This is a genomic window from Acinetobacter boissieri, assembly GCF_900096955.1.
GTDB lineage: Bacteria > Pseudomonadota > Gammaproteobacteria > Pseudomonadales > Moraxellaceae > Acinetobacter > Acinetobacter boissieri.
In genome coordinates, this window is the sequence record NZ_FMYL01000009.1 from 57,672 (window position 1) to 115,342 (window position 57,671).

A 57,671-nucleotide genomic window follows, 5' to 3' on the forward strand; every position below is an offset into this window, starting at 1 on the left:
TCATGGTCTTGTGATTTACCTCTGTCTGTTCTTAGACCTTGCAAAGTATCGCTATTTTTAATGTAATTTTGTTCTATAAGTGACTGACGAGTTAATGTTTTATTATCTACTTTTTTTAATTTTTTGAACACTGAAAAATTGCCACGATACTGTTTAAGATCTGTTAGATTTTTCCAAAACAAAAGTTGGGCACTTGGATATTTATCATTTGGTGTATGTTCAATGACTTTGAATTGATAAACAATCTTTGATATTGGTGCTGTAATATAGATATATACAATATCTCCAACTTGAAAGCCTTTATCTGTATTGGTAACGTCATTTTTCCAATATATTTCAGAGAGTTCATCGTATGCTTTTTCAAGATTGAATGTTTGATAGTTGCAGGTAATTAACCAATTTGCCATTATTTTCTCTATATTTGCAGATTAAAAGTCAGCAAGGTTTTTTACAATGTTTGTAATGTATTCAAGGTCATTGTGATGTGTTGCAGTGTAAAAAGGGTGTTTTTGTGCTGTATTGTACTCTAAAAGCCCCGATTCATCTTTTAAAACGCCTTCTCGTTGTTGAAGGTTAATATGAATTTTTGATGGGAATACATACATAGTCACGACATTGAAATCACTTTTTTTAAAAGCAATGTATTTCTTTTTAATGACTATATCTAAACCAACATCTAAATTTAGAAAAGCATCTTTAAACTGATGGTAAAGATTTTGTATTTGTGAAGTTTTGGTTTCAAGATGAAGGATTTCTTCATACTCTTCATTGACCTGATCTTCTTGCCATTCACCAAAAGTTAAGTCTGTACCGACTTGTTTCCACACTTTTCTGCCATTGCTTTCACGGCCAGTTATGACGGCACTTGCCGCTGATGGGCTACTAAATAAATAGTCTTTGGTAAAAGTGAATGTTGATGAATCAATTATTCCACTATTTAGTAATGTAGGGCGTAAGCTAGAAATGTAATTATGAGTTGATTGACTTGCATCTTGCCTAACTTGTGAGCCTTTGAGTACATAAAATTCACCATCGATGACTTTAGCTTTCGCTTCAATCCCTTTTACACTGAGGTAAAATTCAGCAGGTTGTTCTATTAAGCCTTCCATTGCAGAAGAATACATATTTTCAGATACCTGAGGTGTAGGTGGGGTAATGGTTGATGTTTTAAGTTCACTTGGTCGTTTTTGTTCTTTTAAAAACTCATAACCTAAAACAGGCAAAATGACTTGTATTTGCTCTAAAAAATACTCCATATCTGCAATATCTGACTCAGGTAGTCTATTGTAAATGTGTGCTGTACCATTTTTAAGCTGACATTGACCATTTGAAAGGGCAATATCTATTAAACGGCTTTCTAAGTATTTGATATGCGCTTTAGTAATGTTTTGATCTTTGCCTGTGACCACACACACTTTATTCCAAAAGTCTTTACCACCACTTTCTTCTGTTCGGTTGTGCTGTGCTAAACGCTGAGCAATATTGTCAGACTCACCAATATAGACCAGTGGATAGGTAGAATTACTTTCATCAGAACCGACTAGAAAGTAAATACCTGTACTTTGCTGACATTCTTCTCGTTGTATCAGATCTTTTAATTTACTGCGTGGCGCAGAAAGAATATGACCTGTCCAGTTTATAATTTCTGCGGTGAGAATGCCATTTGGTGTACCATCGACCAAGAACAGTTTAACGCTTTTACCATGTGCCATTTCTAAATCCTAGACAAGTTGTGATCATGTTCATTAATGAGCCCAGTACCCCTTCAAATTAAAGCTCTTCCTCAATTACCATAGTTTCTTGATCATTATAGTTATCTAAATTTTCAACATAAGCATCATAGTCTTGATCAAAGAGTGCCTTACTATATTTTAATGAGTTTGGTAGCTCATATAATTCATCAAGATATTCATTGAAATCTTGATAATCTTCATATTTATACGGCTGTGTATATGACATATCAATTTCTAATACTAGTAAAACTAAAATGTAAGAAAATCCATCACTTATTTGCAAAAATATTTTTGCTAAGTCTAAATTAATTGAATAACTTTTTGGTAAAATTTTACCATGTGAAATTTCACCAGTATTATTTCTGACTTCCCCTAAAAATCTAATCCATTGATTCAAAGCTGAAAAAAAAGATTCAAGGTTTTGTTTTGGCATAATGTTTTCTATAGCAGAGTGTTCATATAAAGCATTTTTTGCGGATTTAAATAACTGTCCTAAATCTAATAAATTAATAGACTTAACGTCTGTTGAAGGAGATATTTCAACTATAATATTTTTTGCAATACACTCTATAAAAGATTTAGTACATTCAGTTAAAGCATCACCACAATGAGTAGCTTGATGATCAATTTGCTCCAATGACTGATCTAAATGTTGTAACCAAGAACGGTTTTCAGAATATTGTTTAATTAAATTTTTTGTTCTTTCCATAGTTTAAATAGCCTATACAAACATGTGTTGTAGCAAGCCTTTTTTCCATTGTTTGGCTTGTTCGAGTTGTTGGGTGGTGAGGTCTATTTTTTGGTCGATGGCTGATAAGAAGTTAGCGATTTTGGTTTGTTCAGAGAGAAGAGGCATTAATATTTTTAAATCTTGTATTGTGTATAAAGCTAGTTTGGGTTGAGCACTTGTTGTGGCTGTACTTTCAATTAATGAAGATAAATAACCGCTATCAAGCAAATAAATAAGAAAAATTTGATTACACTTTAGGTTCGTTAATTTATCAGCATTTTCTGTTAAGTTAGCTCCATTAAACTCCGATGAAATCTTACCAATTATTCCTAATGTACCTGCAACTGAAATAAAAATATCTTTATCTGTAATTGTATAGCGGTTTATGGCATCTACTGCTTCAATTGGAACATATTTAATGTTTTCATGATCTATACCATAGGAACGATTCATATCACTTACAGTAATATAGGGATGTCCAGTATTTTGAGCTACTAGAGAATATCCTTTAGGTAAGCGTTTGCCACCTTTTACATCAGCAATATCCTTGATTGTTCTCTCTACCCACGCCCCAAACTCACTCCCATCATCAGCTTTAAAGCGAATTTGTTGGCTAAACAACTTTTGCATCATGCCTTTTTTGTATTGGGTAAGCAGTTCTTGTTTTTGGCTTAGTTGGTTAATTTTTTCATCGACTGCGGTGAGGAATGTAGCGATTTTGGTTTGTTCAGTAAGAGTAGGAATTGAAAGGCTTACATTATTTATAGATGTTGTATTTAAGCTAGGTACACCAGTAGCTTCATTGAGGCTGAGCCAATTTACTTGTAATGCATGTTGATATAAAAACTTTGGAAAGACCTTATCAATATGTATCTCTGAATAGAAAAGAGTATCAACGGTCCAAAATTTTTCATTAACATATTTAGGTTGATCAATAGTCCCTTTGCGACCTATTAAAATACTTTCACCATCATATAAGTATTTATTGACATGACGCATAATACCGCCAGTACCATAAACAGGTATATCTCCACTATTTAAATTTTTATGGTCCTTTCCATATTTAATGTTTAAAACATCCTGATATTTTTTATTCTCCCACTCCCTACTAAACTCTTTAAACCTTAACTTAGGCGTACTCATGACTTCACCTCCGCAAATGGTGAATCAATGCCAAGCTCTGCACAAAAGGCATTAATGGTTTGGTCGGTTTCTTGACTTTGTTGTTCTAAGTCTTGCAGTTGCTTAGCAACCTCAGCCAAATCAATTTCTGCTTCAGCTTCAAAGGTATCTACATAACGAGGAATGTTTAAATTAAAGTCGTTGTCTTGTATGTCTTGCAGTGTTGCGACTTGTGCAAACTTGTCTACGTTCTCACGAGTGTGGTAACACTCAATAATTTTAGTAATATGCTCAGGGTTCAAGTAGTTTTGTGTTTTTTGCTTTTCAAATTCTTTACTTGCATCAATAAAAAAAATCTTATCATCGTTACTACGGTTTTTCTTGAGAACTAAAACACATGTTGGAATACTTGTACCGTAAAAGATGTTTGAAGGAAGTCCAATCACAGCATCAATCACATTCATTTTTTCAATGAGGTGCTGACGAATCGTACCTTCACTTGAGCCTCGGAACAATACCCCATGTGGAAGAACCACTGCCATCGTGCCATCTTCATCGAGTTGATACAGCATGTGCTGAACAAAAGCCATATCTGCTTTGGTTTTTGGGGCAAGTTTACCGTAAGGTGAAAAACGATCATCCTGTAAAAACAAAGGATCGGCCGACCAATGGGCAGAGAAGGGAGGATTTGCGACAACGGCTTCAAACTTTTGGTTTAAATGCTGTGGTCTTGTCAGAGTATTGTCTTGCTTAATATCAAACTTAGAAAAATGCACATCATGAAGAATCATATTCATGCGTGCCAAGTTATATGTTGTACGATTCATCTCTTGACCGTAAATCATATCAACATCATTCACTTCACGCTTCACACGTAACAGTAAAGAACCTGATCCACATGTCGGGTCGTAGACAGAACGCAGTTGCGTTTTACCATCTGTGACTATTTTAGCAAGTAATGTCGAAACAGCTTGAGGTGTATAGAACTCCCCTGCTTTTTTACCTGCACCACTGGCAAATTCACCAATCAAGTACTCGTAAGCATCACCCAAGACATCAGACTCGGTATTACTTAAATCGAAATCAATTTTATCTAAGTGAGAAAGGACTTTAGTAATGAGTGTATTACGGTCAGTCGCATTGTTGCCAAGCTTCGTAGAGTTTAAATCTAAATCTTCAAACAAATTTGCAAAGTCATCTTCTGATTCAGTGCCTGCAGTACTGTTTTGAATCACTTTAAATGTATTGGTTAAATCATCAAGAATAAATCCATCTGCCTGACGACCACGTTCAGCAAGGCTGTGAAATAGTTGTTTTGGAGCAAGGGAAAAACCCACATCAGAAATTGCATTGTCTTGAATGGCTTGTATGAATTCTAGATGTTCAGGGTTGTTTTCGTCTAGTTCATAATATTTTTCATCAAGTCCTTCTTCTTGAAGTAATATATTTGCAAAGTTTACTGTCTTTTCTGATAAATACTTATAAAAAATGAATCCTAAAATATAGTCTCGAAACTCATCTGCACCCATTGTGCCACGAAGGTCATTGGCAATACTCCAAAGATTTTTTTTAAGTTGTTGTAGTTGGGCTTGAGACATAGATAACACTGCTGTAGTCATTTTAAATTTAGTCTATTGTACAAAAAAATAAGTGTTTGTAGTGCATTGTATTATTTAAAGCGACAAGTTTTGTCGCAATCGTAAATAAGGCAACTTCAAGCAGATATTATTTTGATAGATAAACAACCAAGGTGTGTAAACCATAACGAAATATTATCCAGAGCTTGATCATGTATCAGACGTTTTAAAATGTATCCCACATCCAAAAGCTGAAGCAATCGCAAAAGCCATTCGAACCTGTAATGACGATGAAGTAGAAACTATTCAAAAAGTATGTTCAACAATACATAGTGTGAAACCGTTAAAAAGACAAAGAAAGACTGGTGGGTAAAACTTTGATGTTACTGGCTGTATGAATAATTAGATGGTTTCACTGTATCTCATAACTACTTTATGAGGGTTAATATAAAATTATAGTTAGATTTGCTTCAAATCTTGTTTATTTATTATTTTAAATTAACTAAAACTTATATAACAATATTCAAAAATCAAACAATAAGTCATAGAAAAATAAACCCTTATTCAATTTATATTCCTTCATTATATAAATAAATTTAAATAAAGCATTATGAGTAGCCCCATTGAGAAAGAGAAATTTCGGGTGTATTTTTGCTTTCACAATGCTTTGTAAATCATCGTTTGTTATTGATTTTTTAACCATTAAAAGTGCTAATATTAAAAACTTATACATAAAATTATATATTTTTGTCGTAAAAATTGATAAAAATGACTACTAAAGAGGATATCAGCATGACATCAGTTTTAATCGCAGGTGCAACAGGGTTAGTTGGACATCATGCTCTGCTCAAAGCATTGGCTGACCCTCGTATTGAACGTGTAATTGCACCAACAAGACGGCCTTTGGACCCTCATCCTAAGTTAAATAATCCTGTTATAGATATGTCTAATTTACCTAAAAATGCAGATTGGTGGGCTGTAGACAATGTGATTTGTGCACTAGGTACTACTCGTAAAAAAGCTGGATCAGCAGAGGCCTTTCGAGTAATTGATTATGATTTACAATATGAAATCGCTCTACACACTCATCATCATGGAGCACGAAATTTTGCACTCACCTCCTCTATAGGGGCAAATGCAAATTCTCTTTTTCTTTATTTACGTACTAAAGGAGAACTGGAAAACTCTATTTCACGTCTTCCATGGCAATCGCTGACTATTTTACGTCCGGGTACTATTATTGGATCAAGAGAGGATTCACGCTTAAATGAAAAAATTATCTCTACAGCTTTGAAACTACTTTCACCAATTATTTCTAAAAAATATCATGGCAATCATGCTGAAGATATTGCTTCTACTTTGCTTAACTCAGTATTATCGGGTAACTCAGGCTTACATATATTAGAGGCTGATCGTATTCATAAATAATTCGAGTTCAATAGTACAAGCAGTAAATGGACTTCTTTGCAAAATAAGAGTTGCTGATATTAGGTGAAAATTGTAACTCTTACTACGCTAAATGAGGTTGAACCGTCTAAAGGTTGACTTCCCTACAAATAGCTTCATCGTAAATATACGATTTATATGCGAAGTTAGAAAAAAAGACCATATATTATAGTCTGGCCCTTATCTTCGTTTAATGCAAAATAAATCGATAATTTACATTAAGAATGTATAGTCAACTATAAAACTTTATTGCAATACAAATATACTTTTCAATTGACGAAAAAACCATAGACAGATATGCTTTGTCATCTTTTAATGACCAACAAAATTATGGCAAAATACCAAGTTATGGCGAATGAGTTCCCATCTAACCATTCTTCTTTAAACTCCCCTCGCAAGTGCCATAAATTAAGGAAGTCATCAGGTAAACTGATGTATAAAGTAAATCTATCTACTGATAATCAGTACGTATTAGAAATTGATAATATTTCTGCGACTAAGCACCAAATTGCTCAGCATGGTAACTCTGATTCAGCTACAGAATCATTTGATCTTAGCTCTATATTAGCAAGCTTAGTGATTGGCAAAACATTTGGTTCTGCAGCAAAACTACTGCCAATGTTGTCAAATAACAATGATGCTAAATTTGTTACTGCGGTTCTACTTGATTTAGAAATCATAAAAATAAGTTAATGTTTTTTAATATAGTATAGCTATAAATTTGTAGTTCAGTTTGTTCTTAAACTACTCACCCCTTATACGCTGAGTTAATGTATGGGGGTGTTTAGCTATATTTAAAAAGATATTATGTACGTAGCACAATCAAATAATATAGGATTAAGTCTTTTAAACTTCATTTAATATCTTAGAGAAAATCTGCATAGATTCATTTGAACAATAGATGTTATTTATTGTTTATAACAAAAAACCTAAAATATTTTATCTCACAGCATCTAAACATCTAAAATAAATACATATCAATAAAACATTTAAGCTCATTTACTCTGTAATTATTACATAACAATACCACAGGCGATACGACCACCACCACCACCAAGCGGTTTTGGTGTATCTGAATAGTTATCTCCACCACTGTGTATAACAATCGCATGACCTTTAACATCGGCAAGTTTTAAACGTGGTGCGAAGCTAGTTTCTTTCACACGGCCATCTGCTTGTGCAGTTAAAAATGGTAAATCACCAAGATGCCCTGTTAATGGTGTGCCGTGGTGCTCTGCGTGATTCGGATTCAAGTGCCCACCCGCAGCTAAAGCAGGGCCAACTTTCCCATCTTTACCCAAGGTTCCACATGAACCATATTCATGCACATGAAATCCGTGAGGACCTGATGGGATGTTTGTAAAGTCTGTTAAAATTTTTAACCCTTGAGACGTATCTTGCAGAGTTACCGTTCCTAGCTTCTCACCTATACCTTGTTGTGATACTGCGTAAACACTCACTTTTTCTTTGGGTTTTTGATTAAATGAATAAAAAGTATTACAGCCTGTCATAATTAACACACTTGAAATACACAAACCGAATGTCTTATAAAAATGGTTAATATTCATTGATTTTTTCCTATTTAATTCGAGTTATATCTGCGTTACAAAATCTACAAAAAACTTAGAAGCGATAAAGTGCACTTAAATAACTAAACTATGGCTTCAATCGTATTTTATAAATTTTAACTTTTTTAAATCATAAATCTTTTATTGTTAAGTCATCTTAAAGGAACAGTATTTAAATTTGCTACTGACTTATTGTAATTTATATTGTATTTAGGCTCATAAAAACACTAAAACTTAAATTTTTATATTTAAAGTTGTCGTACTTGTACAATAGTCTGATTTAATAAAAAATAAACTTAGCGTCATGGCCACCAATGTCTTAAAACATGTAAGATATGATCTAATATAGTAATAGGTTATGGACAAATCTCACCTCATACAACATAGCCTGTAAACGTTATTGGCAGTTGAATGTTGTATTAAACATAATAGCTCATATGATAAACAAGCATGGCGTATGTTGCCCATAAAGAACACTATAAATTTTGATTTTTATCCATTGGTATACTCACCTTTATAATTTTCCAACTTAAACCATCTCTCTCCAATATCACTTTAACCTGCTTATACTTCTCTTGCGTAGCAATTGTGATTTCAAACTCGTTTATAGACAAATACTGTGTTGAGTAATTTTCTGTTGCTGTCTGATTTGGTTGCACTTGAATTGGGTTATTTGTATTTTTAATTTGAGAGTCTAAATTTAAATTCACTGTTTTACCCTGCATCATCAGGGTAAGACCTTCAGGTGTTACAACTAAATCTGTTATTTTATCCACCATAACTAATGCAAACATTTGACCAAGCCCTTCCATACCTTCATGTTTCGAAGGATCCATTTGTTTTGTTAAATATGTGTTCATTTGAGCTTTCAAATTTTGTCGAACACTTGGAAAATCAACATAGCTAGCGACTTTTGCACTGTCATTGGCATTTATTGCACTTTTGAGATTATTGAGCATAATATACGGAGATACATAAATATAACCGCCTATCAATAAAGTGACAGTGACCATTGCCACAATAATTTTTTTATTCATGTAGTCTTCTCTGCTATTTAATTTACATTACATCTTTTTTATTTCAGACAATCGTGACTTAATTGCGATATCTGATTGGCTTAGCACAACCACACAGATAAAGATCTCTCATTTCAAAAGAGGTTCACAACTTAACTCTGTAATATTATTAACGATATAACCCTACTGAGCATCCCTTTTGATTAGGCAGCTATAAAGTACTTAATACAATATAAGTAAGTGGTTTATATACCATAGCTATAATTTTTAAAAACCGACTCGCAAAATTAAAGATTAAACTTTAATTTACACTTCAGTTACAAAATAAATTATTTTTAGCGAAACTTTTTAGCAAAACAAAACGAACTATATATAAGGATATGTATTAAAACATACGCCTACTCATGAATATAGGAACTAGACTTATGATAAATTTTAACACCAAAAAACGATCTAGCTTAATAACAACATCTATGCTGGCTGTATCTCTTGGCGTAGCCTCTTTAGCAACCCATGCGGCTTTACCTATAAATAGTACTGCCCCATCTTTTACTGCAAATGCAGCACTTGCAGGTAAAGACTTTAGTTTTTCTTTAGACAAAGCACTTAAAAAAGGACCTGTAGTACTGTACTTCTTCCCTGTTGCCTTTTCTTCAGGCTGTACTTTAGAGGCACATGCTTTTGCTGAGGCATCAGATTCATTTAATGCTAAAGGCGCAACAGTCTATGGCATTACTGCTGGTAACGTAGAGAAAATTAAAGAGTTTTCAGCACAAGAATGTCGTAATAAATTTGCAATTATTGCAGATCCAGGGGCTAAAATTGCAAAAGAATATGACAGTTTAATGGTTGGAAAAGATAAACTTTTATCTAATCGTACCTCATACGTTATTACACCAGATCACAAAGTACTTATGTCTTATACAGATAGTAATCCTGAAATGCATATCCATAAAACCATGGATGCTGTTACTGAATGGCAAAAAATAAAAAAATAAAAACTCGCCTTTAATCTTAAAGAGATCATCATCATGCTTGTCGCAATTTTATCTGCCTTTTTAGGTGGGCTTATTTTAAATTTTATGCCCTGTGTTTTTCCTATTATTTCTTTTAAAATTATGGGATTAATCGGACATATAGACGATAAAAATCGCCTACGCAAAGAAGGTATTGCCTTTATGGTTGGCGTGATTGTTTCAATGCTGGCCTTAACTGGTGTATTACTGGCGTTACGGGCAGGTGGTGAAGCAATAGGCTGGGGTTTTCAATTACAATCGCCAAAAATAGTCACTGTACTTGCTCTAATTATATTGGCATCTGCACTTAATTTGTCTGGTGTATTTGAAGCAGGTTTAAGACTACAACGTGTTGGTCAGAACCAAAATGGAAAAAGTGGTATTTACGGTGCAGCCTTAACAGGTGCTTTAGCTATTGTTGTGGCTACGCCGTGTACCGCTCCATTTATGGCCAGTGCAGTCAGTTATGCATCGGTGCAAAGTACACCTGTCGCTTTAGCTATATTTGTAAGCTTGGCTATAGGCTTTGCGACCCCATTTACTTTACTTTCCTTTGCTCCAAGTTTGTCTAAAAAACTACCTAAACCAGGGGCATGGATGGAAACATTAAAGCATTTCTTGGCTTTTCCAATGTATGCTGCCACTGCTTGGTTGGTATGGGTTGTAGCACAACAAACTGATGCGTCTGGGCTTGCGAGTGTTTTAATGTGCTGTGTGATTTTAGCTTTGACTGCTTGGGTGTATGGTCTAGCACAGCGCCGTGCACTATTAGAAAAGAAATCTGTGTGGCAGTACTGTATCACTATAGGCTTATTGGCAATCATCCTTTATCTAATTTTCAGCCCAGCAAGTACGTTACAAATCAAAGAAAATACACAAACAACCACAGGCCAAATTAGTCATCAGCCCAATAAAGCAACAGCAATAAAATGGTCCCCTGTAGCATTAGCAGATGCTCAAAAAACGCACCGCCCTATTTTTATAGACTTCAATGCATCTTGGTGTATTACTTGTCAAGTTAACGATAAAAACGTAATCTCTACAGATGAAGTGCAAACGGCATTATTAAAAACTAATACTGTTTATATGGTTGCTGACTCTACAAATTATAACGTAGATATTGTGAAAGCTATGGCAGACTACGGACGCGATGGCCTACCATTATATGTCATTTACCCTGCAAATGGTGGTAAACCCGTTATTTTACCGCAAGTACTTACCAAATCTGGTTTTATTACCGCATTAGAACAAGCAGCAAAACTATAATATTAAGAGGTGTTCCTTGGGCAAATTCGTTTCAAAAACATCGAAAGAATTTGCACCTCAAACGCAGTGGTCTGAACTTATGCGTTTATCACAGCTAGGAAATGAAGATGCATATCGGCAACTGTTACATGCAATTGCACCTGCAATTGAACGTTTTGCATGCTACAAAGTGAGCGATCACTCAATTATTGATGATATTGTGCAAGATAGCTTAATGAGCATACATACACTTCGCCATACTTATGACCCCAAGCGGCCAATACTGCCATGGATTGTTGCAATTACTTCTGCACGTGCCATCGATATTGTTCGAAAATATAATCGACATTGGAAAAGAGAAATACACGATGAATTACTTTTACAACACATTGTTGATGAATCTTATGACAATGATTTAGAGCATGAAGAAAATGTACACCAGCTCAATGGTTTACTAAAACACTTAACACCAGCGCAACGGGAAATTATACAACTGGTTAAACTTGATGAACTCAGTTTAGATGAAACATCAAAAAAAACAGGGCTATCCATCGCTGCTGTAAAGTCCTTGTTACATCGCGCTTTAACAACATTACGGCATTATGGTAGAGATTAATCATGAATCAAAACACATTACAAGATTTAATTAATCGACTCTCGCATGACTTAAAACCTGTTAAACCGTTACCTCATATTGCAATGGTCACTGCCATTTGGGCAATGACTTTACTCGGTCTAGGATTTAGCTCTGCCTATTTATTAGATGCATCACCTAAAGCATGGCACCTGCCGAATGCTTGGCCAAGCATTTTAAATTGGTTTTTTTCTATATGTATTGGTATATGGGCACTGGCACACACCTTTCAGTCACAAATTCCGGGCTATAAATTTAACCGTGGGTTATTTACCCTTGTACTTACAGTGTGGTTCATTGTTAATTTATCTAGTTTACTTACATCAACACAACCACTTGAACATTTAGGACACAGTACGCCGTGCTATTTTTTTGTGGTTGCGACAGGTATACCCATGCTCATACTCAGTATATTCTTTTTAAAAAAATATACTTTTATTGATCGATTAAAGACCATAAAATTGCTCAGCTTAAGTACTATTTTTTTATCTTTTTCACTACTTTCTTTATGTCATTCACCACATATGAGTATCAATGATTTTTTTATGCATTTACTCGGGGCATTAACCCTAACAGCATTTTGCTTTGGATTAGGTTATCAATATTTAACACACAAACATTAGTTCTACTTTCTTAGGCTATGTATGCATGCCATATTTTTATATGGTTCCGTATTTATATAAACCAAATCAACACTTTTACAGGTTTTTTCTGTTGCGCAAATATCTAACACCCATATTTTTAGTGGTTTGTATATTGCTCATAAGGTCATGTAAATGCTTTTAACCCAAAAAATCATTTAAAATAATATACTTATCATTTTAATTATTTATCTCACAAAACGCTTCAAATATAATATATCTCATACCAACAATAATTTTCCTCTAAATAAAAATGGATTTTTCTAATACTCTGTTTATAATAATTCAAATAATGAGGTAAATTCTATCTTTCAAACTAAGTAAAACATGACTATGTTCACCATAACTATAATTCACATTTAATAAAAACGGTTAAAAAAATAACTCACCCCAAATCACATCAAGTAATACTTTTGTTAAAAAACATATGACCAAGTTTATATTCTTAATAAAAAAAACCAAAGCAATATGCTTTGGTTTTTTATTTCAGCCTTGTCTAGCTTTAAAACGAGGATTTGATTTACAGATAACGAATATCTTTCCTCGACGGCGTACGATTTGACAATCCGAAGATCTTTTTTTTGCGGTTTTTAATGATGATAAGACTTGCATTTCAATCTCCATTTAGTGTTATGTTATAATATAACACTAAATGGCTAAATAAAAGCGTTTATTGTACGCTTTTATTATTTGGCTACATTTACTGATTAGACGATTAACGCTTACCCATTGAACGTCGTGTATTACGTGGCGCCGGCCATGTACGATCTGCATATTGCTGTGCTTTTGGTCGCACTTGATTATGTACTACATCACTTTGTTCAGCTTGCTCTAAACTTGCTACAGGAAATGGTAGTGCTACCTGTTTTTTAACTTTGCTACTCATCGATCTATCACCTCAAAAGATTTATCTATTTTAAACTATTGGCTTTGAGAGATCACATAAGAAATGCATTATATTTATTTATTTTTACATTTTTTCTAAAATCAGCTGTAAAGTTGAATATTTTTTCATAAAAGTAGCTATATTTAGACTATAAATTTAATATTAATATACGCATAATAAACATACATTGTAAAACAAAACGCCACACCCACAATTTTCTGCTTTATTTAGACGCTAAAATCTATAACCAATGATTTTTTTGCTTCTTTTGTTGCTATTTCCTATAGCGAATCAAACAATAATCTATTTTGAATTATGCGAATTATATTATGGATACATCATCAACTATGAGTGAAAACACTCAACCCAATTCAAAGGCTCGGGTACTTATTGCGAGCCTTGTGGGTACAACAATCGAATTCTTTGACTTTTATATTTATGCAACTGCAGCTGTATTGGTCTTTCCACATTTATTCTTTCCAGCAAGTAGCGGTGGTGCAGCAACATTACAATCTTTAGCTGTCTTTGCAGTCGCATTTATTGCACGCCCTGTAGGTGCTGCTGTATTTGGTCATTTAGGTGATCGGATCGGCCGAAAGTCTACTTTGGTTGCTGCATTACTACTTATGGGTATTTCAACAGTCTGTATTGGCTTACTACCTACTTATGAGCAAATTGGTATTTTTGCACCGTTATGTTTAGTGCTCTGTCGTTTTGGTCAGGGTCTTGGCTTAGGTGGTGAATGGAGTGGTGCCGTATTACTTGCCACTGAAAATGCCCCTGAAGGTAAACGTGCATGGTACGGTATGTTTCCTCAATTAGGCGCACCGATTGGTTTTGTACTCGCAGCAGGATCTTTCCTACTACTCGGTGCAGTCATGTCGAATGAAAACTTTTTACAATGGGGATGGCGTATTCCATTTATTGCCAGTTCATTATTGGTCTTTGTTGGCTTGTATATTCGTTTAAAACTTCATGAAACACCTGCATTTAAACGTGTACTCAATAAACAAAAAGAAGCGAATATTCCATTTAAAGAAGTATTTACGAAACACAGTGTGACCTTATTGGTTGGAACATTATCTGCAGTATGTACATTTGTTTTATTTTATATGATGACTGTATTTGCACTAAACTGGGGAACGACTGCACTTGGTTATACACGTGGTGATTTCTTAAAAATGCAGTTATTCGCAACTATATTTTTTGCAGCATTTATTCCATTGTCTGCATTACTTGCAGAAAAAATTGGGCGTAAAACAACGTCTGCAGCCATGTGTGTACTAACTGCAGTGTTTGGATTAGCTTTCCCATACCTTTTTGTAGCTAACAATCCAGTACTTATTACTGTATTTTTATGCATTGGTCTTGCAATTATGGGTTGTACTTATGGCCCCATTGGCACGGTTTTATCAGAAATATTTCCAACATCTGTACGTTATACTGGGTCTGCATTGGCATTCAATCTTGCAGGCATTTTGGGTGCATCTTTTGCACCTTTAATTGCGAGTGACTTGGCTAAAAACTATGGTATATATGCCGTTGGTTACTACATAATTGCCGCAGCAACCATTTCATTTATAGCCTTTTTATGTATGCGTGAAACCAAAAATGTTGATGTAAATAATCAAGTGTAAAAGTTATGTACAATAATCCTAGTACAGCGAATACTGTGCTAGGTTTTTATTATTAAAAGAAAATTAAGAAATAAACCTATAAAAATATATTGAAATCACACACTCATTTTATTTCTGCTCACCAGTATTATTTTACGTATAAAACAATAAATAAAAAATAGAGACTACCATCATGTATATGCTGTTCTTTAGACATAAAATAGACAGAAAACTACGATAAACAAAGATAGTTCTTTAAAAAAGAATCAACTTCTTTGGCACACATACCAACATTTACAGAAATATTTGCTTTCTTGAGAATTTCAAGACCTTTACCATTATTTCGAATATCAGGGTCGCCTATAGCAACATATACCGCTCCTAATTTTCTTCTAATAATTTCCATAGCACACGATGGCGTTCTGCCTACAAATGAGCAGGGTTCTAAAGTGACATACATCTCACAATCTTCAAGTGTGCCAGATATTTTTGATAAAGCATCTATTTCAGCATGATTTGAACCTAGTTTTTGCGTAAAGCCTGTTGCAATAACACAACCTTGACGCACAATGACACAGCCAACAGGTGGGTTAGGTAAACAGTGCGGCAAGGCATTTTTAGAAACCTCTAAAGCAACTAACATAAAGTCACAATTATTCATGAAACAAATTCCTAAACATATTTTAAACAACTATTTTCTATTATTACTTCTAGTATAAGATGTTCTACATAGATTATTTAAGTATTAGACTTAACCTAGTTATATTCATTTTTCTAGCAACCTCTGTAGATCTAAATAGCGTTCTTTTACTTTTATATCTGTACTGTTGTATTAATATTTCCCCACTTACTTATTGCGAACAAGCAATGTTGCTGAATTTCAAAAATATGACTACATAAAGCATATGCCGTACTAATGAATTGATTATTTGGCCATACAAATATGATAGATACGCTCAAAATCTTTAGTTAGTTTCAGCGTTGTATTTATTATCCATCCCTTTAGTACCAGCACCCGCTTATTTAGTAATGGTGTAATCGTAAAACTTAATCTATGCCACAACTCTCTTTGGTTTTGTAATTCTCAGCCTGTTTATTGAAAATAATTGAGTGGTCATTGGTGTTGAAATATATCATTTTAACAATTATGAGCTTACAAATGTAAAACCTAAAGAAATCACTCTTTCTAATTTTTTTCAACGCTAATACGCTATTATAAAATTTGGCACTGAACACATATACTTTAGCCACAATAGAATAGATAGTCACCCTTAGAACTAACTATAGGTTTGGACTCCTCTTACTCAAAAATCGGCTTGGTCGCGATGACTATTTGTATTTTTAGCTACCGCCATGATTTTTTACCACATTCTTACAGAAAAGACCAAAAATAGAAACTCGAATCTTCCACTTTAAATCAAATAGCAGTGTCTATAACACAACAGCACTGCTTATTTTTACGTGAATTAAAGGTATTGCCATAACTTATTTTGGCCGAGTTTTGCTAGCGTAAACGTAAAGTCATTGTCCGCTTTCACCAAAATATGACTTTCAGAATCATGGATCACTTTAAATAATGATCCTTGCTTAAAACGAATCGTATCATACCCTTCTTTCTCAATTTCTATTACTTCTAACAGCTCAATAAGTTGATTGCTCATATGATCACTACCTAATTATTAAATGTATTTATAAGACATGACTTCAAGGGAGTGAGATTGTAAATGTTCTATGAGGCACTTATTTTGTCAAACCGTTAGGTTGCAATATGATAATACATGCGCCGCATAAGACAACAAAACCACCGACCAGATCCCATTTTGTTAATATAATATTATCAAAAAACCTTAACCATAATAAAGCGCTAAATATAACATATACCACCGTAAGCCGCATAAATACGACTAGATGCAATATGAGAACAACACAAATAGCAGTAAACAGATGGCTATAAGAAGCCACAGCCATTTTATTTTGCCTTAGCTGAGCATCAGGTATGGAAAGTAATAACCTAAAATGTCTGCAATAGCCATGATAAAGAACAAAGCAAAGGTCGAAAGTATTTTAATATATCCATACCATGCAACCTTTGTTTTTACATTCATCCAATCACTGTGGTTTGATCTTCAAATACAGTCAGTAATAAACCAACTAATTTACCATGTTCAGATTTTACCGATACCGCTACGTTTCCGCCATGTTCTGCAAGCTCACCAAATAAAATCATGTCTGCAAGCGGCTTTTTCAAATGTTCTTGAATCAAACGTTGCATTGGTCTAGCACCCATAGCGTAATCATAACCATGTTCTGCAAGCCATTGACGCGCTGAGCTATCTACCTCTAACACCACTTTTTTATCATCAAGTTGAGCCTGTAACTCAGTTAAGAACTTATCAACAACAGATTCTATGACTGTTTTTGGTAAAGATTTAAACTGAATTGTACTGTCTAATCGATTACGGAACTCTGGTGAAAACGCTTTTTTCATTGCATCTTGGTTGTCAAGACTGTGATCTTGTTCAGTAAATCCAATACTCGAACGAGAAATACTCTCTGCACCCACATTCGTTGTCAGCACTAAAATCACATTTCGGAAATCTGACTTACGACCGTTATTATCTGTCAGTGTGCCATGATCCATAATTTGTAAAAGCAAATTAAATACATCTGGGTGCGCTTTTTCAATTTCATCTAATAATAAAACACAGTGTGGATTCTTATGAATAGCATCTGTAAGTAGTCCACCCTGATCAAAACCAACATAGCCCGGAGGTGCACCAATTAAGCGTGACACAGCATGGCGTTCCATGTATTCAGACATATCAAAACGAATCAGCTCTACGCCCAACAACTTTGCAAGTTGTTTGGTCACTTCTGTTTTACCTACACCCGTTGGCCCTGCAAATACAAAACTTCCTACAGGCTTATTGGGTGATTTCAACCCTGCTCTTGAAAGCTTAATTACAGATGATAGCGCTGTAATGGCTTCTTCTTGCCCAAAGACCACACGCTTTAAATCTCGCTCTAAATACTGTAATACCGATTTATCATCTTTAGACACAGTCTTAGGTGGAATACGAGCAATTTTTGATACTACATCTTCAATCTGTTCTACAGAAATATGGCTTCGCTCTTCTAATCCTTTTAAACGACACTGTGCACCTGCTTCATCAATCACATCAATGGCTTTATCTGGTAGGAATCGGTCATTAATGAACTTAGAGGAAAGCTCTGCAGCACTTGCGAGTGCTTGGTCGTCATATTCAACATGATGAAAGTCTTCAAAACGACTTTTTAAACCACGTAGAATATCAATGGTTTCACTCACACTTGGCTCATTCACATCTATTTTTTGGAAACGACGTGACAAAGCATGGTCTTTTTCAAACTCTTGACGATACTCTTGAAAAGTAGTTGAACCAATGCAACGTAAGGTACCATTTGCCAGTGCAGGTTTAATTAAATTTGATGCATCCATGGTACTGCCCATGCTTGATCCTGCACCAATAATCATATGAATTTCATCAATAAACAAAATTGCATTCGGCTTTTTCTTTAAAGCATTAAGTAGTTGCTTTAAACGTTTTTCAAAATCGCCACGATATTTTGTACCTGCAACCAATGCACCAAGATCTAAACTATAAATTTCAGCTTGATGAAGCGGTTTGGGTGCTTTTTCATTCACAATCAGCCATGCAAGCCCTTCAGCAATAGACGTTTTACCTACGCCAGGGTCACCAACAAGCAATGGGTTGTTTTTACGGCGACGACATAAAATTTGTGCAGCACGTTCTATTTCTTTTTCACGACCAATTAAAGGGTCCGTTTTTCCCTTAGCCGCTTCTACATTCAAATTCAATGTATACGCATCTAGAACAGTATCTATAGAATCTTTACTTGCAATATCTGTATCTACTTCTTCTGCATCTTCATCTGAACCATTGCCCTGTGGTTTAGACGTGCCGTGTGCTAAGTACTGTGTTAAGGTTAAACGATTAATCTGATGACGTTTGAGTAAATACACTGCAAATGCATCTCGCTCCGAATACATTGCAACCAGTACATCTGCACCCTCTACCGTACGATCACCACCACTCGATTGCACATGAAAAATTGCCCGCTGTAAAATACGGTCAAAGCTTTCTGTTGGATGTGGTGCTTGCTCGCTGTGTTCACCCAGTTTAGGGGTATGTTGCTCAACGTATTCCTCTAGCTCTTTACGTAAAGTCACAATATCTGCACCACATGCACGCAATGCATTGACAGCAGCATCGTTGTCTAATAGCGCTAAAAGTAGATGCTCAACGGTAAGAAACTCATGTCTTTTTTGTCTTGCCATACTTACAGCCAAACGCAAAGAAACCTCTAGTTGACGACTAAGCATACCAATCCCCTTATTGTTTTGGCTCTATTTGACAAAGTAATGGGTAACCTTGTGAGCGAGCATAATTATTGACCTGATTCGCTTTTGTTTCAGCAATATCTCTAGGATAGATACCAGCGACACCTTTTCCTTCGTAATGTACAGTTAGCATTACTTCTGTGGCTTGGTCAAGATTCATTGCAAAGAATTGTTGTAAAATTTCGATTACAATATCCATAGGTGTGTAATCATCGTTTAATAAAACAACAATATATAAGGGTGGACGCTTCAACTCAGGAGGTGCAACTTCAACATCTAAATCTCCATCCTCATGATGATCTTGATTAGAGGCAGACATTTGAAGATGCCAATCGACATAGCCCGTACCACTAAAAGCAGCTTTTAAGTCAGTTAAGTCAATCTTCTTTTTTAAACCATGCATACGTATCATTTCACATTATTGGGTTTTGGCTTCGGCTTGAGGTATATCTGTTGCAAATCTCGCAGGATTGTCAATTTCTTTTCCTTTTAGCCAATTAAAACGGCGTATTTCATTCATACCGCCATTAATTCTCACTTCAATATACTGTGGTACAAAACCATTCGGTATCGTCCAACGCCCTGTCAATCGTTCAAAGTTTTCAAAATTAAATCGACTGTTTTGCATTGGCACAACCAATATTTCATCACCACGGATGAGTCTCAGTTCAACTGAACCATTGGCTTTTCTTTGATTAGGGCTTACTTGTAATAAATCAAGCTGATATTCAAATGCGTTTTCAGGTAAGGGGCGCACAGCTAAGTTTTGTACCATTAAACCCACTCCCCCTCGTTGACGAAGCAAATTTCGATAAATCTGGCTTTGTGTCTGCGAGATACTTAAATCTGCCTTATTTTCAGTGAGTGCATGTGTCAAACTTGTCGTATTACCTAATGCTAAATCACGCTCTTGTATTGTAAGATTAAAGTTTTTATTGAGCTCAGCTAAAGTATCTTTTTGCTTTTGTATCACATCAACCAATTGCTGTGCATCTGCGTCATAACCGACCACAGTCAACCCTTGCTTGTGTCCAACAATATAGCCTAATGCAAACCCACCAAAACATAGCAATATACTACCGAGCAATAAAAACTTGTTTGCCTGAACAAAGTTTTGCTTCTTTACCGAACTATGTTTTACAGCAGATTCTTCTCGCTTATTTTCATTCATTTTTATACTCAATACATTTATCTTTTATCATACAACACGCGTTGCTTTACGGCATTAATGCAATTCCAGTTAAGCCGAGCTGTTCGGATAAACCACACATTAAGTTCATGTTTTGTACTGCTTGACCAGCAGCACCTTTGACCAAGTTATCTTGCACCACAACTACAACTAATTTTTTAGGTTGTGGTTGGTATAATGCGATGCGTAACATATTTGAACCTCTCACACTACGTGTTTCAGGTACACTTTTGTGTGGCATAACATCTACAAAATATTCATGTTGATAGAATGTTTCATAAAGCGACTGCAAGTCTGTTTCAGTGCCTTGCTCTGTTAAGTCAATGTAAATCGTGCTTAACATACCACGAATCATTGGTACTAAATGCGGTACAAATACAAGATTCTTAAATTCAGTTTGGGTAGATGCAATACGATTTAAACCTTCAACAATTTCAGGGTGATGTCTATGACCTGCCACAGCATATGCTTTAAAGCTATCTGTGCTTTCAGTGAAAGATAAGCCTAAATCTGCTTTGCGCCCTGCACCAGATACACCAGATTTCGCATCTATAATAATACTATTGAGGTCAATTAGACCTTGCTCTTTTAACAGCGGTGCTAAACCTAACTGTACGGTGGTTGGGTAGCAACCAGGATTACCAACCACATTTGCTTTGCTAATGTGTGCTCTATTGAGCTCAGGTAAGCCATATACAGACTGTTTGAGTAGCTCAGGGCATGTGTGTTTCATACCATACCAAGTTTCAAAATCTGCCAAGTTTTGTAGTCTAAAATCAGCAGCTAGATCAACAATTTTTACACCATGTGCGACCAAATCTTCCGCATACTTCATGGCCACACCATGTGGTGTTGCGAAGAATACCACGTCACAGGTTTTTAATGCATCTACGGTTAAATCAGAAAAAACTAAATCAGTATGTCCACGTAAACTTGGAAACATATCTGCAACTGCACGACCTGCTTCGGTACGTGATGTAAGCATACGCACAGTGACTTGCGGGTGACGTAATAAAATACGAAGAAGTTCTACACCTGTATAGCCCGTTCCACCGACAATTCCAACTGAAATCACCTTACACCACCTCAAATATTTAATCTATGAAAGTTAATTAGTATGACAGGAAGCATATTTTTTCTAAATAGCTTTTTCTATGCCTTACTTTAATTTTATCGTAAAAACCACTGTTAAGGCACGTTTAACATCTGACTTATCCAACTTGGCCATGTATTTTTTTTCATATGTTGATGATGTTTTACATAGTCTATGTCGTATTGTGCTACGGTTTGCCAAAAAGTCTCACTGTGATTAAACACTTTGGTATGTACTAACTCATGTATGCATACCGCTCGTACTAAAGACTCATCTAAAAGCACCAATGCGGCATTCAACATAATTTTATGGTGTGTGTTACAGCTACCCCAACGGGTTTTTACAAAACGCACCTGTACCGCTTGATAACTCAGCCCTATTTGTGTAGATACTCGGCTTAAATATACAGGTAAATGCTCACGTGCATAGTCTAATAAAAAAGCTTTTAAGCCTTTAAACGGCGTTGAAGCGTTTATATATAATGTTGCAGCTTGATATTTATATAGCTGTACCATTTCAAGAACCCTCACCTGCACAGGCATACTCAAGTTGAATACATGAATCTGTGCCGGGGGATCGACCTGAAGTAATACATGGCGGCTCAATTGCTCTTGCCATGCTTTTACCAACCACTCGTGTGACTGCGCTAAAAACTGCTGAACCAGTGTTTCAGGGCAATGTTTAGGTACAGTCAAGCGAATATGATCTGCACGTACAGTCAATTTCAAGCGTTTTGCTGTAGCATGCTGCACACGTTTAATATGTGCAGCAACATCATGATTAGTCAGCAACGCGTTCTTCAATACCGTGATCTGTTGCAACAATGGCAATATCTGCTTTATTTAAAGCAAAAATACCATTGGTGACAACACCGGGAATATTATTAATGGTTTTTTCGATGTCGAGTGCATCTAAAATATTTAAATTATAAACATCTAAAATTACATTACCGTTATCTGTGACTACCCCTTGGCGATAAACAGGATCTCCGCCTAAGCTCACAATCTTACGTGCTACCGCAGAGCGCGCCATTGGAATCACTTCTACAGGTAAAGCAAAATCATGTCCGAGCTGACCTACCCATTTAGAGTCATCGACAATACAAACAAACTTATGAGCAATAGATGCCACAATTTTTTCACGTGTAAGTGCAGCACCACCCCCTTTAATCATATGTAAATTACGGTCAATTTCATCTGCTCCATCTACATATGCATCTAAGCTTGCTACTTGGTTCATATCAACAACATCAATACCCAAAGCTTTTAGACGGCTTGCTGTCGCTTCTGAGCTTGCAACAGCACCTTTGAGCTCTAACTGAGGGAGAAGTTCAATTAAAAAATTTACTGTACTGCCTGTACCCACACCCAATATGCCACCATGAGGTAAATGTTTTAAAGCGGCTTGTGCTGCGGCTTGTTTTTTTGCATCTTGATTTGTGTATAAAGTCATAGTCATCACTTGTTTTTGTTGAGCAATCACAGATTTCTGTTGATTATTCAATCCAATCCTATAGAGTGTTTGTTACAATAACCCTTTATTTTAAACTGTTAAACGGAAGATAACCATGTTGTTTCGCTTGGTCAGACAAATTTTACAAGCAACAGTCTACGATGTTGCCATTGAATCTCCTCTCGAAGCAGCACCACGAATTAGCCAAAAAATTAATAACAACATTCGTTTTAAGCGAGAAGATTTACAACCTGTTTTTTCTTTCAAGCTACGTGGTGCATACAACCGCATTAGCCAAATTCCAAAAGATCAACTCGATGCGGGTGTCATTTGTGCATCTGCAGGCAACCATGCTCAAGGCGTTGCACTCTCTGGCCGTAAACTAGGTATTCCTGCCATTATTGTGATGCCAAGTACAACACCAGACATTAAAGTACAAGCGGTAAAACGTCTTGGCGGACAGGTGGTTTTACACGGCGACAGCTTCGATGTGGCCAATAGCTATGCCATTGAACGCGCAAAACAAGAAAACTTAGTCTTTGTACCACCATATGACGATGAACTAGTGATTGCAGGACAAGGAACGATTGCCAATGAGATACACCGTCAATGGCGTGAAGTCGACTATATTTTTGTTGCTGTTGGTGGTGGTGGTTTGATTTCTGGGATTGCAGCTTACTTTGCTGAAGTTGCACCACATGTGCAAATCATTGCTGTTGAATATGAGGAATCTGCATGTTTAAAAGCTGCTTTTGAAAACAATGAGCGAGTAACTCTACCACACGTTGGTTTATTTGCCGATGGTACAGCAGTTGCTCGTATTGGCGACTTACCCTTTCAAATTTTAAACTTAAAAAAATCAGATGGTAGCCCAATTGTTGATAAAACAGTCATCACTGTAAATACAGATGAAATTTGTTCAGCGATTAAAGACACCTTTGATGAAACCCGCAGTATTGTTGAACCCTCTGGTGCAATGGCACTTGCAGGCATTAAAAAATATGTCGCACAGCACCAATTGAGTAATAAGAATATTGTTTCGATTGTTTGTGGTGCAAATATGAACTTTGATCGCCTAAGATATATTGCTGAGCGTACAGAGCTAGGTGAAAAACGTGAAGCAATTTATGCAGTCACTATTCCAGAGAAAAAAGGTGCATTTTTAGATTTTTGCCGTGCCTTACAGGGTCGCAATTTGACAGAGTTTAACTATAGAGCCAACGACGAACATAACGCACAAGTCTTTGTCGGCGTAAGTTTAAAATATGGTGAAGAAGAACGTCTTGAAATATTTAACACATTAAAGCAAGAATATAATGTTGATGATTTATCTGATGATGAAGTCGCAAAGCTACATATTCGCTACTTAGTCGGTGGTCATACCAAAAGTCAAGAACGGCTATTTCGAGTCGAATTTCCTGAACGTCCGGGCGCATTACTGACCTTTTTAGAACGTCTTGGCCCCGCACATAACATTACACTTTTTCACTACCGTAACCACGGCGCAGCAGAAGGTCGTGTTTTAGTTGCGCTTCAATCAGAACAACATGCATCTGCAACACCAAGTCATGATGACCTCATTGAGAAACTCAATGGCATTAATTATCCATACCAAGAGATCACTCATAATGCAGGCTATCAGCGCTTTTTAAGATAACTCATTGAAATGACGTTATTCGGCTTTCGATTTAAAATGTATGAGTACCAATCATCGAAAGCCTTATAACATCACAAGAAACTCAAAAATGAAGCAAATTTATACTTGGCAATCTCAGCAATATACCATTACAACAGATGAAAAGCTTTTTGACATTATTGCAATTCACAGCTACTTAACCCACTCTCCTTGGGCTAAAGGCATTGGCTTGAATACTGTGGCTGAAAGCATTTCAAATAGCTTATGTTTTGGGCTTTTTTGTCAGCAACAGCAAATTGGTTTCGCTCGTGTAATTACCGATGGTGTCACTTTTGGCTATTTATGTGATGTATATATCTTAAATGAATGGCAACAACAAAAACTTGGGCAATGGCTCATGGAATGCTGTCATAACCATCCTATCATGCTACGTTTACGCAGAATAATGTTAGTGACTTCAACTGCATCTGGTTTCTATAAAAAAGTAGACTACCATCCTATAGATCAAAAAAACTTTGTATGGCAGATATTTAGACCCAATATTTATCAAAAAACCATTACACAGGTTTTAGTAGATTAAACCCTTTTTATTTTTATAATCTATACAAGCACCACTTTAACTACAGTAAGCAATGAAAGATCATTTTTAAAAGATTGGTGTTTTAGATCAAAATTCAAAAAAACCATATTATTTAAGGTATAAAAAAGCACTGTAAATAACAGTGCTTTGATAAATATCTTTTATATCAATACCAATCGAGTAAAGACACACCCACGCCTACATAATTTGCCCGATGGTTATAGTCAATTAAACTCTCACCATATCCATTAAAGTACTGTAATTGACCACGTAAATTCCCTTTAATTGGGAACGTCCAATCAAACTGTACCGCTCCACGTGAGTTACTACCACCTTTTAAAGTATGTCGAAGCATTAAGGAAAACTGATGATCATTCCACTTATAAAATGTAGTGACATCTGCTCGCCCTACGTAGTTTTCAATATCTGGATTATTGTCACTACTGCTACTTTCTGGAATTCGATACCACGGTCGTACAACCACGGCAAAATTACCACGCTCTAAACCAATATTCAGCATCAATCGATTCCAGCTACGAGAGTATGGGTCAGATTGGCCATTTGACTGATGATTCAGAGTAACCCCCAGCAAGCGCCCATCTAAACCAAATAAGTTATAATTGGTTCTAAAAACCAAACTTGCTTCTGGCTCATAATTGGTTTCACGAAATGGGCTTGACTCTTTTGAGTTATATGCTTGCCAACGTGATGATTGGGTATACCCCACCCATAAGTCACCATTGTTTGGAAAAATATTCTCCCAAACTTTAGTCTTTAAAGACAACTGAAACTTGAGTTCAGTTGCATCTAAACTTTGATATGGCACTTGATTATCAGGGTTTGGGCTATACGGCGTGGTATTTTTTTCACTGGTCCAAAATACAGGTAAAACATACACAGGTTTATAACTACGAATATTCCATGTACCCAATTTACTCGCCTCAGACAACTCCCAACGACTATCAAGTAAAGATGTCGTTGGAGATGCGGGTTTACTTGTATCACTGGTATAAATAGAGCTGACTGAGCTTTTAAGCTTGTCAACCAATGTATCTGACGAAGGCGCACTCACAGCAGGCGTGCTTGCCATTTGGTTTGCAATAACCGTTTTAGGCATGCCAAAATATTGATCATAACATGCCAATCTATCTGCATTAAATGCAATTGCAGCGCACGCTTGTGCTGAGGCCGGTTGCAATGACTGTGCCGTATCTACAGCATAAGCACGCTGAGATAGGCAGAGCATTTCATATAAAGAAAACGTCACTATTGCAAGTTTGTAATTCTTCTTTATGTCGTAGCGCACGATTCTTTTCCTTTAGATTATTAATTGAGTTGTTGGATATCAAATCCAAGTTTCTCTAATGCTTCACGTTTTGCAAATGGTGCAACAACACCACGAGTTACAGCACCATGTTGTAAATATTGTACAGCAACACGTTTCACATCCTCTAAAGTCACAGCCAATAAGTTTTGACGCATTTTCTGCCTAAACTCAGGGGTGCGCTCATGACACTGTGCATAAAATGCGGTAATTGCCTCGGCTGCAGGAGAGCTTGGTCGGTCCATAGATGCAACTATGCCCAAAATTGCTTCTTCAAGCTGATAATCTTTTTGCTCTTCTGTCAACAACCACGTCACACTACGCTCAAAATCTGTAAATGTTTCACTTAAGCGTGGATCACGGTAGCTATAAAACCTAAATGAACAACTATTTGCATCATAGGCAGCGCCACCACCATATGCACCACCTTTTTCACGCAATGCGCTATGTAAGAAACCATTTCTTAAATAAGCGGCTAAAACCATCAATGCAACTGAATCTGGATGTGCAACCGCAACCGCAGGATATGCTGCTGAACAGAACTGTACATTGGTCTGAATAAGCCATGCTTGGTCACCATCAACATATTGTCGAGCGACCTGCGTTAATGCAGCGGGGTCAGATGCAACAGTGACATGTTGCCACGTTTGTTCAATCTGTGAGACTAACCCTACGCTATGTTGCTCTTCACTGACCAATAAAAACTGCTTTGGTGCGTGTAAAAGACGTTGCTGAATGGATTGCATCTGAGCAATAAAATCTGCATAGGCCACTGGATCTGATTCAATATTTTTAATCAGCTCTGCCAACCAATTGAGTGCACCAAGACCTGTGTTAAAGTATTCACGTTCTGCATAGGTGTTCATGGCACGAGAAGCAATTTGCATGGCATAACTATGCCCTGAACCACTAATTCGAGATTGCCAACGTGTTTTACGCTCTTGTAATAGCTCAATAATTCGGTCTTTTTCATCAAAACGCATCTCTGCAAAGGCCAACTTAAGTAGTGCGATTGCATCTGATTTTTTGGTGAGAGATTTTGTCGTTAAGCTTAAAAATGAATTCATTTCATCTTTATCATTTAAGCCAGAACGCAAAGATACCCCCATGCCAAAGCCACCACTTACTGCGGTTTGTAATTGCTGTAACTCCAAATAGCTATACTGGCCTGCACCCACTTCACCCATCAAAATACTGAGTAAACTAAAATAAGGTGACTGTACAACCTCTAGTGGCACTTCAATAGCGACTTGCTGATAATACAACCCATTTGTTCCTGCATGATAAACATCTAAAGGGGTCTCTTGATCATTAAGCAAGAAGCTATGGCGATTACCCGTCATAATATCAATGCTAGCAGGAATATCTTCTAAACCAACTTTTGGTAAAAGATTTAAATCATCTTCGGTGTCTTGACGGCGTTTTAAGTCTTCAGTTTGCTTCGTAATTTCTGTACGTTGCTCAGGTGTTAAAAGTGCCTCTATCTCATCTAAACGTGCCTGTTCAGTCGCTTGATCACGCTGTGTTTTTTCAGCATCAGGCACAAGTGTGAGCAATACACGGTGTGGATTATCTAATAGATAGGTTTGTATGAGATTAGACAGCCACATTGGGTCTTTTAATTCTGCACGTACCATTTCAATGGCACTGTCTACATCCCATACTGCCAATGGATCATTGTGATGAATCACACTGCCCATACCATTCATAATTAGACTTAGACCATAGGGCGTGCCACCTGTAATTTCTCTTTGAGTCAGCTCTATTTGGTGTAAAATTGACTCAATTTCTGTAGGATCTACAGGTTTAGCAGCCACTTGTTTTAAAATATTAAATACGCCATCTTGAAACTTCTGTGCATGCTCTGGGTTTGATCCTTGCACACCACAGAAAAATGTCATTTCAAAATTACTATCGTCTACACCCATAAATGGGCCTGAAGATTCTGCATAATCGCATGTTTCCAGATACTGACGTAACGGCGCTGCAGAATTTTCTAGTAATATGCCTTCGACCAAACGCATACCTAAACGTATCTTAATATCACTGACCTCTGGCAATAACCAAGATACTACATGATAAGTTTTATCTTTGAGTTCAGTTGAGTCTACTGCATAGGGTTCAACTATTTCTAAAGGGGCGGTTAAACGGCGCTCAGGTTTAGAATAGATGGTTTCGCCACGTGTAAAGTTAACCAATGCTTGTTGCTGAATTTTTTCTTGAATTTCAACTACAGGTAAATCACCAAAAGTCATAAATACAGCATTACTTGGGTGATAATGTTTTTTGTAAAATGCAACCAATTGCTCATGGGTTAAATCTGGAATATCACTTGGTTCACCACCTGAGTTATAGTGATATGTCGTTTCTGGGAATAAATGGTGTGCTAAACGGTGGTATAGCTGATCTGACGGTGAGCTCATGGCCCCTTTCATTTCATTAAACACCACACCTTTAAAGACTGGCTTGTCATTTTCAAGCTCAACACGTATGCCTTCTTGTGCAAAATCTAAAGGATTCAAGTTCGCAGCAAAAGCGGCATCTAAATACACTGAAAGCAAATTAAAATAATCTTTCTTATTTTCAGTCGCAAACGGATACGCAGTCCAGTCTGCTGCCGTGAAAGCATTCATAAATGTATTCAGTGAACGGCGAATCATTAAAAAGAACGGGTCACGTACAGGAAAATTTTCAGAACCACAAAGCACAGTGTGTTCTAAAATATGTGCTGTACCTTTAGAGTCCATCGGTTGCGTACGAAATGCCACCAAAAATACATTTTCAGTATTTTGGCTGGCAAGGTGGTAATGTATTGCTCCCGTCACACCATGACGATACTCAGACACATCAACATCTAAGGCCTCTACATACTGCTTACGTATAAACTCAAATGCTTGGTGGGTATTTTCTTGTGTTTCGGTAACTGCAACCGTCATGTGATCTCCAAAAAATCTTTTAACTAAATAACTTCAATCCGTTCACTGTCATGCAATCAACGACAAATACCTACATCTCATTGGATCATAAGTATAAAACTAAACTACTGTAACACAGCACTTGGCTGAGGAATTAAGCCAAAAATCAACTGCATTATTTTTGAGCTAAAGCATTTTCAATATCACCACTTATTGTGTCAGGCTTTACTGTAGGTGCATAACGTGCAATCACCTGACCGTCTCGTCCGACTAAAAACTTAGTGAAGTTCCATTTAATGCTTTGTGTACCCAAAACACCTTTTGCTGCTCGGGTTAAAAAGCGAAATACGGGGTGTGCTTCAGGGCCTTTTACATCTATTTTGGCAAACATAGTAAAACTAACACCGTAGTTTTTTTGGCAAAATGTTTCGATTTCTGTATGCGTACCGGGGTCTTGCCCACCAAACTGATTACATGGAAAACCCAAAACTTCCAAACCTTCTGACTTGTATTGTTCGTATAGTTTTTCTAGCCCTGCAAACTGTGGAGTAAAACCACATTTACTGGCTGTATTTACAATTAAAAGTACCTTTCCTTCATAATCTAAAAAGTATTTTTCTTTACCACTAAGTAAGTCCGCCTGTAGTTGATAAATTGTGGTCATGGGTAACTCTCTCCATCATTCTTTTCTTCTGTTTTTAATGTTAATGATGCTGAATTGACACAGTAACGAAGTCCCGTCGGTTGTGGCCCATCTTCAAAAACATGCCCCAAATGCGCACCACAACGTTCACAGGTAATTTCTGTGCGCATCATACCAAGGGTTGAATCTTCTTGTTCTGCAACAACTGTTTGATTGGCTGGTTTAAAAAAGCTTGGCCAACCACAACCACTATCATATTTGGAATCTGATAAAAACAACACTTCACCACAGCATTTACAACTGTACTGCCCTGCTTGTTTAGTATTCCAATATTGCCCTGTAAACGGCGCTTCAGTACCTTTTTGTCGTGTAACACGATACTCCTCTGCAGAGAGTTCTCTTCGCCATTCACGATCTGTTTTATTGACTTTTCCCATGACAACTTCCTTGAAAGATATAAAATTCAATATCGCATGTTATTGTCTTTATATTTACGCTACCGCAGACTAAAATGCTAGAAAAATTTCAAGTAGATTGTGCTATTTAAGTAATCTATTTTCTTTTAACATACATATAATTGGACAACACTATGCCCGTTCAAGGTAACACCCCACCACGTGAGATTAAAAAGTCATCTAAGCTTGAGCATGTATGCTATGACATTCGTGGACCAGTGTTACGAGCCGCCAATGAAATGGAAGAACAAGGGCACAAAATTATTAAACTCAACATTGGTAATCCTGCACCCTTTGGCTTTGAAGCACCCCAAGAAATCATTAATGATGTTGCACTCAATTTACCCAACGCCATTGGTTACACAGATTCAAAAGGTATCTTCCCTGCCCGTAAAGCTGTCTGTCAGTATTATCAACAAAAAGGCATACGAGATATGCATGTCAATGATGTGTATATTGGCAATGGCGTGTCTGAACTCATTGTCATGGCCATGCAAGGCTTGCTAGATGATGGTGATGAAGTCTTAGTTCCTATGCCAGATTATCCGCTTTGGACTGCAGCCGTTAACCTTTCTGGAGGTACAGCCATTCATTACAAGTGTGATGAAGAAAATTATTGGTACCCAGACATTGCAGATATGGAAAGTAAAATCACGCAAAGTACGCGTGCCATTGTGATTATTAACCCCAACAACCCTACAGGCTCGGTTTACCCACGCCATGTGCTGGAAAAAATTATTGCGCTGGCTAAAAAATATGACCTGATTTTATTTGCAGACGAAATTTACGACAAAATTATTTATGACGGCATTGAGCATGTCTCTGTAGCATCTCTTGCAGGTGAACAACTCTGTATTACTTTTAATGGCCTGTCTAAATCACACCGTGTTGCAGGATATAGAGCGGGTTGGATGGCCATTACAGGCAATAAAACACGTGCAGAAGACTACATTGAAGGCTTAAATATGCTTGCCTCTATGCGTTTATGTGCCAACCATCAAGCACAATTTGCTATACAAACTGCATTAGGTGGTTATCAAAGTATTAATGATTTAATTAAACCCGGTGGCCGCTTATATGAACAACGCAATATTGCGTGGCAGATGCTGAATGAAATACCTGGTGTGAGCTGTGTTAAACCTGAAGGTGCAATGTACTGCTTCCCTCGTTTAGACCCCAACATGTACCCAATACATGATGATGAACAGCTTATGCTTGATTTACTACGTGCGGAAAAAGTGCTATTGGTACAAGGTACTGGCTTTAACTGGCCAAGCCCCGACCATTTCCGTGTGGTGTTTTTACCTGCAGAAAATGAACTTAAAGAAGCCATTTCACGTATTGGCCGTTTCTTAGCCAGTATACGCTAGTGTAAGACGTACAGTGGCTCACTTTGTGTGGGTCACTCCTCTGAGTACAGCTGAAATAGAATAAATTAGCAACTAAACAATCTATAAAAATAAAATGCTTCCCTAATATTTTTCTAAAAAATTAAACCAACTCAAACAACAACATATAAAGTCAAAGGTATCTCTGACTCAAGATCAATATTCAAGCTATGATTTGTGCATACACGCATTACAAAGGTATACGCCCTTACAAAAAATCATACAACTTAAACCACAATAATAATTAAAAAATGACTAAAAAGTCACAATAAAACAATATATACTATTACAAATACAAAAAATCTCGTTTTATATGAATCTTTTCATAAAATTAACCACTGCAATTACTCTATATTTTTTCTCTTTATATGTTTTTATTATTCCTAAGTACTTGGGCTTTGTCATACCTAATATACCATTCACCGTAACCTGTATATTGTGGACATTCATTGTATTATCACAAGGCATATACATTATTCTAAATATACAGTGGGTTTTTAATTTAAATATCAAAAGTCAAAATTTCATTAACGTATCAAAGGTTATATTTTTCACCACGCTGACCTTGGGCACTATTGCAAGTTGTGGTTTCGGTTTGATACTCACTGCTCCGGCCATTTTACTTAGTATGTACCTCCTCTTTATTTGGCATCCTATACGTTTAAGTATTTACCAACAACACAAAATACGTGCTCGTACATTTAGTGGCAATAAAAATAGACTATTAGCAAGAATGCGTTTTAGATACCCTATGTAAGCCTTAACAGATACTTAAAATAAACTTAAGAACAAAATATAACCATACAATAACAAGAATACTTAAACTGGCATACATAGTGCTTATTTGTGTTTGAACAATTTCATGAACACGTTGCCAAGGATATCCTCTTGATGAAAAAAACGCTCACCTCTTTAGCGATGGCTTTAACACTCCTTTCACCAACGGCACTTTTTGCAAAAAATAATGTCGTTGTGGTTGCAACTGGCGGAACAATTGCAGGTGCGGGTGCAAGCTCTACCAATAGTGCAACCTATACAGCAGCAAAAGTTCCTGTAAACGTACTTCTTGATGCTGTACCACAAGTACAACAATTAGCAAATGTGAGCGGTGTTCAAGCACTTCAAATTGCATCTGAGAGCATTACAGATAAAGAGTTAATCCAACTGGCGCGTCAAATCAATGAATTAGTCAAAAAACCTGATGTAAACGGTATTGTTGTTACACATGGTACAGACACCATGGAAGAAACAGCTTTTTTCTTAAATCTTGTTGTGCATACAGATAAGCCAATTGTATTGGTCGGCTCAATGCGCCCAGGCACTGCATTGTCTGCAGATGGTCCACTTAACTTGTATAATGCTGTTGCACTGGCATCATCAGACTCAGCAAAAGGCAAAGGTACTTTGGTCATGATGAATGACGATATCTTTGCAGCACGAGATGTGACTAAAACCATTAACATTCATACCAATGCCTTTTCAAGCCCATGGGGTGCTTTAGGTAGCGTGGTTGAAGGCAAAGCGTATTGGTTTAGAGACGTAAGTAAATTACACAACAACTCATCTGAATTTAATATTGAAAACATTAAAGGCGATGCTCTACCACTTGTACAAATTGTGTATGGCTCAGATAATATGCTGGCTCAATCTTACCTTGCTCTACAACAAGCAGGTGTGAAAGCAATTATCCATGCAGGGACTGGTAATGGTTCTGTAGCAAACTACTTAGTCCCTACACTAACTAAAATTCAGCAAGATGGCATTCAAATTGTACGTTCTTCGCGTGTACCGCAAGGTTTTGTACTACGTAATGCTGAACAACCAGATGACAAATATGGCTGGGTCGTTGCACACGATTTAAACCCACAAAAAGCACGTTTGTTAACTGCGCTTGCGTTGACAAAAACTAAAGATGCGAAAGAGCTACAAAGAATGTTCTACGAATACTAAAACTATATTGCTCAACAATAGACAAGGGTGTGCCAAACTGGTACACCCTTTTTGCTTTATAGTAGTGCATTAAATCGGCGTAAAAACCATAATCAACACATGCCTTTGGGCAATAGCATGTTAAAATAAAGACTTAATACGGCTAAGGATCTTTTTTTAATGCAGTTCGTTCATTTGGGTATACATACCGAATTTTCTATTACTGAATCGATTGTTCGCATACCAGAGCTTATGAAAGCTGCTGCTAAAAATCAGATGCCCGCGTTAGCAATTACTGACTTGTCTAACATACACGCAGCCGTTAAGTTTTTTCAGGCCTGCCAATCTAAAAACATTAAGCCAATTTTAGGGGCAAGTGTACAACTCGAAGATGCATCTCATCGAATTACCCTACTCGCCATGAGCAACACAGGTTGGCGTAATCTAACCGAGATTATTTCCAGAGGCTATATTGAAGGCCAAAAACTTGATATCCCTTGCATTAAAAAAGAATGGATATTAGAACAAAATCAAGATCTTATTGTATTAATCGGCCAACATAGCGATGTTGGTCAAGCCATGTGTTCGTCACACCCAGACAAAGCTGTACCACTTTTTGAGGCATGGCATAACACCTTTGGTAACCGTGCTTACTTTGCACTCACACGCACAGACCGTAGCAACGAAGAACTTTTTATTAGCGAAGCCATACAACTTGCATCCACTTATCAAGTCGGTGTTGTTGCACATAATGACGTACACTTTGTGCGCCCAGAAGATTTTGAAGCCCATGAAGCACGTATTTGTATTGCCGATGGTTATGTTTTAGGTGACCAAAGACGACCTCATATTTATAACACAGAGCAGTATTTCAAAACTGCAGAGCAAATGACTGCTTTATTTTCAGATATTCCAAGTGCCATTGAAAATACAGTAAATATTGCTAAACGTTGTAATGTCAATTTAAGACTTGGCGAATATTTTTTACCCGACTACCCTATTCCTGAAGGCTTTACCATAGATACCTACTTTGAGCACCTTTCAAAAGAAGGACTCGAAGAACGCTTACAGCAACTTTACCCTGTCAATGAACGTGATGAACACTGGGCAGAAATCCGAAAACCATACGATGAACGTATTGCCTACGAAGTACGTATCATTTTAGGTATGGGTTTTCCCGGTTACTTTCTTATTGTCATGGACTTCATTAACTGGGCTAAAAATAATGGTGTACCTGTAGGGCCTGGCCGTGGTTCAGGTGCAGGGTCATTGGTTGCCTATAGTTTAAATATTACCGACCTAGACCCACTACGTTACGACCTTTTATTTGAGCGTTTCTTAAACCCTGAACGGGTATCTATGCCCGACTTTGATGTCGACTTTTGTATTTCAGGACGTGACCGTGTCATTGAATACGTCGCTCAACACTACGGACGTGATGCTGTTTCACAAATTGCCACATTTGGTACGATGGCGGCCAAAGGAGCAATACGTGATGTTGCTCGTGTACTTGGGAAGTCATATGGTTTAGCAGACCGTATTTCAAAAATGGTGCCAACCAAACCATTAGGTGTGGACCTCGCCACTGCCCTTGATATGGAGCCACAACTCAAAGATATTGTCACTAATCCATCTAACCCAGATTATGACGATGCCAGTGAAATTTGGGAAATGGCGCTCAAACTTGAAGGCATTACACGAAATACAGGAAAACATGCTGGCGGTGTAGTGATTGCACCGGGCAAAATTACCGACTTTTCAGCCATTATGTGCGATACAGATGGCAATAACCGTGTTGCACAATACGACAAAGATGACGTTGAATCTGCAGGTTTAGTGAAGTTTGACTTCTTAGGTTTACGTAACCTTACCGTCATTGAAGATGCCATACAAAACATTAATAAACGCCTTAAATTAGACGAACCACTCAATATTATCAATGTTCCACTAGACGACAGCAAAGCCTATAAAATTTTCTCTGAAGCCAATACCACAGCGGTTTTTCAGTTTGAATCCGTGGGCATGAAACGCATGCTCAAAGAAGCACGTCCAAGTAAATTTGAAGAAATTATTGCCTTTGTGTCGCTGTATCGTCCCGGCCCAATGGACCTGATTCCAGACTTTATTCACCGTATGCACGGCGGAGATTTTGAGTACCTACACCCTCTATTAGAAGGGGTACTTGAACCCACTTACGGCATTATGGTGTACCAAGAACAGGTGATGCAAGCTGCACAGCTATGCGCGGGCTATACACTGGGTGGCGCAGACTTATTACGCCGTGCCATGGGTAAGAAAAAACCTGAAGAAATGGTCAAACAGCGTAAAATTTTTACAGAAGGTGCCGCGAAAAAAGACATTGACGAAGCCACAGCAAACCATATTTTTGACTTTATGGAAAAATTTGCAGGCTATGGGTTTAACAAATCACATGCCGCTGCTTATGCACTCGTTGCATACCATACTGCATGGCTTAAAGCACATTACCCTGCCGAGTTTATGGCAGCGGTCATGACCTCGGAAATGCAAAATACTGACAGTGTGGTGTTTTTAATTGATGACTGTCGAAATAACCGCTTAGACGTCTTACCGCCCTCGATTAACCAATCTATTTATCGTTTTCATGCCATTAATGACCATACGATTGTCTACGGACTCGGTGCCATTAAAGGCGTGGGTGAACAAGCCATGCAATCTGTGATTGACTCACGAGAGAAAGATGGCCCATATCGTGACATTTTCGACTTTTGTCACCGTATAGATCTGAAAAAAATGAATAAACGCACCCTTGAAGCACTAATTCGTGCGGGTGCGCTTGATTGTTTAAATATAGAGCGCTCTACCCTGATGGCGGAGTTACCTCAAGCTGTTCAAGCGGCCGACCAAGCACGACAAAACCGTGAAACAGGCATGATGGACTTATTTGGTGAAGTAGAAGAAATTCAACGAAAGCCAAGTAAACCGCTCAAACCATGGTCAGATGAGGTACGCTTAAAAGGTGAAAAAGATACACTAGGATTATATCTTACAGGTCACCCAATCGATGTTTATCGTGCCGAACTCAAAGCATTTATTCCCTCTAAACTCAATCAGCTTACACCAACAAAACGTGGACAAACCACCGTTTTTGCAGGTTTAGTCGTCGATATTGCTAACTTCCCAAATCGTATGATGATCACACTCGATGATGGTACAGCTCGCTTAGAAGTGAGTTGCAATCATGAACGTTTTCAGCGTTTTAAAGACATTATACAAGCCGAGAAAGTTGTAGTCATTGAAGGAGATTTGTATGAGCGTGAAGGGTATGATCGCCCTATGTCTCGCCTATCTAAAGCGTTTAGTTTGAATGAAATCCGACAAAAACGTGCCCAAAACATACAGATTAGTCTACACAAAGACCTACTTACAGCAACCCTCGCACAAGACTTAAAAGCACTAATTCGCCCTTATTGCGAAGTCGATATGTGTCAGCATATTCCATTACTCTTTAAAATAGACACAGACTATGCACAAGCTAAAATCTGTCCAAGCCAGCAATGGCGCATTGCACCTTTAGATGATGCTTTGTGTGCATTGCGTGACTATTTTGGAAAAGATACGATTCACATTGAATATCAGGTAAAATCTAAAACTTTACAAAATACTGCGTAGTCACCAGCAAGATTTCACTCGCCATATTTACATTAAGCCCTTTTGCTTGGAACATTTTATGCAACCGAATAACCAAAAAATTAATAGACAATTACAACATGTTCGTATTGTTATGGTGAATACAACATTGCCTGCCAATATTGGTAGTGCTTTGCGCGCCATGAAAACAATGGGACTCTGTCGTTTAACCCTCGTTGCGCCTAAAACATTCCCTCATCCAGATATCACAGCCCTTGCTGCGGGTGCAACAGACTTACTCGATCAGATAGACATTGTAGATACATTAGAAGATGCTATTGCAGATTGCCACCTTGTATTTGGTACCAGTGCACGCAGTCGAACCATACCATGGCCGTTACTTGACGTTAGACCTGCAACAGAACTCATCTCTAAACATATTACAGAGCAAGAACATGAAATTGCGATTGTTTTTGGTCGAGAAGACCGCGGCTTAACCAATGAAGAGTTAGCGCTTGCAAACTATCACCTCACTATTCCTGTCAATACTGACTATGGCGTACTCAACGTGGCTCAAGCGATTCAAATCATTTGTTACGAGCTACGCATGGCAACAGCGGTCTCTAACAACGAATTAACAACTCAAACGACTGACGTAGTGCAAATGCCTGTGACAGATCAACAGCATATGCAATGGGATGAACCTTTAGTCACGCAACAACAGATGCAAGAGTTTTATCCGCACATGGAAAAAATGCTTGCTGATATTGAGTTTTTTGATCCAAATAACCCAAGGCTACTCCCTACACGGTTAAAACGACTGTTTGGACGCATTCAACTTGATCGCATGGAATATAATTTACTACGTGGTGTATTTACTCGAGTACAAGCTTTAAGTCATGGCACCTGGAAAAAACCTACACAGGCTAAGCAAAAAAAGGATCACACACCATGATTAAACAGCTCAAAGAAGACATTGCGGCTGTCTTTTCAAGAGATCCTGCCGCACGTAATACGCTTGAAGTGGTTGTTAATTACCCTGGTATTCACGCCTTGGTATTGCATCGTGTTGCACATAAAATGTGGCAAAAAAACTTTAAAACCAGTGCACGTACCTTAGCGTCATTTAGTCGCTTTGCAACAGGCATTGAAATTCATCCCGGTGCAAAAATTGGTCGTCGACTTTTTATTGACCATGGCATGGGTATTGTGATTGGTGAAACCGCAGAAATTGGCGACGATGTAACGTTATATCATGGTGTGACCTTAGGCGGTACAACATGGAAACAAGGTAAACGCCATCCAACACTAGAAAATGGTGTTATTGTCGGTGCTGGAGCAAAAATATTAGGACCATTTACGGTAGGGAAAAATGCAAAAATTGGTTCAAATACAGTTATTTTAAAAAGTGTACCCGCAGATACAACTGCCGTTGGAAGCCCTGCACGTTATATTATAAAAAACAAACAGACTTCAGACACAGACCAACAACGTGAAGCTTATGCAAAAAGTATTGGTTTTCAAGCGTATGCAGCTGCACCACATCAGTCTGATCCTATCTTAGAAGGTATAAATGTACTCTTAGATCGACTGAAACATAATGAAAAGCAAATCAATCAATTAAATGAACGCTTAACTAAAATTGATCCAAAACATATTGCAACGATCCCCCAAGAGCAAATGACCCAAGAGCAACTTGAGATTTTAGAAAAAATTAGGCAAGTATGTAATGAACAAAAATATCAGCCAAAGACTTAACTTTGTTACATGCATTACATTGCACAGCGGTTTTCTTTTACATTAAACTGCTCAAATCTATTTACGATGTTCAACAATAAAATTTAGACTGGAAAAACTATGAAAGTAAAAACCCTTGCCATAACAGTAACAACAGCAACAATACTTTCGGCATGTACTCATCTGGAAATCGCAAAACCCGCTGTAACTGCACCAAGTGCAACTGTAGCTGCACCAACAGGGCCTATTATATTTAAAGAACCAGACTTACCTGCACCATTTTATGTTTTAAATGCAGTAAATTACGACAAACCTTCTGACTTTGAAGTCAACTTACAAAAAGCAGCAGCACAACCTGTGACAAAAATGGTTGTTACTGACCCTAAAGACCCAACCAAAACACAAACTTTTGATGAAAATCACCTGATTATCCCTACGATAAACAATAATAAAAATACTGTTAAGTTTTCACCACTTGCAGGTCAAGATGAAATTGATGTGACTGCTATGGATGACTTTTTACAACTTGTAGAAGGCCAAGCACGCCACTACCCGCCTAAATTTGCAAGTAAAATGGTTCGCCGTGGTTTTGAAAGCAAACTCAAACAAACAACACAATTTTTAGATGGTTATGCAAGTAAAGATAATGCATCTTACGATGTACTTATCAGAGCATTCAAAGCAAGTATTATGGCACGTAACCTAGATTTAGGCGCTCAGTACACAACTCAATCACTCAAATACGGTCAAAGATTACTGAAAATGGTACCAAACGACCCTTTAGTAAACTTTTGGTTTGGCTTTAATCTTTCAGAAGGTGGCGGTCAACGTGAAGCGGTCCCATATTTAGAAAAAGCCATAAAAGGTGGCGTACAAGAAGCATATTTATCTGCTGCTAATAATTACTTATATTTAGAGCAAAATAAAAATGCGATTACCACTCTACGAAACTATAAAGTGAAATACCCTCAAGAAACACAAGTCACAGATCAATTAATTAAAGAAATCCAAACACAGGGTCGAACCAATGTTTGGGAAAATCTTAATAATATGAAAAAAGGAAGCTATTAAAATAAATGCTTCTGTAGATTTAATCCATCGTGATCAAATCATTGCCATCGCATCAATATAATCATGTAGAATTTGAGCATAGATTTCATTTTAAGATTTTATGCTCAAATTTACACCCAAAATCATACTCTTACTACTTACAGCCCTGAGTGCAATACTGAGTGGCTGCCAAGTAGTGAGTGTAAAGCAACAAGCGTTTAATGTTACGATTTCCAATGAAAGAGACAGTATTCTCACCCGAGATAAAATAAGCGAAGCCAGTCTAAACGTTTTATCAATGACTGGACGTGAAGCCAAAATTTGTAACATTGACCCAACGTCATGCCTTTCAGATATTGAGAAAATCCCACAAATTCCAAATGAACAATTTTTTTCAACTGCCAGTGAATTATATTTGGCAAAAGCGATGTCCCTTGAAAAATCCTCTGAGTGCAAAGTCAAGATTAATCAAGACACTGTATTATCATCCAAAAAACAAGAAAAACTGAAAGGTCAAAATAGATGTATTCAACAAGAAATGTATATGCTCGACCGTAGTATTCGTTATAGCTATGCATATTTATTTAAAACTGAACGCCACCCAGACCAACGTATTTTTGATAACCGCCAAGTCCAAGTTCGTGACTTTTATAATCAAGCGACTGCCAAACTCATTATGCTTTCCACAACACAAAAGCCATCAAATACTGCAAATAGTGGCTTTAGTGTAGAAAATAGCCCATATTTTATTGACTTTAGTCGATTTCCTCAGCTGAAAGATCAAAAAATTGAAGATTTTATTTCAAGTTATAACTTAAACTTTTCAGGGCTTCGCTCAATTAACCGTAGAGATGGTTTTGGTTCTGAGTTTGTGACTGTACTGTCTAAACCACCAAGAAGTGAAGAAAATAAATATATTCTTGACCCTTTACGCTATAAATTTAAAGATGCGGTGAATCCAAACATTCACTCACCAGCATACCTTGCAACCACGATTGCAATAGAACCTGCAGCCAACACCAGCATGAAAGCACTGCTCACCAATGCACCGTTGTATATTAAAGTCACTGACCCCTACCAATTTGACCAAATTCAAGTAGAAGGTAAAGCCTACCCACTCGCTGCAAATTTTTCTGCGCCATATGGTTTGTGGCTCGCAAGTACTAATTTAGGTAAAGCTGCATATCTGTCTTTAATTGATCGCGATCAACAGCTAACCATGCCACATTTATATATGTTAGAGCCTTATAACCCCAATAAGAAAGTCATTGTATTAGTGCATGGGTTAGCCAGTAGCCCTGAGGCATGGATACGTTTAACCAATGACATTATGGGAGATGCCGTATTACGTGAACACTATCAAGTATGGCAAATTTTTTATTCAACCAATATGTCTATGCTAGAAAGTCGCTATCAAATTTATGCGATTACACAACAGACTTTTGCTCAACTCGACCCTAAAGCACCTGCTGCACAAAATGCTGTATTGATTGGCCATAGCATGGGGGGAGTAATTTCTCGTCTTTTAGTCAGCAATGCAGATATTAGCCAAAAAGCGTTTAAAATTTTTAAACAACGGCAACTTGCGCAACCTAAAAACCTACCATTTATTGTAGATCGTTTGAAAATGCAGTCGATTAATAATTTTGACCGTGCAATATTTTTGGCTTCGCCACATCGGGGTACAGCATATGCAGATTTATGGTTTACTCGCGCTGCTCGAAAAGTTATTCGTTTACCGGGAGCATTTTTAGGGGCTGCAGCTGATTCGCTACAAGGGAATATTGACCCGAAAGACTTCGTAAAGCAAATTGACAATGGCTTAATTCAAAATGGTCCAAGTGATTTAAGTTATAAATCTAAATTTATGGAGCTAACACAAGGCATTATGCCAAAAGCTAAACTCCCCTACCATTCTGTGATGGGAAATATTACCAATAATACTAATTCTGATCAGATCACCGATGGTATTGTACCGTATAAAAGCGCACATCTTAATGGTGCTGTTTCAGAAAAAGTCATTGAAGGTGGTCATTCTATTCAAGAAACGCCAGATGCTGTGCTTGAACTCAGACGTATTTTACGACAACACTTAATTGAGCATGGACTATATCAAGCGAAAAAGCCTTAATACAATGAATATCTCCCCTAAAAAGTAAAGCAAAATACTAAGCCTTTTTAGGGGATGTATGTATTACATCTAGAACAATAATATAAAATCATAGATACTAGTCAGAGATCTTATATATAACACTTAATATGCTTGATGATTTTTACTATTTCGCAATGGTTGTAGAACATGGTGGATTTAGCGCCGCAGAACGTGCGACAGACATTCCAAAATCTAAACTTAGCCGTAGAGTCTATGCGCTTGAAGAACACCTTGGCGTACGCTTAATCCAGCGTAACTCTCGGCAATTCTCAGTCACAGATATTGGACAAAATATTTATAGACATGCGCAAGCAATGAACAGTGCTGCTCAAGCTGCACATGATATGGTGAATCATTTAAGTGTAGAGCCTCGTGGTGTAGTACGTATTGGTGTACCTGTTACAATTGCTCAAAATAAATTTCCGCATATTTTACCTGAGTTTTTACAACAATACCCAGAAGTAAAAATACAAATGGTGGTGAGTAACCGCCGTATAGATATTATTAATGAAAATGTAGATCTTGCCTTACGTGTACGCTCACATATTGATGATGATCCGAATTTAATCGTAAGACAGCTTAGACAAGAAATACAGCACCTTTTTGCAAGCCAAGCATATCTCAACCAATATGGTACACCCAAAACACCAGAAGATTTGGCTGAACACCGTTTTTTAAGTATGTCTGAAGACTTTACTGAACAAACGCTGACTTTAAGTCATCATCAACAATCAAACGTAAGAGTACAACTCAAACCAACCATTATGGGTTCTAGTCTTAATTTACTTAAAGCACTTGCTTGTCAAAATCAAGGCATTGCATTACTACCAGATACGATTGTCTGTGATGAGATCAATAATCAAGAGTTACGCTATGTATTACCCGAGTGGAACGTTCCACATGGTATTTTGCATTTAGTTTATCCATCTCGCCGTGGCATACTTCCTGCTGTTCGTGTGTTGATTGACTACCTTGTCAAACACTTAAAATAATATATGTACCTCTAGCATGTAACATCATATATCTTTTGTTAAATAAAACTGAATAAAAGATATATTTTTATGTCACTGATAAATTTAATTTTTATAAAAAAATAAATCTATATATCACCGATAGTCTTTTAATATAATTCTCTTAAACGGTTACATAGCCAATTTTTTTCTTCATTATTTACAGAAACTCTTTTGTTAATGTTCTCTCCAAGGTTACAAAACACGAGAACTGTAAATGAAATATTTAACGAAACGCCTACTTACACTTGGCTTAATTACCTCAACTGTATTTACAAGCATTTCTGCTTTTGCTGGGCCAAATGACCAACCACGTGGCCCTGAAGATTATTCAGATCGTCAACATGGTCAACCAAGACATAATCAAGGGCCTCAACCACAATTTCAACAACGTGACCATGGCCCGAATAGACCGCATTCTCAAGGCCCTTATTATGCTCAACAAGGCCCAAGAGGTGACAACCAACAATGGCGTAAAGGTCAATATGTACCTAAGCAATATCGATCATCTCATTACTATGTCAATGATTGGAGACATCAACAATTACCATCGCCACCACGTGGTCATCGCTGGTTAAATGTAAATGGTGATTATATTTTAGTTGCTGTAGCAACAGGTGTGATCAGTTCAATTTTGCTACATCAACACTAAAGTCATATTAGCTAAAAATATCAAGCTGAGGTGAAGGCCCGCTATGTTTCCTTTTTGGCACATATGAGCACTCAAACTCAGCGACATCAAAGCCCTGCACAAAAGATGTAATGTTAGGGCTTTTAAAAGACAACCACTCCTCTAAACGGTGCTTGGGAATAACAATCACTGAACGCTTTATATTACCAGGCTCGTGAAAAGTACTCATCATGGAATGGTTAATTGCATCCATGGTCAACATGGTCGCTGAACGAATAATATCTTGATTAACTTTGCAAATCTCATAGAGTGCAGCAATATAAAAAGCTTCACCGTCTTTACGGCGCACCCCCCAACGTTGGGGCTGACCTGCAATATATTTACTTTCATAAAACTCTGTCACAGCAATCACACCAAACTTATGTTTATGCAAAGCATTTTGAAAACTTGGTTTATCCCACAGTGTTTCTTGCCGTGCATTATACGTTTTTTTCGCAATTTCTAGGTCTGTTGACCATTTCGGTACTAAACCAAACATCACCTCTCGCCATGCGAGTCCATGCTCAGAACAAAAAAGTAAAGGAAACCTTCCCATTGGAAATACTTCATTTGCATAATCAAAAGTAATTTGTGGTAACTGAAGTTGTTGGCATTGATGACGGGTCAAAGGTTTAAAATTCGCACACATAATGATTCATTAAATTGACTCGGCTTATATTTTAACGTCTTTTTAATCGGCTTAATATCATTACATCCCTGTTTTTATAGATCTTAAATATAGAAAAATTCTATACTTAAAAATAAAGTCCCCAAATATAAATATATATTTGGGGACTTCATGAATACACTATTAGCGAGCTATATCGCCTTTAAGTTTTAAACGCGCTGCATGTAATAGCGGCTCTGTATAACCTGAAGGCTGTATTTCACCTTTAAAGATTAAATCGGATGCGGCTTGGAAAGCGATATTATTGGCCAAGTTTTCAGACATCGCTTTATATTTAGGATCATGTGCATTTTGCTGATCTACAATTTGGGCCATACGCTTTAATGTTTCACTGATTTGGTCTGCGGTTACAATACCATGATGCAACCAGTTGGCAATATGCTGTGAAGAAATACGTAATGTGGCGCGATCTTCCATTAAACCGACATGATGAATATCTGGTACTTTAGAGCACCCCATACCTAAATCTACCCAACGAACCACGTAGCCCAAAATACCTTGGCAATTATTTTCAAGCTCTTGATTCACTTCTTCTGCGCTCCAACTGACCTCTTTTGCCAAAGGTGGTGTGAGCAAATCATCTAAACTAAGCATCTTTTGCTGTAGAAGCTCAGTTTGTCTTTGTGCAACATTACACTGGTAATAATGAATGGCATGAATCACTGCACCAGATGGCGAAGGTACCCATGCACAAGATGCACCAGCCTGTGGATGTTCAATTTTAGTTTGATACATTTCAAATAGCTGATCAGGTTTAGGCCACATGCCTTTACCAATCTGAGCTTTACCCTGTAAACCACAGGCTAAGCCAATCGCAACATTACGGTTTTCATAAGCAGAAAACCATTTTTGTTGTTTAATATCAGCCTTCCGTACCATTGGGCCTGCAGCCATAAACGTATGTATTTCATCCCCTGTACGATCCATAAACCCAGTATTAATAAAAATAATACGGTCTTTCGCCTCAGCGATACATGCTTTTAAGTTCACGGATGTACGGCGCTCTTCATCCATAATTCCAATTTTTAAACTTTTATTCGGCAAGCCAATCAGTTGCTCGGCTTGCTCAAATAACTCAACTGCAAACTTTACTTCATCTGGGCCATGCATTTTAGGTTTTACAATATACATAGAACCTGTTCGAGAATTTTTTAACGCATTTTGACCTAAAATATCAATCTTACTTAATACAGGTGTAATTAAAATATCTAAAATACCTTCAAAAATTTCTTCACCATTAACTAAAATGGCTGGGTTTGTCATTAAATGACCGACATTACGCAGTAACATTACTGAACGGCCATGCAAATAAACTGTATCACCTATAAGGTTTTTATAAGAACGGTCAGGATTCAGCGTTCGTTTGAGTATCTCACCATTTTTTTCAAATTGATCTGTTAGCGTCCCCTGCATAAGCCCTAACCAATTACGGTAACCTTCCACTTTTTCTTCTGCGTCTACAGCAGCAACAGAGTCTTCTAAGTCTTGAATCGTTGTTACGGCAGATTCTAGAATGATATCTTTAACCTGTGCTTTATCTGTTCGACCAATAAAATGACTGGCATCAAATTGTATAATCACGTGGAGTTGATGGCGTTTGAGTACCAACTCTGTGAGTGCTGATGGTTCACCATTAAAGCCAACACATTGCGCTTCTATGGCCAATGTTGTTGTTTGACCATTTTCTAAAATAACAACTAGCTTATTTTCTTCAATGAAGTAACGAATTGCATCGACATGTGAGCCTATTTTTAAAGCAAAATTTTCATCTAAAAACTGTTTTGCAAATGCAATCACTTTTTGTCCACGTATAGGATTATATTGTGCAGTTTTTGTCGCACCGTCTTGCTCAGAAATGACATTAAATCCGTATAAGGCATCATATAATGAACCCCAACGTGCATTGGCAGCATTCAAGCTATAACGTGCGTTACGTACAGGAACAACCAATTGAGGACCTGCAATTGTGGCAATTTCAGCATCAACAGGTGCTGTTTCAATACAAAAATCGGCCACTTCAGGCAGTAAATAGCCTATTTCATATAAAAATTGTTTATATTTTTCTAGATCAAAAACTTGCTCTTTATGCCATGTGGTCATTGCAGTTTGGAAAGTTTGGCGTTGTTGCAAAAGTTGTTTATTTTTTTCAGTAAATGCCTTAACAATACGTTCAAACATTTCCCAATAGGTTTTACTATTTAAACCTGCAACTGGCAGAGCTTCTTTTTCCATAAAATCAAAAAGGATTTGGTCTATCGCCAAATCACCCATCTGTACATGTTGCGTCATTTTTTTTCCTAATTTTAGATAATGCACTATGCTGTAGCATACGTTACGTAATCTTGCTCAAAATTACATGACATATTTAGTCTATATTTAGGAAAGCAAAAAACGCACCACATGAGCGCAAAATCAATTTAGACGATGCACTTTGCTTAAATACTCATCAGATTGCATTTCTAGCAGTCTCGAACGTGTACGTTCAATTTCAAAAGCCAATTTTTCACCCTGATAAATCTGTAAAATGGAAGCTTGTGAAGTTAAAATAAGCTTTACACCACGATCATAAAACTCATCTACTAAGTAGATGAAACGCCGTGTACCATCGGCCAGCTGATCCGTCAAATACGGTACTTCACTCACAAAAACAGTATGATATCTGTTTGCGATTTCAATAAAATCACTCGGGCTTCTCGGTTTTAAACACAACTCAGTAAAAAGGCACCATAATGTATCTTGAGTATGTGCTAAAGTTAAAACTTCACGATGATTAATTTCAATTGCTGTCGTTAAAACAATATCATTTCCAACAACGCCATTAAATCGTGATTGCATCCACTGTTCGGTCTGTTCATTTAAAGGACTTTGAAATAAACCCGCTTGCTGTAAAACACGTAGCCTATAGTCCACGCCTGCATCTACATTAATAATCTGACAATGTGTCTTGAGTAATTCAATGGTCGGCAAAAAGCGATCTCGATGTAGACCATCTTTATATAAACCATCAGGCGCAATATTTGAAGTCGCCACTAAGCTCACACCACGCTGAAAGAGTTTTTGAAACAAATCACTCAAAATCATCGCATCGGGTACACTTGAGACAAAAAACTCATCGAAACAAATAATTTTTGCTTGCTCAAAAATATGATCTGCGACTGCATCTAGTGGGTTCTGTTGTCCGACTCGTTGGTTAAGTTGCTGATGTACGTATTGCATAAAATGATGAAAATGAAGACGCATTTTACGCTCTATAGGTAGGGCTTCAAAAAATAAGTCCATGAGCCATGTTTTACCTCGACCAACACCACCCCACATATATACGCCTTGTGGTGTATGCCTCTTACGAAGAAATGAAAAAAGGCCTTTAGATGCTTTTTCTTCAGTCAATAATTGTTGCCATAATACATCTAAAGCATCAACTGCTTTTTTTTGTGCAAGATCAGGAGTCAACTGCCCTTTTTCTATAGCATCTTGATAAATAACAAGTGGCGTACGCTGATCCATAATAAGAGCATCTAACAAATAACACTCAGCATAACAAAAATCTAGCTTAAGCTGTATCTGTTTTATTTCATTAAAACATCCGACTCATAAATTTTTTCCATAAAAAAGACCTATAAAATATAGGTCTTTTCAGCATCATGAAATACAAAGATCAAATAGATTGTATAATCTGCTGTAATGTTTCACGAGGATTAGCTGATTGAGTAATTGGTCGACCAATTACTAAGTGTGTTGCACCTGCTTCAATCGCTTGTGAAGGAGTTAGAATTCTTTTTTGATCATCACTGCTACTTCCCTCAGGTCGAATACCAGGCGTTACCAAACTAAAATCTTCACCAAGTTCTGCACGTAAAAAAGCAGCCTCTTGTGCTGAACACACAATACCGTTCAGGCCTGAATCTTTAGTTAATCGCGCTAAACGACGAACATGGTCCATGGGATTGACATCTAGACCAATTTCTTTAAGATCTTCTTGTGCCATAGAAGTCAGTACTGTCACTGCGATCAGTTGAGTTTGATAATTCCCTGCATGCAAACGCTCCGCACAGGTTTCCATCATTTTTCGCCCACCTGATGCATGGACATTCACCATCCAAACACCTAGATCTGCAGCTGCACAGACGGCTTGAGCAGTCGTGTTTGGAATGTCATGAAACTTTAAGTCCAAAAATACTTCAAAACCAAGTTGATGTAAGGCTTTGACGACGTCTGGCCCTTCATGAGTAAACAACTCTTTACCTACTTTTACCCGACAAAGACTTGGATCAAGCTGGTCAGCAAGCTGTAAAGCGTCTTTTTTACTTTTTGAATCTAAAGCAACAATGATACTCAAGGTATAACCTCAATCAGTAAATAAATCAAAGCCCATTATAATGGGCTTTGATTATTTGAGTTAATATCTAATACTGTTTTTTCATGTCTTGTGTTGGCAGCAGCTTCTTTGGCAGCCAATTGAGCAGTTTCTACTTGTTCTTTTCTTAAACGCTCAATTTCTTTATTTAAACGTTTAATTTCCCAACGAGTTTGAAACACTTTAAATACTTGTACGCCTATCAATAACCCTAATACAACGCCTATCGCTAATGTAATCAGAATTAATAACCCTACTCGCATTTCTGGTACGCTTGCAAACCATAAGTTTACAGACACTTCTGTACCATTAAATAAGACCAATGCTAAAGAATAGACAAATACTACTATCAGTAAAATCAGTAAGATAAAACGCATAATATCACCCTATCATCATATTTAGTTTTAATTATTTGACTTGTTCATTTACAGCATCACGCAGTGCTTTACCCGGTTTAAAATGTGGTACAGACTTAGCTGCGACGTCAACAGATTTTCCTGTTTTAGGATTACGCCCAACTCGAGGATCACGATGATGTAGTGCAAAACTACCAAAACCACGAATTTCAATGCGATCATCTGATGATAATGTGTCTATCATTTGATCTATCATGATTCTCACCGCTTCTTCGACTAAAGGCTCAGCCAAATGTGGGTTTTTCAAAGCAATACGCTCTATTAAATCTGATTTATTTAGTGCTTCTTTAGTCATTTAACGACCTCATTGATTTTTAGCGACTTTTATTTGTTCGTTACTAAATAATAACTTGTTTAAATACAAAACGGTAGTGCAGTAAGTTAATACTACACTACCGTTAACAGTAATTAAATATAAAGTATCAATTAGTTACACTAATTTTTTACTTTTTATTCTTACTTTTGTTGCTGTGCTTTAATCAAGTCACCAATGGTTTTAGGACCATTGTCTTGAGCAGCAGGTGCTACTTGACGTAAGTTTGCAACAGCTTCACGCTCTTCAGCTTCGTCTTTCGCTTTGATAGACAAGTTGATTGTACGTGATTTACGGTCAACATTGATGATTTTCGCATCAATTTCTTGACCAACTTCTAAGAATTTAGTCGCATCTTCAACACGGTCACGGTTGATTTCAGAAGCTTTTAACTGTGCTTCAACTTCGTCAGCAAGTTTTACAGTCGCAGCTTTTGCATCAACAGCAATCACAGTACCTTTAACTAAAGCACCACGTTCGTTCGTTGCTAAAAAGTCATTAAACGGATCGTTGTTTAATTGCTTAATACCTAAGCTAATACGGTTGCCTTCAGCATCTACAGACAAGATAGTCGCTTCAACAGTGTCACCTTTTTTGTAGCGACGGATTGCTTCTTCGCCTTGCTCGTTCCAAGAAATATCAGACAAGTGAACTAGACCATCAATACCGCCTGGTAAGCCAATGAAGATACCAAAGTCAGTGATTGATTTAATCGTACCTGAAACTTTCTCGCCTTTGTCATGGTTCTTAGAAAACTCTTCCCATGGGTTAGCACGAGTTTGTTTGATACCAAGAGAAATACGACGACGCTCTTCATCTACTTCTAGAACCATTACATCAACTTCATCACCAATCTGAACAACTTTAGACGGGTGGATGTTTTTGTTTGTGTGATCCATTTCAGATACGTGAACAAGACCTTCAACACCTTCAGCGATTTCAGCGAAACAGCCGTAGTCAGTTAAGTTTGTTACACGTGCTTTAACGATAGAACCTTTAGGGTAACGGTTCATGATCGCTAACCAAGGATCTTCGCCAAGTTGCTTAAGACCTAGAGAAACACGGTTACGATCACGGTCAAATTTAAGTACTTTAACAGTAACTTCTTGACCAACTTCTACAACTTCTGAAGGGTGCTTAATACGCTTCCAAGCCATATCTGTGATATGTAGAAGACCATCAATACCACCTAAGTCAACAAATGCGCCGTAGTCTGTAAGGTTTTTAATTGTACCTGTAACAGTTTGGCCTTCTTCAAGTTGAGCAAGCAATGCTTCACGGTCAGCTGAAGATTCAGCTTCCATTACTGCACGACGAGATACAACAACGTTGTTACGTTTTGCATCAAGTTTAATTACTTTAAACTCTAGCTCTTTACCTTCAAGGTGAGTTGTATCACGGATTGGGCGAGTATCTACTAAAGAACCTGGTAAGAATGCACGTACTGGACCGATGTCAACTGTGAAACCGCCTTTAACTTTACCAGAAATAAGACCAGTAACGATTTCGCCGTCTTCAAAGATTTTTTCAAGTTTAGTCCACGTTTCAGCACGTTTTGCTTTTTCACGTGAAAGAACTGTTTGACCCATACCGTTGTCAAGTGCTTCAACAACAACATCAACAGTGTCGCCAACTTGAACTTCTAGCTCACGTTGGTCGTTTAAGAATTCTGCACGGTCAACAACGCCTTCAGATTTAAGGCCAGTGTCAACAGTTACCCAGTCAGCATCGATGTTTACAACAACACCTTGGATGACTGCACCCTTTTCAACATTAAGATTTAGTTCGCTTGCTTCAAAGAGGGCTGCAAAAGATTCGGTCATGATATACCTGATATGTTCAGCGGTCTTGGATCAGTCAAGGCCTGTTTAATTACATTTATACATTGTCTACTTTAAAACTGATCGAGCAATATATAAACAAAAAAATAAGTTAAATCAACTTTGTATCGATATAAGAACACATCTGATCAAACACATTATCTATAGATAAATTAGAGCTATCTATAATGATTGCATCAGTCGCAGGCTTTAGTGGAGCAACTTCCCGCTCCATATCTCTGCGGTCACGTTCTTCGATGTTGATTAAAATGGCGCTCAGTTTAGCATCAACCCCCATAGCCTGCAACTGCTTGTATCTTCTTTCTGCGCGAGATGTCGCAGATGCAGTCAGATAGATTTTTGCTTGCGCATGAGGAAATACAACTGTACCCATATCGCGACCATCAGCAACTAAACCTTGTGACGTAGAAAATTGGCGTTGGCGTGCTAATAAAGCATCTCGAAGGGGTGCAATTGCTGCAACTTTTGAGGCAAATTGTCCTATTTCTTCTTGACGAATTTGGCTTGAAACATCTATATCATTTAAATAGGTTGAAATACCTGTTTGTGACGGTATGAACTCAATATCTAAATGTGTTGCAATATGTATAGCCTCTGCAATATTGCTTTCCAAAACAGGAAATAAACCCTGCTGTGCCAAACTTAGGCCAAGTAATCTATAAATTGCACCTGAGTCTAACAGTTGGTATTGATAATGCCGTGCTAGCTTGGTTGCGAGAGTACCTTTACCCGAGCCACTCGGGCCATCAATCGTAATAATATTCATACTTTTGCCTTATTTAAGTGCCTTTTTTGCTAATCGCCGTTGCTTAAAAAAATGACTCAACTGAGTTGCGCACTCATCTGCCATGCAGCCAAACGCAACATCAAAACGATGATTATAATAGCCATCTTCTAATAAGCGTCTTGCACTGATCAACGACCCAGATTTATTTTCAGGAGTCGCAAAAATAACTTTATTAATTCGGGCATGTATTAATGCTCCAACACACATGGTACATGGCTCTAAAGTCACGTATAAAGTGGCATCTTCAGGCAGTCTATAATTTTTAAGTTGCAAACAAGCATGTCGAATAGCAACTATTTCTGCATGTGCTGTTGGATCACAATTGGCAATTGGCGCATTTGAGCCTAAACCAATGACTTTATTCTGACTTATAATCACTGCACCCACAGGAATTTCTTGTTGCATCGCTGCTTGTTCTGCTTGTTCAAAGGCCAACTGCATCCATTTAAAGTCTTGTGCTGTAAATGATATAGGCTGATCATTTAATGCAGTCATATTCTCTCAATAATATCGTAATCTCTGAGTAAGTCATTCCAACTGTCAATAGTTGTAGTCGGTGCTTGTTGGTTAAAGATACTTCTCAAACTGCGGTCTTCTGACTTTTGCCATTTTGGTGACAAATCTTTATCAATTAACCGAGCTCGAACGCCTTCTGCGAAGTCAACATGATTAATTTTCCATGTGGAAATCTGTTGTTCCAGCTCAAAAGTATCAGCCCAACTATGACCTAGTTTGCCCCATTGCCAAAGTAACCATGTGAGTGCTGCTGTCACTAGTGAACCTTGTTTTAGGTTTTCTCCTGCTTGGCGTAACCAGTCACTATGTGCTTCACTGAGTTGACAAATTGCATCATAGTCTTGCTCAAAATTAAGTCCATTACATACGGTATGTATGGCATCTAATGCAGTTTGTAGTGGCCCTACGCTCACAGGTCTATGCAAACTATTAAGGACATCATCGAGTGCTCTAAATGTACCTGCAGGATAATCTTGCCAAGAAATTTGCAATAACCTATTCAAGACAAGCTCTTTTTTCATTGCACAGATATGCGTTGCCCAACCAATCGCATAAGCACCAGAAGCAGTCATCATTGTGCCTGTTAAACCAAGAAATAAGCCAATTCTTCCCCGATCTGCCAAAAAGCGAGTTGCACCTACATCTGGATATAAACCAATATTAATTTCAGGCATCGCTAAACGTGATGCAGGTGTGACCAAGCGAAAAGGTGCTGCCATAAAGAGCCCGAGACCACCACCCATCACATAGCCTTCACCCCATATCACAATCGGTTTTGCGTAATAATGTAGGAGTAAATCGAGCTGATATTCTTGTTTAAAAAATTCACTGGCTTTATCTTGTTCACCATCAATCACTTGTTGGCGTAGTTTTCTCACGTCACCGCCTGCACAAAATGCTCTTGGTGTACTTGAATCAAACCAAATGGCTTTAACTGCCTGATCATCAGCAATACCTTTAAATATAGAAATTAGAGCATTCACTAAGCTTAAATCAAGTGCGTGTAATGCATTCGGGCGATCAAGCTGTATACTTACCCAACCATTTGAATAAGACTTTAATTTCACATCTGAGTGGTAATCGTTATATATTTTCATGAATTTAACTGCCAATTTATTTCAGCAATTTGGTGTGCTTTTAAATAATCGTTGGTTTTAGAAAATGCTTTGCAACCAAAAAAACCACCACGATTTGCGGCTAAGGGGGATGGATGCGCAGCTGTCAGTACAAGATGTTTTTCTCGATCAACACGTTGCCCTTTACGCTGTGCATAAGCACCCCATAAAATAAATACAACATTTGATGTGTGTTCATTAATCACATCTATCACTTGATCTGTAAAATCTTCCCAACCTTGTTTTTGGTGTGATGTTGGTTGCCCTGCTTCAACAGTAAGTACACTATTGAGAAGTAGTACACCTTGGTGTGCCCATGACGTTAAATCACCGTGTACACTTGGGCTTATGGCTAAATCTGTAGATAATTCATGAAACATGTTGCGCAATGAAGGGGGTACGGGTACGCCTTTTTGCACTGAAAAACTTAAGCCATGGGCTTGGTTTGGACCATGATATGGGTCTTGACCTAAAATTACTACTTTCACTTGGTTTAGCGGTGTAAGCTGAAAAGCATTAAAAATAAGTGAACTTGGCGGATAAATAACTTTACCAGCCTGTTTTTGCTGAACTAAAAAATCACGAAGATGATCCATTCTAGGGCTGAGTAAAAAGTCTTGTAACTTATCTTTCCAACTGTGATGAAGTTGCACACGGTCAAGTTTCTGTTGTTGTATATCATTCAGTTGCATTACGGTATCATCTAATTTTGTATTTATTTAATTTAAATTTTAACTTGTGGCTCGACCACTGGGTTTTCAAATGCTTCCCCATGTTTAAGTTTTTGGTAGCTTTGTGGGTCTGCCCACTCAATCTGAATTTGCTCTGAAAACTCAATTTGATCAAGGGTCAATATACCCATTTGTGGGTTATTAATATCTTCAACAAAACTTTGTGCATAACCCGTGTCTGTTTCATGCACAATAACGGAATAGACTTCAACATCCCCCTCTCCATTTTGCATTTTTGTATTTGCCAATACTTGTTGAGCAAGAAAGAAAAATACTCTAGAAAACTGCTCTGCCGATGGTGAAACAGGTAGGCTCACCCATCTTGCACTAAAAGTTTGACACGCCTGAATATATGCAGCATCGTCTTTATTCCAAAAGCAAATTGCATGGTCAAAGCTGTCAAATAAGTCTTTAATCACACCTTTAAGTAAGCCGAAATCATATACCATTTGACCATGATCAAGTGCATTGGCTTTTAAAAAAAGCTCTACTTTATAGCTGTGACCGTGTAATGAGCGTTTGCAACGATCTGAACTACAGTTGCGTACAATATGTGCATTTTCAAACTTAAATAATTTTCGGATTAACATAAGCGCTTGTGTTTATTCATTGAAGGGAGAGTTTGGATTATAAATCAAATATAACATATTGCAGTATTTTTTAACGGATCAATAGTATTGATCCTGTTTATTTATTTTCTATTTGCAATTTCAAGCGCTTGTTTAAAGTAGCTGACTTTTAAAGTTTCTCTTGAACCTAAATAGCGTTGATAAAAACTAGAATTCAATAGCAATGCGCCACCGAAAATGAGTGACCATGTCATGGCTAAATAGTCTCTTACGCTCACTTTAGCCTGTTGCTGACGTAAATAAACATCTGTTGTATAAATAATTTTTTTCAGTCTTTGTTTTCTTACTTGGTAAATCTGGCGAAATAAATGTTTAGTTTCGCCTCCTACTGTAGATAATTTTTCTTCTAAGTTGTGATATAAAATTGTGCGCTCGGAATCATCTAAATGATAGCGAATTAAATGATTCAGCTGTGCATCAAAACGTGGGGGGCTATTTCGTATACATTCATAAAGTAAATATTCATTTCTTAAAATCAGTTGTAAAAACAGTTCATCTTTACTTTTAAAGTGCTTATATAACGTACCTTTTGCAATGTCTAACTCTTCTGCCAGTTCAGACAGGGTCATACCAATATCACCATGTTCAATCAACAACTGTTCTGCGACTTTAAATATACGCTCTTCTCGCTGTTTAAATTTATTTTGGCAATGATTTGGCATGCCGTATTATTCCTACTTTAAACAGTAACTGCTAGCAAGCGGTTAAAATTATGCGTGGTTATTTCACCAATTTCTTCAACCGTTTTACCATAAACTTTGGCTAATGCTTGAGCAACATAAGGAACATACTTAGGCTCATTACTTTTACCACGAAATGGCATCGGTGCAAGATATGGGCTATCTGTTTCTATAAGTAAGCGATCTAGAGGCACGTAAGCTGCAACATCTCTTAACGCTTGGGCATTTTTAAATGACACAATACCTGCAAATGAGATGTAGTAGCCACAATCTAATACTGCTTTTGCAGTGTCTAAATCTTCAGTAAAACAATGTAAGATGCCATGCTGTGAACCTTCAGCACGTATTAAATCTATGGTATCTGCTTTAGCAGAACGAGTATGTACAACTACAGGTTTTTTGACTATTTTTGAAGCTTCTATATGCCTTGCAAAACATGCTTTTTGCGCAACAATATGCTCTGTACTATGATAATAATCTAACCCTGTTTCACCCAATGCCCATACTTTTTGAGGTTGTGCCAATTGCACTAAATACTCAACAGATGCTTTTTGCATGACATCAGGTGACTCGCAAGGGTGAACCCCTACACTATAGCCTACATCTGCATGTTGCGCCGCAATTTCACCCAATACAACATGGTCGTCAATATCGACTGAGATTGCCATGAAACGATGCACACCCGCAGCTCTAGCTTCTGCTAATGCTTGATTTAGATCACCTTGATAAGGCGTAAGATCGAGTAAATTAAGATGGCAGTGGCTGTCTACAAACAAAGTCTTTTCCTTTTAAACAGTATAACTTGGTGCTGAACTATATAAGCGATTACCTAAGAGTTTTTCAGCTTCTTCTTGGTAAAAACGCCCTTTTTCACCTGCAAGCTGAATACCAAAACCTTGAGGCTTAGTATCTGTTGCAGTGTGATTAATCCAAATCACTTTGCCTGTGAGTGGGATTTTTTGGTTTTGCCCAGGCAAGGTGGCTAAGACAAAAACATCTTCTCCCAAAGAGATTAACTGTGCAGATGGCACAAACAACCCTCCACCAGTGACATATGGCATATAGCTCGCTTGAAGGACATTGATATCTGTAATATTTACCTGAAGCACACCGCCTCGTTGAGTAATTTGCACGCTT

At 37.4% G+C, this 57,671-nt stretch carries 52 protein-coding genes and 3 pseudogenes (1 of these 55 only partly in view); 18 read left to right on the forward strand and 37 right to left on the reverse strand.

The window, feature by feature from the left end; all coding sequences use genetic code 11:
- The 5 genes and pseudogenes from BLS38_RS10060 to BLS38_RS10080 form a co-directional block, all read right to left on the reverse strand.
- Positions 1–407, reverse strand: the start of a protein-coding gene (locus BLS38_RS10060) for an HNH endonuclease (protein WP_092749193.1). The gene continues 424 nt to the left of window position 1, outside the view; the window shows 407 of its 831 coding nt (coding positions 1–407); the start codon lies at positions 405–407; its stop codon lies beyond the left edge, outside the window.
- Between the two features lie 354 nt (positions 408–761).
- Positions 762–1,712 (reverse strand): annotated as a pseudogene (locus tag BLS38_RS10065) (GIY-YIG nuclease family protein); the annotation flags it as partial.
- A 58-nt stretch (positions 1,713–1,770) separates the two neighbouring features.
- Positions 1,771–2,442 carry an abortive infection family protein gene (locus tag BLS38_RS10070; RefSeq protein ID WP_092749197.1) on the reverse strand — a complete coding sequence of 224 codons (672 nt, stop codon included), beginning with the start codon at positions 2,440–2,442 and terminating at the stop codon, positions 1,771–1,773.
- Positions 2,443–2,454: 12 nt separating this feature from the next.
- A complete protein-coding gene (locus tag BLS38_RS10075) occupies positions 2,455–3,606 on the reverse strand; it encodes a restriction endonuclease subunit S (protein ID WP_092749199.1) in 1,152 nt (383 codons plus the stop codon).
- Complete coding sequence (locus BLS38_RS10080; protein ID WP_092749320.1) at positions 3,603–5,183, reverse strand: type I restriction-modification system subunit M; 1,581 nt, start codon at positions 5,181–5,183, stop codon at positions 3,603–3,605. Before BLS38_RS10080 ends, BLS38_RS10075 begins: the two co-directional genes overlap by 4 nt.
- A 771-nt stretch (positions 5,184–5,954) precedes the next feature.
- Here BLS38_RS10080 and BLS38_RS10095 point away from each other — a divergent pair.
- Both BLS38_RS10095 and BLS38_RS10100 read left to right on the forward strand, forming a co-directional pair.
- On the forward strand, positions 5,955–6,590 hold the full coding sequence (locus tag BLS38_RS10095; protein ID WP_092749203.1) for a Rossmann-fold NAD(P)-binding domain-containing protein: 636 nt from the start codon (positions 5,955–5,957) through the stop codon (positions 6,588–6,590).
- Positions 6,591–6,938: 348 nt separating this feature from the next.
- Positions 6,939–7,301 carry a hypothetical protein gene (locus BLS38_RS10100; protein ID WP_143230132.1) on the forward strand — a complete coding sequence of 121 codons (363 nt, stop codon included), beginning with the start codon at positions 6,939–6,941 and terminating at the stop codon, positions 7,299–7,301.
- 320 nt (positions 7,302–7,621) lie between these two features.
- Here the strand turns inward: BLS38_RS10100 and BLS38_RS10105 are convergent, their stop codons facing one another.
- Positions 7,622–8,176 carry a superoxide dismutase family protein gene (locus BLS38_RS10105; RefSeq protein WP_092749207.1) on the reverse strand — a complete coding sequence of 185 codons (555 nt, stop codon included), beginning with the start codon at positions 8,174–8,176 and terminating at the stop codon, positions 7,622–7,624.
- A gap of 476 nt (positions 8,177–8,652) precedes the next feature.
- On the reverse strand, positions 8,653–9,213 hold the full coding sequence (locus tag BLS38_RS10110; RefSeq protein WP_092749209.1) for a DUF2939 domain-containing protein: 561 nt from the start codon (positions 9,211–9,213) through the stop codon (positions 8,653–8,655).
- A 404-nt stretch (positions 9,214–9,617) separates the two neighbouring features.
- Here BLS38_RS10110 and BLS38_RS10115 point away from each other — a divergent pair, with 404 nt between their 5' ends.
- The 4 genes from BLS38_RS10115 to BLS38_RS10130 are packed head-to-tail and all read left to right on the forward strand — an operon-like array spanning position 9,618 to position 12,710.
- Entirely contained in the window at positions 9,618–10,190 is a 573-nt protein-coding gene (locus BLS38_RS10115) for a peroxiredoxin (protein WP_092749211.1), read from the forward strand.
- Between the two features lie 33 nt (positions 10,191–10,223).
- Positions 10,224–11,474: a protein-disulfide reductase DsbD family protein gene (locus BLS38_RS10120; protein ID WP_092749213.1), complete on the forward strand. Its 1,251-nt coding sequence runs from the start codon at positions 10,224–10,226 to the stop codon at positions 11,472–11,474.
- Positions 11,475–11,490: 16 nt separating this feature from the next.
- Entirely contained in the window at positions 11,491–12,069 is a 579-nt protein-coding gene (locus BLS38_RS10125; RefSeq protein ID WP_213030514.1) for a sigma-70 family RNA polymerase sigma factor, read from the forward strand.
- 2 nt (positions 12,070–12,071) lie between these two features.
- Positions 12,072–12,710, forward strand: coding sequence for an NrsF family protein (locus BLS38_RS10130; protein ID WP_092749215.1), 639 nt, complete (start codon positions 12,072–12,074; stop codon positions 12,708–12,710).
- Between the two features lie 504 nt (positions 12,711–13,214).
- Here BLS38_RS10130 and ykgO read toward each other — a convergent pair.
- Together ykgO and BLS38_RS13010 are read right to left on the reverse strand one after the other, a co-directional pair.
- Positions 13,215–13,340: a type B 50S ribosomal protein L36 gene (ykgO, locus tag BLS38_RS10135; RefSeq protein ID WP_092749217.1), complete on the reverse strand. Its 126-nt coding sequence runs from the start codon at positions 13,338–13,340 to the stop codon at positions 13,215–13,217.
- A 103-nt stretch (positions 13,341–13,443) separates the two neighbouring features.
- Positions 13,444–13,614 (reverse strand): hypothetical protein, encoded by a 171-nt coding sequence (locus BLS38_RS13010; RefSeq protein ID WP_092749219.1) that lies wholly within the window; start codon positions 13,612–13,614, stop codon positions 13,444–13,446.
- 326 nt (positions 13,615–13,940) lie between these two features.
- On the opposite strand from BLS38_RS13010, the gene BLS38_RS10145 reads away from it, so the two are divergent.
- On the forward strand, positions 13,941–15,251 hold the full coding sequence (locus BLS38_RS10145) for an MFS transporter (RefSeq protein WP_425283482.1): 1,311 nt from the start codon (positions 13,941–13,943) through the stop codon (positions 15,249–15,251).
- 211 nt (positions 15,252–15,462) lie between these two features.
- On the opposite strand, the gene BLS38_RS10150 is transcribed toward BLS38_RS10145, so the two are convergent.
- The 9 genes and pseudogenes from BLS38_RS10150 to rpiA form a co-directional block, all read right to left on the reverse strand.
- Positions 15,463–15,891, reverse strand: a complete 429-nt coding sequence (locus BLS38_RS10150; protein ID WP_092749223.1) for a bifunctional diaminohydroxyphosphoribosylaminopyrimidine deaminase/5-amino-6-(5-phosphoribosylamino)uracil reductase RibD — start codon at positions 15,889–15,891, stop codon at positions 15,463–15,465.
- An 805-nt stretch (positions 15,892–16,696) separates the two neighbouring features.
- The gene (locus BLS38_RS10155; RefSeq protein WP_092749225.1) at positions 16,697–16,891 is read right to left on the reverse strand and encodes a hypothetical protein; all 195 of its coding nucleotides are present in this window, start codon (positions 16,889–16,891) and stop codon (positions 16,697–16,699) included.
- A 79-nt stretch (positions 16,892–16,970) separates the two neighbouring features.
- Positions 16,971–17,335, reverse strand: a pseudogene (locus BLS38_RS10160) (YnfA family protein).
- On the reverse strand, positions 17,332–19,614 hold the full coding sequence (gene clpA / locus BLS38_RS10165) for an ATP-dependent Clp protease ATP-binding subunit ClpA (protein ID WP_092749227.1): 2,283 nt from the start codon (positions 19,612–19,614) through the stop codon (positions 17,332–17,334). Before clpA ends, BLS38_RS10160 begins: the two are co-directional and overlap by 4 nt.
- 10 nt (positions 19,615–19,624) lie before the next feature.
- Positions 19,625–20,035, reverse strand: coding sequence for an ATP-dependent Clp protease adapter ClpS (clpS, locus tag BLS38_RS10170; RefSeq protein ID WP_092749229.1), 411 nt, complete (start codon positions 20,033–20,035; stop codon positions 19,625–19,627).
- Positions 20,036–20,050: 15 nt separating this feature from the next.
- A complete protein-coding gene (locus tag BLS38_RS10175; protein ID WP_092749231.1) occupies positions 20,051–20,803 on the reverse strand; it encodes a DUF6776 family protein in 753 nt (250 codons plus the stop codon).
- A 46-nt stretch (positions 20,804–20,849) separates the two neighbouring features.
- Positions 20,850–21,896: an N-acetyl-gamma-glutamyl-phosphate reductase gene (argC, locus tag BLS38_RS10180; protein ID WP_092749233.1), complete on the reverse strand. Its 1,047-nt coding sequence runs from the start codon at positions 21,894–21,896 to the stop codon at positions 20,850–20,852.
- A 113-nt stretch (positions 21,897–22,009) separates the two neighbouring features.
- Positions 22,010–22,738, reverse strand: coding sequence for a YgjP family zinc-dependent metalloprotease (locus BLS38_RS10185; protein WP_171258568.1), 729 nt, complete (start codon positions 22,736–22,738; stop codon positions 22,010–22,012).
- Positions 22,695–23,366: a ribose-5-phosphate isomerase RpiA gene (gene rpiA / locus BLS38_RS10190; RefSeq protein WP_092749326.1), complete on the reverse strand. Its 672-nt coding sequence runs from the start codon at positions 23,364–23,366 to the stop codon at positions 22,695–22,697. The genes BLS38_RS10185 and rpiA overlap by 44 nt, the downstream gene beginning before the upstream one ends.
- Before the next feature lie 115 nt (positions 23,367–23,481).
- Between rpiA and ilvA the strand changes: the two genes are divergently transcribed.
- Positions 23,482–25,023, forward strand: coding sequence for a threonine ammonia-lyase, biosynthetic (ilvA, locus tag BLS38_RS10195; protein ID WP_092749237.1), 1,542 nt, complete (start codon positions 23,482–23,484; stop codon positions 25,021–25,023).
- 88 nt (positions 25,024–25,111) lie between these two features.
- Complete coding sequence (locus BLS38_RS10200; protein ID WP_092749239.1) at positions 25,112–25,582, forward strand: GNAT family N-acetyltransferase; 471 nt, start codon at positions 25,112–25,114, stop codon at positions 25,580–25,582.
- A gap of 166 nt (positions 25,583–25,748) precedes the next feature.
- Here the strand turns inward: BLS38_RS10200 and BLS38_RS10205 are convergent, their stop codons facing one another.
- From BLS38_RS10205 to msrB, 4 genes are all read right to left on the reverse strand, one after another.
- Entirely contained in the window at positions 25,749–26,828 is a 1,080-nt protein-coding gene (locus BLS38_RS10205; protein ID WP_092749241.1) for a phospholipase A, read from the reverse strand.
- A gap of 80 nt (positions 26,829–26,908) precedes the next feature.
- Positions 26,909–29,842: an insulinase family protein gene (locus tag BLS38_RS10210; protein ID WP_092749242.1), complete on the reverse strand. Its 2,934-nt coding sequence runs from the start codon at positions 29,840–29,842 to the stop codon at positions 26,909–26,911.
- A 154-nt stretch (positions 29,843–29,996) separates the two neighbouring features.
- Positions 29,997–30,485: a glutathione peroxidase gene (locus BLS38_RS10215; protein WP_092749244.1), complete on the reverse strand. Its 489-nt coding sequence runs from the start codon at positions 30,483–30,485 to the stop codon at positions 29,997–29,999.
- Positions 30,482–30,901, reverse strand: coding sequence for a peptide-methionine (R)-S-oxide reductase MsrB (msrB, locus tag BLS38_RS10220; RefSeq protein ID WP_092749246.1), 420 nt, complete (start codon positions 30,899–30,901; stop codon positions 30,482–30,484). The genes BLS38_RS10215 and msrB overlap by 4 nt, the downstream gene beginning before the upstream one ends.
- 152 nt (positions 30,902–31,053) lie before the next feature.
- Here msrB and BLS38_RS10225 point away from each other — a divergent pair, with 152 nt between their 5' ends.
- The 9 genes and pseudogenes from BLS38_RS10225 (at position 31,054) to BLS38_RS10265 (ending at position 44,446) form a co-directional block, all read left to right on the forward strand.
- Positions 31,054–32,289, forward strand: coding sequence for a pyridoxal phosphate-dependent aminotransferase (locus BLS38_RS10225; protein ID WP_092749248.1), 1,236 nt, complete (start codon positions 31,054–31,056; stop codon positions 32,287–32,289).
- A gap of 909 nt (positions 32,290–33,198) precedes the next feature.
- Entirely contained in the window at positions 33,199–34,257 is a 1,059-nt protein-coding gene (locus BLS38_RS10230) for a type II asparaginase (protein ID WP_092749250.1), read from the forward strand.
- A 159-nt stretch (positions 34,258–34,416) separates the two neighbouring features.
- Positions 34,417–37,866 (forward strand): annotated as a pseudogene (dnaE, locus tag BLS38_RS10235) (DNA polymerase III subunit alpha); the annotation flags it as partial.
- 79 nt (positions 37,867–37,945) lie between these two features.
- Positions 37,946–38,800: an RNA methyltransferase gene (locus tag BLS38_RS10240; protein ID WP_092749254.1), complete on the forward strand. Its 855-nt coding sequence runs from the start codon at positions 37,946–37,948 to the stop codon at positions 38,798–38,800.
- Positions 38,797–39,603 (forward strand): serine O-acetyltransferase, encoded by an 807-nt coding sequence (gene cysE / locus BLS38_RS10245; RefSeq protein ID WP_092749256.1) that lies wholly within the window; start codon positions 38,797–38,799, stop codon positions 39,601–39,603. Before BLS38_RS10240 ends, cysE begins: the two co-directional genes overlap by 4 nt.
- A 99-nt stretch (positions 39,604–39,702) precedes the next feature.
- Positions 39,703–40,653: an ABUW_2363 family tetratricopeptide repeat lipoprotein gene (locus tag BLS38_RS10250; RefSeq protein WP_092749258.1), complete on the forward strand. Its 951-nt coding sequence runs from the start codon at positions 39,703–39,705 to the stop codon at positions 40,651–40,653.
- A gap of 100 nt (positions 40,654–40,753) precedes the next feature.
- The gene (locus tag BLS38_RS10255; RefSeq protein ID WP_092749260.1) at positions 40,754–42,763 is read left to right on the forward strand and encodes an alpha/beta hydrolase; all 2,010 of its coding nucleotides are present in this window, start codon (positions 40,754–40,756) and stop codon (positions 42,761–42,763) included.
- A gap of 128 nt (positions 42,764–42,891) precedes the next feature.
- The gene (locus tag BLS38_RS10260) at positions 42,892–43,776 is read left to right on the forward strand and encodes a LysR substrate-binding domain-containing protein (protein ID WP_092749262.1); all 885 of its coding nucleotides are present in this window, start codon (positions 42,892–42,894) and stop codon (positions 43,774–43,776) included.
- A gap of 235 nt (positions 43,777–44,011) precedes the next feature.
- Positions 44,012–44,446: an RcnB family protein gene (locus BLS38_RS10265; RefSeq protein ID WP_092749264.1), complete on the forward strand. Its 435-nt coding sequence runs from the start codon at positions 44,012–44,014 to the stop codon at positions 44,444–44,446.
- A 7-nt stretch (positions 44,447–44,453) separates the two neighbouring features.
- On the opposite strand, the gene BLS38_RS10270 is transcribed toward BLS38_RS10265, so the two are convergent.
- The 15 genes from BLS38_RS10270 to BLS38_RS10340 form a co-directional block, all read right to left on the reverse strand.
- Positions 44,454–45,113 (reverse strand): SOS response-associated peptidase family protein, encoded by a 660-nt coding sequence (locus BLS38_RS10270; RefSeq protein ID WP_092749266.1) that lies wholly within the window; start codon positions 45,111–45,113, stop codon positions 44,454–44,456.
- A gap of 162 nt (positions 45,114–45,275) precedes the next feature.
- Entirely contained in the window at positions 45,276–47,441 is a 2,166-nt protein-coding gene (locus tag BLS38_RS10275; protein WP_092749269.1) for a malate synthase G, read from the reverse strand.
- A 123-nt stretch (positions 47,442–47,564) separates the two neighbouring features.
- Entirely contained in the window at positions 47,565–48,656 is a 1,092-nt protein-coding gene (zapE, locus tag BLS38_RS10280) for a cell division protein ZapE (protein ID WP_092749271.1), read from the reverse strand.
- A gap of 151 nt (positions 48,657–48,807) precedes the next feature.
- Entirely contained in the window at positions 48,808–49,488 is a 681-nt protein-coding gene (pyrF, locus tag BLS38_RS10285) for an orotidine-5'-phosphate decarboxylase (RefSeq protein ID WP_092749273.1), read from the reverse strand.
- 35 nt (positions 49,489–49,523) lie between these two features.
- Positions 49,524–49,883: a LapA family protein gene (locus BLS38_RS10290; RefSeq protein ID WP_092749275.1), complete on the reverse strand. Its 360-nt coding sequence runs from the start codon at positions 49,881–49,883 to the stop codon at positions 49,524–49,526.
- A gap of 31 nt (positions 49,884–49,914) precedes the next feature.
- The gene (locus tag BLS38_RS10295) at positions 49,915–50,217 is read right to left on the reverse strand and encodes an integration host factor subunit beta (RefSeq protein ID WP_092749277.1); all 303 of its coding nucleotides are present in this window, start codon (positions 50,215–50,217) and stop codon (positions 49,915–49,917) included.
- A gap of 161 nt (positions 50,218–50,378) precedes the next feature.
- Positions 50,379–52,058 (reverse strand): 30S ribosomal protein S1, encoded by a 1,680-nt coding sequence (gene rpsA / locus BLS38_RS10300; protein ID WP_092749279.1) that lies wholly within the window; start codon positions 52,056–52,058, stop codon positions 50,379–50,381.
- A 109-nt stretch (positions 52,059–52,167) separates the two neighbouring features.
- Complete coding sequence (cmk, locus tag BLS38_RS10305; RefSeq protein ID WP_092749281.1) at positions 52,168–52,842, reverse strand: (d)CMP kinase; 675 nt, start codon at positions 52,840–52,842, stop codon at positions 52,168–52,170.
- Between the two features lie 9 nt (positions 52,843–52,851).
- The gene (gene tadA, locus BLS38_RS10310; RefSeq protein ID WP_092749283.1) at positions 52,852–53,358 is read right to left on the reverse strand and encodes a tRNA adenosine(34) deaminase TadA; all 507 of its coding nucleotides are present in this window, start codon (positions 53,356–53,358) and stop codon (positions 52,852–52,854) included.
- Positions 53,355–54,476, reverse strand: coding sequence for an enoyl-CoA hydratase/isomerase family protein (locus tag BLS38_RS10315; RefSeq protein WP_092749285.1), 1,122 nt, complete (start codon positions 54,474–54,476; stop codon positions 53,355–53,357). Before BLS38_RS10315 ends, tadA begins: the two co-directional genes overlap by 4 nt.
- Positions 54,473–55,186, reverse strand: coding sequence for a uracil-DNA glycosylase (gene ung / locus BLS38_RS10320; protein WP_092749287.1), 714 nt, complete (start codon positions 55,184–55,186; stop codon positions 54,473–54,475). The genes BLS38_RS10315 and ung overlap by 4 nt, the downstream gene beginning before the upstream one ends.
- Positions 55,187–55,218: 32 nt before the next feature.
- The gene (locus BLS38_RS10325; RefSeq protein ID WP_092749289.1) at positions 55,219–55,815 is read right to left on the reverse strand and encodes a 6-pyruvoyl trahydropterin synthase family protein; all 597 of its coding nucleotides are present in this window, start codon (positions 55,813–55,815) and stop codon (positions 55,219–55,221) included.
- 101 nt (positions 55,816–55,916) lie between these two features.
- Positions 55,917–56,516, reverse strand: a complete 600-nt coding sequence (locus tag BLS38_RS10330) for a TetR/AcrR family transcriptional regulator (protein ID WP_092749291.1) — start codon at positions 56,514–56,516, stop codon at positions 55,917–55,919.
- 17 nt (positions 56,517–56,533) lie between these two features.
- Complete coding sequence (locus BLS38_RS10335; RefSeq protein WP_092749293.1) at positions 56,534–57,310, reverse strand: TatD family hydrolase; 777 nt, start codon at positions 57,308–57,310, stop codon at positions 56,534–56,536.
- A 12-nt stretch (positions 57,311–57,322) separates the two neighbouring features.
- A complete protein-coding gene (locus tag BLS38_RS10340; RefSeq protein ID WP_092749295.1) occupies positions 57,323–57,667 on the reverse strand; it encodes a PilZ domain-containing protein in 345 nt (114 codons plus the stop codon).
- Between the last annotated feature and the right edge of the window lie 4 nt (positions 57,668–57,671).

What these genes read in the sequence shown, in the direction of transcription:
- BLS38_RS10120 (WP_092749213.1), top strand. Translation starts at nt 10,224, where the DNA reads ATGCTTGTCGCAATTTTATCTGCCTTTTTAGGTGGGCTTATTTTAAAT.
- BLS38_RS10240 (WP_092749254.1), top strand. Translation starts at nt 37,946, where the DNA reads ATGCAACCGAATAACCAAAAAATTAATAGACAATTACAACATGTTCGT.
- zapE (WP_092749271.1), bottom strand. Translation starts at nt 48,656, where the DNA reads ATGGATCAGCGTACGCCACTTGTTATTTATCAAGATGCTATAGAAAAA.
- BLS38_RS10275 (WP_092749269.1), bottom strand. Translation starts at nt 47,441, where the DNA reads ATGACGCAACATGTACAGATGGGTGATTTGGCGATAGACCAAATCCTT.
- BLS38_RS13010 (WP_092749219.1), bottom strand. Translation starts at nt 13,614, where the DNA reads ATGAGTAGCAAAGTTAAAAAACAGGTAGCACTACCATTTCCTGTAGCA.
- BLS38_RS10130 (WP_092749215.1), top strand. Translation starts at nt 12,072, where the DNA reads ATGAATCAAAACACATTACAAGATTTAATTAATCGACTCTCGCATGAC.
- BLS38_RS10210 (WP_092749242.1), bottom strand. Translation starts at nt 29,842, where the DNA reads ATGACGGTTGCAGTTACCGAAACACAAGAAAATACCCACCAAGCATTT.
- BLS38_RS10075 (WP_092749199.1), bottom strand. Translation starts at nt 3,606, where the DNA reads ATGAGTACGCCTAAGTTAAGGTTTAAAGAGTTTAGTAGGGAGTGGGAG.
- BLS38_RS10155 (WP_092749225.1), bottom strand. Translation starts at nt 16,891, where the DNA reads ATGAGCAATCAACTTATTGAGCTGTTAGAAGTAATAGAAATTGAGAAA.
- BLS38_RS10260 (WP_092749262.1), top strand. Translation starts at nt 42,892, where the DNA reads ATGCTTGATGATTTTTACTATTTCGCAATGGTTGTAGAACATGGTGGA.
- BLS38_RS10290 (WP_092749275.1), bottom strand. Translation starts at nt 49,883, where the DNA reads ATGCGTTTTATCTTACTGATTTTACTGATAGTAGTATTTGTCTATTCT.
- BLS38_RS10230 (WP_092749250.1), top strand. Translation starts at nt 33,199, where the DNA reads ATGAAAAAAACGCTCACCTCTTTAGCGATGGCTTTAACACTCCTTTCA.
- rpsA (WP_092749279.1), bottom strand. Translation starts at nt 52,058, where the DNA reads ATGACCGAATCTTTTGCAGCCCTCTTTGAAGCAAGCGAACTAAATCTT.
- BLS38_RS10200 (WP_092749239.1), top strand. Translation starts at nt 25,112, where the DNA reads ATGAAGCAAATTTATACTTGGCAATCTCAGCAATATACCATTACAACA.
- BLS38_RS10110 (WP_092749209.1), bottom strand. Translation starts at nt 9,213, where the DNA reads ATGAATAAAAAAATTATTGTGGCAATGGTCACTGTCACTTTATTGATA.
- cmk (WP_092749281.1), bottom strand. Translation starts at nt 52,842, where the DNA reads ATGAATATTATTACGATTGATGGCCCGAGTGGCTCGGGTAAAGGTACT.
- BLS38_RS10295 (WP_092749277.1), bottom strand. Translation starts at nt 50,217, where the DNA reads ATGACTAAAGAAGCACTAAATAAATCAGATTTAATAGAGCGTATTGCT.
- BLS38_RS10250 (WP_092749258.1), top strand. Translation starts at nt 39,703, where the DNA reads ATGAAAGTAAAAACCCTTGCCATAACAGTAACAACAGCAACAATACTT.
- BLS38_RS10175 (WP_092749231.1), bottom strand. Translation starts at nt 20,803, where the DNA reads ATGAATGAAAATAAGCGAGAAGAATCTGCTGTAAAACATAGTTCGGTA.
- BLS38_RS10095 (WP_092749203.1), top strand. Translation starts at nt 5,955, where the DNA reads ATGACATCAGTTTTAATCGCAGGTGCAACAGGGTTAGTTGGACATCAT.
- BLS38_RS10330 (WP_092749291.1), bottom strand. Translation starts at nt 56,516, where the DNA reads ATGCCAAATCATTGCCAAAATAAATTTAAACAGCGAGAAGAGCGTATA.
- BLS38_RS10270 (WP_092749266.1), bottom strand. Translation starts at nt 45,113, where the DNA reads ATGTGTGCGAATTTTAAACCTTTGACCCGTCATCAATGCCAACAACTT.
- BLS38_RS10100 (WP_143230132.1), top strand. Translation starts at nt 6,939, where the DNA reads ATGGCAAAATACCAAGTTATGGCGAATGAGTTCCCATCTAACCATTCT.
- BLS38_RS10225 (WP_092749248.1), top strand. Translation starts at nt 31,054, where the DNA reads ATGCCCGTTCAAGGTAACACCCCACCACGTGAGATTAAAAAGTCATCT.
- ykgO (WP_092749217.1), bottom strand. Translation starts at nt 13,340, where the DNA reads ATGCAAGTCTTATCATCATTAAAAACCGCAAAAAAAAGATCTTCGGAT.
- cysE (WP_092749256.1), top strand. Translation starts at nt 38,797, where the DNA reads ATGATTAAACAGCTCAAAGAAGACATTGCGGCTGTCTTTTCAAGAGAT.
- rpiA (WP_092749326.1), bottom strand. Translation starts at nt 23,366, where the DNA reads ATGACTTTATACACAAATCAAGATGCAAAAAAACAAGCCGCAGCACAA.
- BLS38_RS10070 (WP_092749197.1), bottom strand. Translation starts at nt 2,442, where the DNA reads ATGGAAAGAACAAAAAATTTAATTAAACAATATTCTGAAAACCGTTCT.
- BLS38_RS10205 (WP_092749241.1), bottom strand. Translation starts at nt 26,828, where the DNA reads ATGCTCTGCCTATCTCAGCGTGCTTATGCTGTAGATACGGCACAGTCA.
- BLS38_RS10265 (WP_092749264.1), top strand. Translation starts at nt 44,012, where the DNA reads ATGAAATATTTAACGAAACGCCTACTTACACTTGGCTTAATTACCTCA.
- ung (WP_092749287.1), bottom strand. Translation starts at nt 55,186, where the DNA reads ATGCAACTGAATGATATACAACAACAGAAACTTGACCGTGTGCAACTT.
- msrB (WP_092749246.1), bottom strand. Translation starts at nt 30,901, where the DNA reads ATGGGAAAAGTCAATAAAACAGATCGTGAATGGCGAAGAGAACTCTCT.
- clpS (WP_092749229.1), bottom strand. Translation starts at nt 20,035, where the DNA reads ATGCATGGTTTAAAAAAGAAGATTGACTTAACTGACTTAAAAGCTGCT.
- BLS38_RS10215 (WP_092749244.1), bottom strand. Translation starts at nt 30,485, where the DNA reads ATGACCACAATTTATCAACTACAGGCGGACTTACTTAGTGGTAAAGAA.
- BLS38_RS10325 (WP_092749289.1), bottom strand. Translation starts at nt 55,815, where the DNA reads ATGTTAATCCGAAAATTATTTAAGTTTGAAAATGCACATATTGTACGC.
- tadA (WP_092749283.1), bottom strand. Translation starts at nt 53,358, where the DNA reads ATGACTGCATTAAATGATCAGCCTATATCATTTACAGCACAAGACTTT.
- BLS38_RS10315 (WP_092749285.1), bottom strand. Translation starts at nt 54,476, where the DNA reads ATGAAAATATATAACGATTACCACTCAGATGTGAAATTAAAGTCTTAT.
- BLS38_RS10080 (WP_092749320.1), bottom strand. Translation starts at nt 5,183, where the DNA reads ATGTCTCAAGCCCAACTACAACAACTTAAAAAAAATCTTTGGAGTATT.
- BLS38_RS10255 (WP_092749260.1), top strand. Translation starts at nt 40,754, where the DNA reads ATGCTCAAATTTACACCCAAAATCATACTCTTACTACTTACAGCCCTG.
- BLS38_RS10105 (WP_092749207.1), bottom strand. Translation starts at nt 8,176, where the DNA reads ATGAATATTAACCATTTTTATAAGACATTCGGTTTGTGTATTTCAAGT.
- BLS38_RS10115 (WP_092749211.1), top strand. Translation starts at nt 9,618, where the DNA reads ATGATAAATTTTAACACCAAAAAACGATCTAGCTTAATAACAACATCT.
- BLS38_RS10150 (WP_092749223.1), bottom strand. Translation starts at nt 15,891, where the DNA reads ATGAATAATTGTGACTTTATGTTAGTTGCTTTAGAGGTTTCTAAAAAT.
- ilvA (WP_092749237.1), top strand. Translation starts at nt 23,482, where the DNA reads ATGTTGTTTCGCTTGGTCAGACAAATTTTACAAGCAACAGTCTACGAT.
- clpA (WP_092749227.1), bottom strand. Translation starts at nt 19,614, where the DNA reads ATGCTTAGTCGTCAACTAGAGGTTTCTTTGCGTTTGGCTGTAAGTATG.